Genomic DNA, 57,671 nt, shown 5'->3' with positions numbered 1-57,671 from the left:
CATCTTGCAGACCTTTTTTTCGTTCGTATTATTTTCTTGCCCGGAGACACCCATGTTAGGTAAAGCTCTAAAGGTTGCTGCCTTTGGTTTGTGCGCTGTTTTGCCGCTATCTGCACATGCAAACAACTTCAACTACAACACGATGGAATTCCGCATGGGTACTAGCCCAGGTACGTTTGGTGGAGAAGTAACAACCTACTTCACCGAAAACACGCACTTTGTAGGCCGTGCCGATAGTGAGTTCAGCGGCGATTGGGACATTGCAGGTGGTATTGGTTTTAATGGTCCTGCTGGTCAGTTCGCGGATATCTTCGGCCAAATGTTGGTCCACAACATTAAAAAAGACAATGGTGATGGCGACGAATGGAAAACCGAAGTTAACATTGGCACACGTATTTGGTTTATGCAGAACGTTGAATTACACGGTCGTATTGGCCAGTTGATCGACAATGATGACTCTAAAACCATCTACAACCTTGGTGCTCGCTTCCATTCAACGCAACAGCTGTCGTTGGGTGCAGATTTAAAAGACAATGGCACGTATGGTCAACAACTTGTTCTTTCTGCGCGTTTTGCTTATTAACACCAATAAGTAATTGATTGAAAATAAAAAAGCCTCTCGATTGAGAGGCTTTTTTGTTATTACGTTAAGCGCTTAACAGTAAGTTATTTGCCGCTTGGTTTGTTCTGAACGTATTTCTTAGATACATCCACAACGGCTACATCACGGAAGAAGCTACGACCTAACAAAATTGGGAACTTCATGTGACCACGTTCTGTTAACGTAAACTCGGTTTGCTCTTTTAAGTCACCGACTTGGATGTAAGCTAAAACGACGGGACGCTTATCTACGTCTTCAGATGAAGATTGGCGAATCTTGGCCCAACGCTCAACAGGCAGTTTGAACTCTTTGCTCGCCTTACCATTGATGTCGATTTTGAACTGTACCCAGTCTTTGCCATCACGCTCAAATGGAACCACTTCAGTCGCACTGATCGATGATGTCGTTGCGCCGGTATCAACACGACCTTTGAACGTCTGGTTGATAGCTGGAATGTGGACCCACTCTTCAGCACCCAGAATCAACATACCATCAGGTGTTTTTTGTACCTTAGCTGGTTTTTCTGGCTTTGGTTCTGGTTTCTTCTCAGGTTTAGTTTCCGGTTTTTGTTCCGGCTTCACCTCAGGTTTTGGTTCTACTTCAGGTTTCACATCCGGTGTTTCAACCGGTTGCTCAACGACTGGTGTCTCTGGCTCAACGGGCTCAGTGGTCGTCGGTGTCGACGTACAAGCGATAAGACCGCCGCTCATCATTAGCGGCAGAATCAGTTTCCAGTTCTTCATTAGCTCTCCCAATTAACGTTGAGATACTTTTTGGATAGCGTCAGCAACGTAAGGAATATGAGTTTCGGTTAAACCAGCGATGTTGATACGACCATCACCGACACCATAAATGCCATAATCTTCACGCAGTTGCGCCATTTGGTTTTCACTAAAGCCTAGCACAGTAAACATGCCTTTGTGGCTCTCAATGAAATCAAATTGATCTGTATTATGGTTGTTTCTCAATTCGTTACACAAAGTTTGACGAAGGTTTAGCAAGCGTTGCTGCATTTCGTTCAATTCTTGTTTCCAAACGGAAGTAAGATTTGCATCTTGAAGGATGGTTTTCACTAATGCTGCACCGTGATCTGGCGGCATAGTGTATGTTGAACGCGCTAACGTAAGCAGTTTGCCCTTCGCATTCGCCACATCTTTTGCATTTTTACCGATTACAATCGCTGCACCAGTACGCTCGCGGTACAGACCAAAGTTCTTCGAACATGAAGTCGTAATCAGCATTTCTTCAACATTGTCGGCCATAAAACGAAGACCTTTTGCATCTTCTTCTAGACCGTCACCAAAACCTTGGTAAGCAATATCTACAAACGGAGTAAAACCGTTCTTTTGCGAAAGCTCAGCAATCGCTTGCCACGCAGAGAAGTCGATGTCTGCACCCGTTGGGTTGTGACAGCAACCATGTAGAAGAACCACGTCAGAAGGACCGGCTTTAGAAAGGTCTTCTAGCATTTTCGCAGTATCAACTTGCTTGGTCTCTGGAGAGAAGTAATGGTAGAACTTTACTTTAAGCCCAGCCGCTTCCATCACTGGCTTGTGGTTTACGTAGCTTGGGTTTGAAATCCAAACCGTTGTATCTGGTTGTGCAACCTTCATTAGGTCACCCAGCATACGCAACGCACCACTCGCACCAGGCGTTTGAATCGCAGCCACGCGATCTGTTGCTGACGTGCCAGTCAGAAGCAAATCGATCATGCTTTGGTTGAATTCTTCACAGCCAGCAAGGCCAACGTAAGACTTGGTCTTCTGGTTTTCGACAACCACTTCTTGAGCCATTTGAATGGCTTTCATGATTGGCGTTTCACCAGCGCTGTTTTTGTATACGCCAATACCAAGGTCAACCTTGTTTGGACGTTCATCGCCGCGGTATGCGACGGAAAGAGACAAAATGGGATCTAATACGGGAGTTGGTAGATTAGAAAACATGAAAGTCATAACCCTTTGAAATTCAAGTATCGAACCTCACGGTAACACTTTCGTTAACAATGGCGAAATGATTTTTTACTCATTTCGCCAATTAGAGTACAAAATTCTGGTGACTACGGAATTTTATGAACTCAATCGGTCACAAAAAGAACGATTCACTCATCGTAATTGATATCGAGTTTGCCATTTTTTCTGAACTCACGTGGGGTCATTGACGACCATGCCTTGAACCGAGTACTAAAGTTTGCACCAGTTGGATAACCAACTATTTCACCAATATGTTGAATGGACCACTCAGTCGATCTCAGTAAACGGGCTGCGTATTCCATTCGCATACGAGTTAAGTGTGCCATTGGGCTTCGCCCAAACTGTTGTTGCGTCAGGCGATGTAAGTGAGGCTCCGAACAAGGATAAAGTGCGGCAAGTTGCTCTACTGTCCAATCTTTATGGAGTTGTCGTTGAACCAAATCGAATACACGGCGCAGTTTTAATTGGTTTCTTGAAAGGGAGTCAGAATGCGGCATGTTAAGCATAAGTTCTAGCTGAGCAACGCTATGCGCCCCTACTTCACCACCATAATCTATGGGCAAATTGATACTGCGCAATAGGGTTTGAATACAGGAATACATCACCTCTGGCGCTGGGGTTAGTTGATAGTCGATATCGTCATTCACCATTTCCCACTCTTTATATTGGGAAAGAAACACCCATGCGATTTGCCATGTTTCGTCTTCCATCCCAAAGCCATTTTCAATGCCTGCTGGCACGATCACTAACGACCCTGGCTCAAGTTCATAACGACAAGCTCCGCTCTCTAACCAGCCTTTTCCACGAACCGTATACAGCAACATGTGTTTCTTCTGGTTTTTGCGATAAACCGAAAAGAAATCTCGGCAAGTCGCTATGCCGCATTGGACGATCCCTCTTTCTTCGAGGGCAAGTACTCGAGTGTGATCGACAAATTCTTGATAGGTCTTATCTGAAATAGCGTAGCGTTCTTGTTTTTCTTCCATGGGACGACAACTCACAAATGCACTCAAGGCAAACGCGTTTTATCAAAGCATCGATAAAGACTGGATAGTTTGACAAAACTTTTGGATGTCTTTGAAAAATACACCGCCAAATCATACGGATAAACTACTCGCATTGTTCTTAGAGGATAAATGCGATGCTCTTAACACGTCAATACATAGACAAAGCATTTTGGAAAAAACTGATTGCGATCGGTGTACCTGTGTCACTGCAATCCATGCTGTTTTCGTTACTCGGTGCCATCGATATTTTTATGGTTAGTCAGTTAGGTGAGTCTGCGACAGCAGCGGTTGGCGTTGGTAACCGAATCTTTTTCTTTAATCTCGCCGTGGTGTTTGGGTTGTGTGGTGCAGTAACGGTTTTAGCCTCTCAATATTATGGCTCTGGAAACCTCTCTGGCATACGCAGAACGTTAGCGCAATCTTGGTTTATTTCGCTGGTAGTGACTTTGCCATTCATCTGGCTGTATGTGGTTTATGACAAAGAAATCGTCTCTTTTATTGCGGACGATCCTGAGTATGTTGGCTATGCGAGAGAATACTTAGTCGTCACAGGTTTGAGTTTGATAGGCACTGCAGTTGTCGTTCCTATTGAGTCGGTTTTGAGATCCGTCGGTGAGGCAAAGATGCCGACTTACGTCAGTATTGCAGCTATCATCGTGAACGTTTTCCTTAATGCGGTTTTGATCTTTGGCTTACTCGGCTTTCCGCAATGGGGCGTATTTGGCGCAGCAGTGGGAACGTTTATTTCGCGCTTTTTCCAAACTGCGGTGCTGGTTTACTTCTTTTGTCGTCGGTATTCACATCTACTCCCTACTCTTTCAGATTGGCGTGAAGGCACAGTAAAGAAGTATCGAAACAAATATTTCAAAGTTTCTATGCCAATGCTGATCCACGATGCGTTGTGGACTGGCGGATTAATAGTCTACAGCATCATTTACGGCCAATTGGGCGTAACCGAACTGGCAATTATCTCGTTCCTATCACCAATTGAAGGTGTATTGATTTCAACCTTTATGGGATTCGCTGTTGCCGCTTCTGTACTGCTTGGGAATGACATTGGAGCCCAACAATATGACCGTGTAGAGAAAACTGCGTGGTGGTATGTATTAACGAGCGCAGTATTGGCAACCATTTTGTTCTTTGTCGTATGGATTTGCTCGCCTTTGATTTTGAATTTGTTAGAGATGAGCCCGCTCACAGACAAACAAATGGCGTTAAATGTATGTTTGGTACTCGCATTAGGCATGATACTGCGCGTGTTTAATATGGTTGGTATTGGAGGTGTATTAAAGAGTGGCGCTGATATTCGCTATAGCATTTTCATCGACACGTTTGGTCAATGGGCGATTGGTATACCACTTACCTACTACACTGGAATGGTGTTAGGTTTACCACTGCATTGGGTGTTGATGTCTCTACTGGTCGAAGAATTAGTAAAAGGCATTCTAACGACTCACCGAATTCAGTCCAAGCGATGGATTAATAACATGGTTGATGATGACTCTAGTGTGACAGCGTAACTATAACGTTGTGCTATAGTTGTTGAGTCAAGCCTCACACCGAACGATTTCATCAATCAAAGCTTTAAAAGAACTCACACCAAAAGGGCACATTCGAAATATCCGAATGTGCCCTTTTTATATTGGCTTTTCTTGAGTTGGAACGCTTAAAGCTCAGTGAATCGATGGATGATTTGATTCGAGCTGCCTCGCCATTCTAGATTGAGGTCTCGTTTATCTTGCTCGTATTTGCCATCAATTAATGTGTCGATGTATTGCGTCACTTCACGTTGCGCATCGTCTAGCTCTTCAAGCGTGTAACCTGTCCAAACCCAAATATCTTTGCCTGGACACTCTTCTCTTACGCGTTTTACAAGCTTAAGAATGTGCGGCACGTTCGCTGGATGCAAAGGATCACCACCAGACAGAGATAAACCACGGCGTTTGATACGCGTGTCGTTTAGGTCTGCAATGATTTTGTCTTCTGCTTCTTGCGTGAAAAACACACCAGAATCCAAGCGTTGCGTCGACTGGTTATAACAGCCGCGGCACTGGTGTACGCAGCCCGACACAAATAGCGTGCAGCGTGTACCTGGTCCGTTAACAACGTCAATTGGATAATATTGGTGGTAGTTCATAATCGTGCCTTGTTTTGCTGGCTTGAAAAGAAAATCAACCCACGACAGGTTGATTTTCATTATTGGGTTTGAGCTTAAGTAAACCTTACAGGTGTTTAACTCGACGCTTCACTTCTTCTTGCTTACCGAAGTTAAACGGACGTGCATCTGGGCTGCCTAGGTAGCCACAAACACGACGTGTCACTGACACTTTGGTTGAATCATGGTTGCCACAGCTTGGGCAAGTGAAGCCTTTACTTGTACAGTCAAACTCACCGTTGTAGCCACACTCGTAACACTCATCAATTGGCGTGTTTGTACCGTAGTAAGGTACGCGGGTGTAACTGTAATCCCATACGTTTTCTAGTGCTTCAACGTTACGTTGCATGTTCGGGAACTCGCCGTAACAGATAAAGCCGCCGCTTGAGATTTCTGGGTAAGGCATCTCAAAGTCGATCTTGTCGTATGGGTTCACCTTCTTCTCAACATCTAGGTGGAAGCTGTTGGTGTAGTAACCTTTGTCTGTTACGCCTTCAATGACGCCGAACTCTTTCGCATCGATGCGGCAGAAACGGCTACATAGGTTTTCACTTGGCGTTGCGTATAGGCTGAAACCGTAACCAGTATCTTCTGCCCAACCGTTTACTGTGTCTTTCAGGTGCTTGATGATCGCTACTGCTTTTTCACGCAGCACGGCGTCATCGTAAACGTGCGCTTCTGTACCGAATAGCGCGTTGATTGTCTCGTGTACACCGATGTAACCAAGAGAAATAGACGCACGACCATTCTTGAAGATATCTGCGATTGAGTCGTCAGCTTTCAGGCGAACACCACACGCACCTTCCATGTAAAGGATTGGTGCAACACGTGCTTTCACGTTTTCTAGACGAGTGATACGTGTTTCTAGCGCTTTACGAGCAAGACGTAGACGGTCGTTTAGAAGCTCGTAGAATTTCTCTTCACTGCCGTTTGCACGAATAGCTATACGAGGAAGGTTCAAGCTTACTACGCCAAGGTTGTTACGACCTTCGTGAATCAACTCGCCGTTTTCTTCGTAAGTACCAAGGAAGCTACGACAGCCCATTGGCGTTTTGAATGAACCCGTTACTTCTACTACTTTGTCGTAGTTAAGAATGTCTGGGTACATACGCTTGGACGCACACTCAAGCGCAAGTTGCTTGATGTCGTAGTTTGGGTCTTCTGATTTGTGGTTCAAGCCATCTTTGATGCCGAATACAAGTTTAGGGAATACCGCCGTTTTACGGTTCTTACCTAGACCTGCAATACGGTTCTTCAGAATAGACTTCTGGATAAGGCGTGATGCCCAGCTTGTACCAAGACCAAAACCAAACGTAACGAATGGGGTTTGACCGTTCGCAGTGTGTAGCGTGTTTACTTCGTACTCTAGAGATTGGAACGCGTCGTAACACTCTTTCTCAGTGCGTGCTTTTGCGAACTCTTCTGGCTCAGCAATGTTCCACTCTTTTGCGATCTCTAGATGTTTCTCGTAGCTTGTAATTACGTACGGCTCTAGAACTTCATCAATACGGTTGATGGTTGTACCGCCGTAAATGTGGCTCGCTACTTGAGCAATGATCTGTGCCGTTACTGCTGTTGCTGTTGAAATTGATTTTGGCGTATCAATCTCAGCGTTACCCATTTTAAAGCCGTGCGTTAGCATGCCTTTAAGATCGATAAGCATACAGTTAAACATTGGGAAGAACGGTGCGTAATCCAAATCGTGGTAGTGAATGTCACCCACTTCGTGTGCTTGAACGACATCGCGTGGAAGGATGTGCGTCTTCGCGTAGTGTTTCGCTACGATACCAGCCAACAGGTCACGTTGAGTTGGGATTACTTTACCGTCTTTGTTCGCGTTCTCGTTGATTAGGTCTAGGTTGCTTTCTTCAATCAGACCTTCGATTTCACGAGTTAGTGCGCTTTGCTTTTCACGAGCGATATCGCGATCGTGGCGGTATTCGATGTAAGAACGTGCTAGGGCTTTGTAAGGACCTTGCATGAGTTCATTCTCGACTAAGTCTTGAATCTCATGGATGTGAACTTCATCGTGATCCTGAAGCTGTAACTCAACTGCCAGAGCAACATTTAGTGCATAAATGGCGACATCTTTGTCTTTGTTTTCCGCTGCTGCTTCTACTGCTGCTTGAATACGATCCCTGTTGAACGGAGCTCTTGAGCCGTCACGCTTGATTACGATTGGTTTCACTTTTTCTCCTTACCCCAAAATACTCACAGACTTATCCACAAATACACTATATGGGGTTATTTCTTATTCTGATGACACAATATATTGTGGCGTATTTAACGAGAAGCACCAATTGAAAACATTGATTTTGATCAATAAAAAATGGGTAGCGAACAAGAACAAATCGATCTTATTGGCGTTGATCTCAGTTGCGAAGAAAACTGTGAAAATTGCAAAATTGGAGCGAAATCCACTTGCTTTTTTTCGAGGTCTTATAGGATAAAGGATGGAAAGGAATGCGCTAAATAATAGGAGTGCAACAGACCAAAATGCGATCACTTTTTGTTACGACGATATTACTTTTTAGTTCTCTTTCATTTGCTCAAAATTCCATCAACTTAACCAGTTGGAATATTGAATGGTTATCTATAGATGGTGGAAAAGTTTCGAGAACACCACAAGATTTTGAAAAACTGACCCACTATGTGGATAAAACACAAGCCGACATTCTTGCTTTTCAAGAAGTCGAAAGTGCTGCTGCCATCCAAAAAGCCGTTGGCAATGACTTCACTATTTATCTGTCTGATCGTGCGAACGCTTCTAATCGACATCTTCAGTTCAACGATACCAATCAATACACAGGTTTCGCGGTGCGTAATGGCGTAAACGTATTAGACAAACCAGACTTTTCTATCACACGAGGCAACAGCAAGCTCCGCTTCGTCAGCTACCTTGTTTTGAATCCAAACCAAGACAACGAGACTCACCTACTCTCTGTGCATCTAAAAGCGGGTTGCAGTGGCGCATATCGCAATAACCGCGACTGTAAGATAGTGAAACAACAAGGACAGGCACTAGCTAAGTGGATAAAAACGCGCGAAGACAACAAACAACAATACGTGGTGCTTGGCGACTTTAACCACAATTTGGGTTATCGAGGAGATTGGTTATGGGAAGTGCTATCGGACAATACCAATGCTAAGTTAGTGACCAAAAATACCAAAGCGGAATGTAAAGTGCGTTCTAATCGTAATCCGAATAAAACCCACCAATTCCGCTCGGTGATAGACCACATTATTGTGAGTGGTGATTTAAAGGCGCCGTCTGGTGTTCAAACTGTTTTCAAAACACAAGATGTGCTCGACTACAAACTGAGTGACCATTGCCCAGTTTCTACGACGCTCTCTTTTTAACGTTGATACTTTCTTTAGCGATGAACCACTCTTTTAGCGGTGAATGACCCAACCAACATTGCCGCTATAAAGAGCAGAACTTGTACGTTGCCAGCAAAAAGGCTGGCAACCGCAGGACCAGGACACACACCCAATAAGCCCCAACCAATACCAAACAGTGCTGCACCACCAACTAGCTTTTTGTCTATCGTTTTAGAAGTTGGACAGACAATCTCATCACCAAACACAGATTCGCTTCTTGGCTTTATTAATAACAGATAAGCAGGAACGAACACCGCAAGTGCTCCGCCCATAACGAAGGCTAAGCTTGGGTCCCATGAACCGGTAATATCGAGAAAGCCGATCACTTTTGCCGGGTCTGCCATACCGGAAATCACCATACCAATGCCGAAGAGCACACCAGAAAATGCAACGATGGAAATTTGCTTAATACTTTTCATTACGTGGGTTTTCATTACGACACTATTCCTTACGAGACTAGCAAGACGGTTAACATGGCTGTTGCCATAAAAGTACACGTCGCGACAACAGAACGGATAGAGAAACGCCCCATTCCGCAAATACCATGACCACTTGTACAACCATTACCAATACGTGTACCTATCCCAACCAGTAAACCAGCAACGACAACCAAACCAAGAGAACCGCTGTACTCAGTTGGTACGTGTCCGCCAAGGGCATAAACAGCAAACACACCGCCTAATGCCATCGCAATTAAGAACACAATTCGCCAAACGCGATCTGTATTCTCAAAAGCGCCATTTAATATCCCGCTGATTCCCGCTGTCTTACCAGTGAAGAGCATCAATATTACCGCTGATGCGCCAACCATGACGCCGCCCAAAAGCGACATCCAAGGAACTTCAAACATAACAATCACCCGTATAAAGTTTTGAATTACTGCTTACAGAAAACTTGGTTAAACGCTTCGATCAGTGGAGCGACTCTCCCATCAGAAATCGAATAAAACACCTGCTGAGACACCTTTCGAGCTTTGATGATGTCGTGTTTTCTCAATACGGTGAGGTGTTGTGAAAAGGCTGATTGGCTTAATGTTGAGCCTTCAAACAGTTCACCGACCCCTTTTTCGCCTTCAATTAGCTTGCACATCACGATTAAGCGCTCCGGATGAGCCATAATTTTAAGTAGCTCACTCGCTTCGGTCGCGCTTTGTAGCATACTGTCGCCCATTCTTATGCCCCTTCATCAATACTTTAAGTTTCATTAGATATTACTAATTAATATTATTAAGTCAATGCTAATGTAGTTAAATTAACATTAGACATGGCTAATTTATTTAAGTAAGGTGTAGGCGTTTTCGATCATTCAGTAGGAGAAATCCATGAGCAAAATCGTGATTATTGGTGGTGTTGCTGGCGGTGCATCTGCAGCAGCTCGCGCTCGTCGTCTTAGTGAAGACGCAGAAATCATTATGTTTGAACGCGGTCCATTTGTGTCATTTGCAAACTGTGGCTTGCCGTACCACATTGGTGGCGATATCCAAGAACGCAGCAAACTGCTTCTTCAAACGCCTGAAAGCTTTTTAGCGCGTTTCAATGTTGATGTTCGTGTGATGAACGAAGTGGTTTCAATTAACCGCCAAGATAAAACGGTTACGGTTAAGAACCTACTTGATGGCTCTCAATACCAAGAGAGCTACGACTTTCTTCTACTTAGCCCTGGTGCAGGTCCTGTAGTGCCGCCTATTCCGGGTATTGATAACCCGTTAACGCATTCGCTGCGTAATATTCCAGATATGGATCGCATCATTAAGACGATCGAAACCAACAAAGTTGAACACGCTACGGTCGTTGGCGGTGGTTTTATCGGTTTGGAAATGATGGAAGCCTTCCACCAGCTTGGCGTAAAAACCACATTGGTTGAAATGGCGGATCAAGTGATGACGCCCGTTGACCGAGAAATGGCAGGCTTTGCTCATGCTGAAATTCGTGAGAAAGGCATCGACCTGCGTTTAGGCGTTGCTCTATCTTCTGTTGAATACATTGCGAACCAATCTGTTGCTAATACTGAAGCGGGTGAAGATGACACGCACCAACACCTTCAAGGAAAACTGACGCTGTCTCTAAACAATGGTGATCAACTTGATACCGATATCCTAATCATGGCGATCGGTGTTCGCCCTGAGACAAAACTCGCACAAGAAGCCGGTCTTCAAATTGGTGCGTTAGGCGGTATCTACACCAACGAGTACATGCAAACCAGCGATCCTTCAATCTATGCCGTTGGTGATGCGGTTGAAGAGAAAGACTTTGTCACTGGCGCACAAACACTTGTTCCGTTGGCAGGTCCGGCAAACCGTCAAGGTCGTATGGCAGCAGACAACATGCTTGGCCGCCAAGAAACTTATCAAGGTACACAAGGCACGGCGATCTGTAAGATCTTTGATTTGGCCGTCGCTTCTACTGGTAAAAACGAGAAGCAGCTTAAACGTGAAAACATCGCTTATGAAAAAGTGTATGTCCACACAGCAAGCCACGCGAGCTACTACCCTGGCGCAGAAACTGTGTCGTTCAAAATGTTGTTTGATCCAGCAACCGGAAAGATTTTAGGTGCACAAGCAGTAGGTAAAGATGGCGTGGATAAACGTATCGACGTAATGGCAGTTGCTCAGCGTGCTGGTATGACGGTAGAACAACTACAACACCTTGAGCTAACTTACGCGCCACCATATGGATCAGCGAAAGATGTGATTAACCAAGCGGCGTTCGTTGCGAACAACATCATTAAAGGTGACGCAACAGCGATTCATTTTGATGAAATTGACAACCTGTCAGAAAACCAAGTGCTGCTTGATGTTCGTAATCCGGGAGAATTGGAATCTGTAGGCTTCATTGAAGGCGCGATCAATATTCCTGTCGACCAGCTTCGCCAACGTATGAATGAACTGCCGAAAGACAAAGAGATCGTGATTTATTGTCAGGTCGGTTTGCGCGGTAACGTCGCCTATCGTCAACTGGTCAACTCAGGGTTTAAAGCACGTAACCTACTTGGCGGTTACCGTACTTACAAGTTCGCAAAAGCTTAATCTCTGATTCTAAAAATCTAAGGTTTAGGGTTGAAAATAAAAAAGGGGCACGTAATGTGCTCCTTTCTACATCTCGGATTCGACTAATTGAATAATCTTGGTCGCTTTTTCAAAGTGATCGAGTTGATGAATTTGAATCCACCAAGTCGCCGCTTCCATCAATAACTCAGGATTGTCATTCTTATTAGCGAAAAAGGCATAAAAGGACACACCAACATTGTCGCCTTTCTGCTCTATTTTCTTCTTACATACCTGAATGATTTTGTCTCTTAACGCGATGTTCATTGCCTTTCCCTTTCTCTTTGCGATAGCAAAATTAACCCAAAACCAGAATAACTGTATTTATATACAGTTATTCTTAGTAAGGCAAATAAACATAATCATCTAGATGAATATTCGCGCACGAAGACCTAATACCCAAGTGCTGCTTTTGTTCGAAAATGCTGGGTCTTTGATGTATTGAATATCAGGGGTAATTTGAATGTAGTCGTTCAACTGCATGTTGTAGTAAAGCTCGGCCGTGAACTGTTCAGAGTCATCCACACCATAAGCGTGCTCTAGGTCATCGTTAACATGGCCCCAGTTAACCGCGAAGCCTAGGTTGTTGGTTGGCTGACCTAAACCAAAGTAACCAATCCCCACCGTTAGCGAGCGATCATAAAGTGCTACATCACCTTTCGAGAAACCACCACGAACAAATGGCATTAATTGCTCTGTAGCAAAGTAGCTTGCTGAAAAGTTAATACCCTGTCCGCTGTCTTTATTCGTGAGGTTATGTTGCGTATCGCCATCCAAATGCCAAGCCATTAGGTGAACATTGTCGGTATAGATTTGGTCTTGTGAAGCCGTCCAACCCAGCTCGAACGTGGTAAACAATTTATGATCGTTGAATAAGGTATCGAAGCCATCAAATGGATCATCTGAACGCCCTTTACCATCTGCTACGCCAGCAACCATATAGAAGTTATCATTCAGCATGTGTCCGACGGCTAAGCCGAGAATCCCATCATCCGGTAGACCAATCGAGCCTCCACCAGTGCTGAATGCAAGGTTAGTAAATCCGGTCCAAGGGCTTGCCAATGCATAGGCATCAACGTAGTCAGTTGTATCTAGGAAACCCACCATGAAGGAAGTTTTGCCACTGTTGAGCTTTTGCTTCCAATATAGGTTGGTTAGACGAGCCCCTTGATCACTGTATGCTGGACCAATCATCCCTGCGAAACCTAACCCGTTACCGATAAAGCTAAACTCTTTCGGTGACAAATCGCTATACGCATGGCGGTGTTCGACTTTCCAAACCAATCCGCCCGTATTGCCCGATTCAAGCCCAACAAGATTCCAACTACCGTAAAAGCGAGCAACACCAGCGCTTGCTGTATCTTCACCACCACTTTGAGGGTCTGAGGCAGTTAGGCCAAGGAATTGATAGTCCAGACCGAAAGTAACATTGTGTTCCTCTGCTAATGACTCACGCCATGAGCGTTTCTCTCGAGCATTTTCTGCAATAGTATTATCCACCGTATCAGGGCTACCAAAGTTCGCCGCGTTAACCGATGACGCCATTACAAGTGAAAGAGCAATAAAACTAAGCTTTGGAACAGTTACTTTCATGTCTGGGTTCTCATTAAATTGATTTCTAGAAAGAGATTTTAATGATTCAGAGTTTTGAAAATTGCCATTAAGCGACAGCTCACTGCTTTTATGTATTTTCGATATGTACTCTTATCGATAAGGTCGGATAGAAACCTCATCCATTTGATAGATAGTTTCTACGTTGGCAGCACCATCAGAGTATGAAACGTCTGCTTTGGTCTTTTTCACATGCAGATCCCCTTTAACCCAAATTGGTTCGTAAAGAGACGTCAGTTTTAAACCTTTTGGATAATCAACCAATACAATCTGGTTTGCAGGTGGCGGAGGAGTATGGATACATGCGCCCATGGTTGGAACAAGGAAGAATTTTGTGACAACGTCATTGTTAAATTCTACTGGCGTAACAAAGCCAGGAATTTCATAAGTTTCTTCTGTTAGCGTTGTGTTTGGCATTGATGCCAACATACGACGATGTTCAGTAATTTCGTTGCGCTTTTTGAACAACCACTCAATGTCTAAGTCGTCAGCCTTTAAGCTGTCTTCCAGTTCTTTCATGGTTTGCTTTTGTTGCTCGTTAAGATTTTGAGAATTGCGATATCTTGCAAGAGAGCCCAGTTCAAAAAGTTGTTGGTCTGTGAGTTTTACAAATGGGTCTTCAATCTGAGGAACATTCACCGGCAGCAGTTGCTCCCAGCTCAATTGATCGGCGGATACATTTGATGAAGCTAGCAAAACTAAGCCAGCCAATAGGTACTTCTTCATACGTTCCCTTGAATAGTTCTTTGTCTTTTAGAGAAAAATTTGGGGACAACGTATGTCCCCAAACTGATTGCAGAGTTTACTACAAGGTGTTCTTGTGGATCTTGCCGTCTTTCATAATTACTTTGAATTTATCTTGGTAATCGTTAAGAACTGTGATGTCCTCCAGAGGATTTCCGTCCACCAGCACCACATCTGCATACGCGCCAGGCTCTACGACACCCAATTTGCCGTATTTATATGGATTCATACCACCCGACCAACTAAGCACTTCTGCTGCGTTTGATGTGCCCATCTTCATGATTTGATAAGGAGTAAACCCGACTTTCTCCATCCAAACCATATTGTCTGCTTGGCGTGTATTGTAAGCCGGACCAAACATATCGCCGCCAGTCACAATCAAAAGGTCGTATTTACGCGCCCACTCAAACATCTGTTTCGCGCCTTCGTTTACTTTGGTCGCTTTGGCTTTTTGATCGGGACTGAAGAAAGTGATCTTCTCTGGTTCCGCAAAGGCTTCGAGAGACATCACCGCTTGCGCAGAAAGTGCCACACCCTTCTCTTTCATTCGCTTGATGGTTTCCTCAGAGATAAGGAAGTTATGCTCGATAACTTTCACGCCTGCATCAATGGCGCGATTAACCGAACGGTCATGATAAGCGTGTGCCATGACATAAGTGCCATAATCTTCCGCTACACCCACAATCGCTTCCATTTCTTCTTTCGAGAATTGCGTCATATGGATTGGGTCAAACTCACTTGCGACACCGCCGCCAGCCATGATCTTGATTTGAGTTGCCCCCGAACGTAGGTTCTGACGCGCAGCTCGACGAGCCTCTGTTTCACCATCAACGATATAACCAAAGCCGTGGCGTTCAAGATCATCTACACGCCCCGGAACATCGTTAAAGCTACCAGTATCTGCGTGACCGCCGGTTTGACTCAAGAAACCGCCCGCTGGGAATAGTCGTGGGCCTTCCAGCAAACCATTGTTAATGGCTTTTGCCATGCCAAGAATGTTACAGCCAGCGTCACGAGCTGTGGTAAAACCTTGGTCGAGGTACTGCATCATGGAAACGTGGGCACGAGCGCCCATTGCCATTTGATCGTAACCATCTCGACCTACCAACATGCCTTCCTGAATACACATATGGGAATGCATGTCGATCAAGCCAGGGATCATGGTTAAGCCTTCGCCGTTAATCGTCGTGGTTTGCTTGTCAGTTTTTATCGGTTTAGCCGAAATCTCTTTGATTAAGTTATCGACAACCAATACGTTCTGGTTTTGCAGTAGCTTTTCATCCGTGCCATTGAAAACATCGACGTTGGTAAACAGCGTAGAGGCTGCATTGGCATTGAGGGCGAACGCACAAGATAGCGCAACTAAAGAAAGGTTCTTCTTAGAAATTGTCATTATTACACCTATGTTTTTGGATAGTTGGGGTCCATTTCCTATAACCTCCCTGTTTAAACAGTGGCGTTATGAGGGCGTCTATTTCAGTGATCACCAAAAACAACTGATCAGATAAAAACACATATGAAACAGACGACTTACGTTAAAAACATAGAAGTCATAATGACGACTTTCAAGGTGGTTTAATTGCCTTTACACGACAACATGCGGATATTGTTATAGAAATGTGAGTTGAGACGAAAACCTCCGATTATTCAAAGGTTTTATGTGTAACTCATTATGACAACGACTGGCGGTACGCTTTTGGTGTCATTTTCATCATTCGCTTAAATGCACGGGTGAAATGAGCAGAATCTGAATAGCCTGTTTTGAGCGCAATATGTGTGATACTCAGGTCTCGGTCAGCTAGTAGGTCTAGCGTTTGTTTAAGCACCAAGCCTTCGATCACTTCTCTATACGTCGTATCCTCATTTGCTAGCCGCCTTTGTATGGTGCGAGCATTCATGTCAATCAACTCACCAGCAAACTGGATAGAGATCTTGCCCATAGAGAGATAAGGCGTCAGCGCCCTTGCTAATGCGTCACTGAACTTATCATCCTCTCCCCGAATACTTGTACTTGGCGCCGTTTGAGATGGCGTGAAAGCAATTGGCTGGTTAATCCATTCATTAGGGATTGAGATTGCAGTAACCGGTCTACCAGTAAAGAACTGCGCGCTCTTCATACCCGGCAACAGATTGAAAGGCTCGGCTTCTACATCTTGAATCCCGACTTCTGCCAATCGCCATTGGGAGCCAACAAGCTTTTTGAGCAACTCATTCATAAACATCGCGGAGAACATTTCTGCGTAGCGGAACCATTCTCTTTCTGCGTTCTGTTTTTCTCTCACTAGCCACCACTTCCCACCGCGTGATTGAACAGAAATACTCACGTTATCGGAGATTTGTTTAAGCAGTTGGGAGACATCTTCTAGGGCTGCTTTTAGCGAGTGAGTTTGAGTAATTTGGTTTGCAAATCTAGGCACATAGATGTCGTGACAAAGCGTCCAAGTGAGCAAGGCAAACTTCTCTGGTGATGCGCGTTCCCCCAACGTTTGGAAGACTGCTTTTAGCGCGCTCTCGGGAACAAACGCGTCAAGGGATTGGTTAGACAAGATATCCTGTGGCATTCGGGCGGATTCAAGTAATGAGTGAATATCTCCATCAAGCTCATTGAGCATCGTGGCAAAAAGCTTTACTTCTTCCGAGTGAACCAAAGGAATATCTGTATTGGGCATGCAAGCTATCATCTTAAAATACCAAGGATTATTCTAGTTTATGCACAAACTTCCGAGCTGTCATTAATAGCAATCTAAGTGCCATTCCATATTGAGAGAGAACTCACCTGCAGGCATTTGATACTCGTTCATATCAACTCTGGCGCTGATTCGGACTTCTTTACTCGAATCTAATTGCTCAAGATTTAGCTCAATGCCTTGCCGCCAGTAGTCAAGATTACCGACAAAACGTTCCGGTGTTTCCACTTTGAAGTGAATACGCTCAGGGCTGATGGTCTCTGCACCCATATCAATATTGAAATAGGACAAACGAAAATAGAGACGCTTATCTCGGTTATTCGAAAGTAGTTTGAGCGTTAATGAATCACTGCCAAATCTTCGACCGAAATGAATTTCGCCACGCTCTTTAATCACTTCAATGCCACAAGATTCATCGATATGTTTATGAAAATGAACTTGTGCCGCACGAGAAAGCGAACTCAGGCTTAGCAGTGCGACTGCTAATAATGAAATTAGAAATTGCTTCATAAGAAAACAAGCCCTATTAAAGGGCTTTCATTAATTTATTAATCACCACATTCGATGACCCAATTAGTAACTAATGTATATTGGTCAGCATCCAAGTTGCTTTCATCGACATTAATTCGAGCGGACAAGTCCACAAGATTATTATTTCGGATGTCAGAACGGGAATATTCAATACCTTCCTCCCAATCTTTAGCATTCATATTTGCTTCATGGACACCGCCGGATTTGAACCACACATCTTCTTTATCAATATGGTTACCGAGTTCATGCTCTTTTAATGGCTCAAGGCTGAGTTCAATCTTTCCGTCGTCTTCGTTATTAATCAACTTAACTTGTGCTTTGGAATCGTTGTATTGATCACCAAAAGCAAGATCAGCGTTTGCGATGGTGACATCAATGCCGCATTGTTCTTGAATAGTTGCACTAAACGTGACGTCATCACTTGTGGCTTCGTCCTTATCTTTAAGCGCTTGAGCCTGTGCACCAGTCGCTGCAATGAGTGTTGCTAACAATGCAATGCGGACCGGTCGTTTCTTGAGTTTCATGTTTACTCCGAAAAAGTGGTTTGAGTTTGCTTCATTCTCTTGAGCCTTTGTGTTTCTGCTTGAATTTGCAGAAGCTTCAGCTCGTGCTCTGCCTGAGCGAGTTCTTCCTGCCGTTTTCTCTCTCGCAATTCGAATTCATAAAGACGAGTACAATCGACTCGTTCCTCACCACCGAATTGAAAAGTCAGTGACGCGTATACGCCAGCCTCATCTTGGTTTTGCTGGTAATAGTTGTTGTAGTAGTTATCACTGTCTTCTTGACCCGTTGCGCCATACGTACCGACCTGAAAGGTTTTACCGGTTGAGACAGCTTGCTCACAGGTTGCGCCTTCAGACGTTCTGATTCTGTCTGTACCCGATGGGTTCGAAACACTGGGAATAGGATTTGCGATAGCGCCAAAGCTCAGCAGCAACAAAGGCAAGCCACAAAACAGGACACGCTTGCTAGCAATCGTGTTCATGCTTTAATACCTTTTTAACCGGATGTTAGAACACACTTCGTAGCTATTTGGTGTGTTATTCACCATTCGAGTACAAATTTTCTTTTTGCTTATTTGGCCCGCAGGTGTTTTGACTCGAACGTTTAATGACACTTCTTGTTGAGGATCAAGTGTTATTTTACTGTTGAACGTCTTATCATCGATTCTGAGATAATAATCCGCTTTTTTGTTGTACTTATTCTTTAAAAGAAATTGAACTTCCGTCATATCGGTATATGCGGTGAACTCTCTCTCTTTCCAAATATGTAAATTTGCCGATGCACTGCCAGAGATTAGCATCGTTAATATAATCACCTTTCGTATCATGGCTTATTACCTTGAGAAGAAATCAGACGGTGATTTTATTTTGTGCAGTTTTTAATCCTTACCATTTTACGCCAAGGAAGAAACTAACTAGGTGACTGGATGCTTATTGCCAGAATTAAGGCTATTCCGCACAGAATGTGATGATTTTCACGCTTTCTTAATCAGCAATCGTTTTCTAGGAATTTTTCCTAGTCGATCTAAGCCCTCCTCTCATGTGGTTCAAAAGAGGACTCTCTACAATCGCCGACAGCTAAAAGAAAGCGAGCACGCAAGTGCATCACACTAATACAAGAGAGTTCACGATGTTAAAATTCCTTGAACAAGTCCGGAAGCCTACCCTCGATCTTCCTGTCGAAGTACGTAGAAAAATGTGGTTCAAACCATTTATCCAATCTTACCTAGTGGTATTTATTGGCTATTTGACCATGTACCTGATCCGTAAAAACTTCAACGTCGCGCAAAACGACATGATTTCTACTTACGGTTTGTCGATGACAGATCTAGGCTTGATTGGTCTGGGGTTCTCGATTACTTACGGCATCGGTAAGACCGTAGTTTCCTACTACGCCGATGGTAAAAACACCAAGCAGTTCCTTCCTTTCATGCTTATCCTTTCTGGCCTGGCAATGCTTGGTTTCAGTTTCAGCATGGGTGGTGGCAGCGCGAGCTTGTTCTTGATGGTGGCGTTCTACGCACTAAGTGGTTTCTTCCAAAGTACTGGTGGTCCTTCTAGTTACTCGACCATCACTAAGTGGACGCCTCGTAACAAGCGTGGTTCTTACCTAGGTCTTTGGAACATGTCTCACAACGTAGGTGGTGCGGGTGCTGCAGGTGTGGCTCTGTTTGGTGCTAACTACTTGTTTGACGGTCACGTAATCGGCATGTTCGTGTTCCCTTCTATCATTGCGATCATCGTTGGTTTCATCGGTATGCGCTATGGTAACGACTCTCCTGAAGCCTACGGTCTAGGTAAAGTAGAAGAGCTATTTGATGAAGCAGTCAGCGAAGAAGACGAAGCGGCTGAAGGCAATCAAATGACTAAGAAAGAGATCTTTGTTGAGTACGTTCTGAAAAACAAAGTGATCTGGCTACTTTGCTTCGCAAACATCTTCCTTTACATCGTGCGTATCGGTATCGACCAATGGTCAACGGTTTACGCATACCAAGAACTTGGTCTATCAAAAGAAGCAGCAATCTCTGGCTTCACCCTATTCGAAGTGGGTGCGCTTGTGGGTACGTTGATGTGGGGTTACCTATCTGACCTTGCAAATGGTCGCCGTGCGCTCGTGGCTTGTGTTTCTTTAGGTTTGATCATCGTATCACTTGAGTTCTACCAACACGCAACCAGTGAGTTCATGTACCTAGCGTCGCTATTTGTTCTTGGCTTCCTAGTATTTGGTCCTCAACTGCTTATCGGTGTTGCCGCGGTTGGCTTTGTTCCTAAGAAAGCAATCAGTGTGGCAGACGGCGTAAAAGGCACATTCGCTTACCTAATTGGTGACAGCTTCGCGAAACTGGGTCTAGGTATGATTGCAGACGGTACACCAATCTTTGGTCTTACGGGTTGGAAAGGTACGTTCGCTGCCCTAGATACCTCAGCAATGATTTGTATTATTTTGCTTGCTTTCGTTGCTATCGCAGAAGAGAAAAAGATTCGTCAAAACAAGAAGAAGCTTGAACTCGCAGAAAACCAAGCTTAATCAAACAGCGCGCTTTGCCAGTCAAAGCGCGCTAGATCATTAAATAAACTTGGTCAATTTAGTATCATAGTAGGTTTTTATTGAGCTTAGATACCAATCAAAACAAATAGGTGTTTATTCTTGCTGGCTAAAATCACTTATAGCTTTGTTGGAGATTTTGTAATTAGAGCAACTAGCTAACGGCAATCTCCGCCTCGCTCTAAGCGATTTTTTCTGCGCAATTTTCTAAACACTTATTTATCCCGATTGGTATTGAGCTCATTTTCGTTTGTGTATTGCTGAAGTTTGGTATTTAAGATGATTAACGTAGCGCTTGTTGATGACCATGTCATTGTTCGTTCTGGATTTGCTCAATTGCTGAGCCTTGAAACAGACATGAATGTTGTAGGTGAATTTAGCTCGGTAGCAGAAGCTCGAGTGGGATTACCTGCGTGCAAGCCAAATGTAGTTATCCTAGATATCTCGATGGCAGACGAAAGTGGGCTTACCCTACTCTCCGAAATCCCTTCAGGCATTGCTTGTGTCATGTTAAGCGTGCATGACTCTCCCGCAATGGTTGAAAAGTCACTTAAACTCGGCGCAAAAGGTTACCTAAGTAAACGTTGTAGCCCTGACGAGTTAATTCAAGCAGTCAGAACCAGTGCTTCAGGCGGTTGTTACCTAACACCCGATATTGCGTTGAAGCTCGCGACACCAAGTGACAAAGCGGCGACACTGACTCAATTGACTCGCCGAGAAAACGAAGTGTGCCAATTGCTGGCTCGTGGTTTAGATGTGAAATCAATCGCCACTGAGCTTGGCTTAAGCCATAAAACCGTTCACGTTCACCGTGCAAACGCCATGGATAAGCTTGGCGTGAAGAACAACGTTGAGCTCGCCAAACTGTTCTCGCAAGAGTCGTTTTAATGCGTAGCTACACCATCACCTCCATTTGCGGTTTATTCATGACAGGATGCTCGTGGTTCTGTCTGTGGGTGATCGCCTATTACTTTGTGAACGATGCAGAGCTTGCGATCTTGTTGTTCCCCTTCGCATTACGTTTAGGGTTAACACTGCACACGCGCACAAAGTATTGGGCAACGATTTATCTCGCCGAATGGGGACTGACCGTGGCTCTTGCTCTACTTCTTGAACAACCACAATGGTTGATGGTGTTGGTGGCCAGTTTCCTAAGCATTCCGGTTGTTTACTTTGCTAAGCGTTATTACAAAGGCGATCAGAACCAGCATTTAGCGGTGATGGCGGTCGTGTTGCTCGTGACGTCTTGTATTAACGTACTTGCGGTTGGTTATCACGTTCAATCTGTCTACATGGCGTGGTTAGCGAGCATTGCGGGGGGGTTGTTGGTGCTGCCAATGTGTTACCTACTCTGGAACTACCTCTTCCAAAGCCCTTGGTCACCGCTGACCTCGAATTTGTTAGCCAACGAAGTTCAGTTCAAAGTGCGTCATATTCTGCTTTATAGCGTGCTGTTGATTGCCAGCATTTTGGTTCAAACCAGCTTGCCGGATGAGTTAAAACGCTTCGCGCCTTTTTGCATGGCGATACCAATCATTGTGCTTGCGCTACGCTACGGCTGGCAAGGCGCTCTGCTTGCGACCATGTTAAATAGTATTGCGCTGATTGCTGCGCGAAGTGGTGTTTCGAATCTGGAAATCACTGACCTACTTTTGTCCCTTTCAGCACAAACCTTAACGGGCATTATGCTCGGTTTAGCGGTGCAGAAACAAAAAGATCTTAACCAAAAACTTCGTGGCGAATTGTCGAGAAACCAAACCTTGTCCCGACAACTCATTCAAGCGGAAGAGTCGGTACGTCGTGACGTAGCAAGAGAACTGCACGATGAAATTGGTCAGAACATCACAGCGATCCGTACACAAGCGAGCATCATTAAGCGCGTTGATAACGCAGAAATGAACACACGCTGTGCCGACATGATAGAGAACCTATCACTTAATGTTTATGACACAGCCAAGCATCTGCTGAGCAAACTGCGTCCGAAAATGCTCGATGATTTGGATTTGAAAGACTCCGTTCACCAGTTAACCCGTGAAATGGAGTTCGACAATCATGGCACTCGCGTTGTGCTTGATTGGCAAGGTGACTATGAGTCTTTGGGCGACACGTTGAAAGTCACCCTATTCCGTTTATGCCAAGAAGCATTAAACAACGCAGCTAAATACGCGAATGCGACGTCAATCGTTATCGAGCTGTCTATTGACGAGAACATTTCGTTGAACATTGCAGACAACGGCATTGGTTTCAAAACCGAAGACTGCATGAAAGGCATGGGTGTTCGCGGCATGCAAGAACGCGTACAAGCACTCGGCGGCAAAATGTATATCTACTCTTTGAACGATCATGTGGATGGCACACAAATCGCCATCACATTACCTAAGGTGTAACGAGCATGTTTGGATTATTTCAGTCTCCGAGCTACAACCAAGCTCCCCTTAGCAAAGATCAAGTGGATGAACGCTATCGCTATTGGCGTCTGCACATCATGCTGGGCATGTATCTTGGTTATGCGGGCTTTTACTTCACTCGCAAAACATTTAACTACGCTGCACCCGCAATGATTGCTGATTTAGGTTTAGATAAAGCCGATATCGGTATGATTGGTACGCTTTTCTACATCACCTATGGTTTATCGAAGTTTATCTCGGGCACCATATCTGACCGTTCTAACCCTCGCTTTTTCATGGGTGTCGGTTTAATCGCAACGGGCCTTATCAATATCGCGTTTGGCTTCTCTAGCTCTTTGGTTGCACTCGCTGCACTTTGGGTGATGAACGCCTGGTTCCAAGGTTGGGGTTGGCCTTCGTGCTCTAAGTTACTTACGACTTGGTATTCGCGCTCAGAACGTGGCTTTTTGTGGGCAATTTGGAACACGGCTCATAACGTAGGTGGCGCGTTAATTCCCCTACTCGTTGGATTTCTCACATTCCATTACAGCTGGCGAGAAGGCTTTATTGTACCCGGCGTTATCGGCGTAATTCTTGGTGTGATTGTTTGTTGGCGCTTGCGCGATAAACCGACCACTCAAGGGCTACCAACGGTTGGTCAATGGCGTGATGACAAGTTAGAGCTGGCGCAAGAAAATCACGGACAAGGTCTGAGTTATAAAGAAATCCTCAAACAATACGTGTTCAACAACAAGTACATTTGGTTGCTCGCGTTCAGTTATGTACTGGTTTACATCGTGCGCACCGCCATCAATGACTGGGGTAACTTGTACCTGACAGAACAACACCACTACAGTCTAATCAATGCCAACGCAGCATTGTCGATGTTTGAAATTGGTGGCTTTGTTGGTTCACTGGTGGCTGGTTGGGGCTCGGATAAACTGTTCGGTGGTAACCGAGGCCCGATGAACCTATTGTTTGCCGCGGGTATATTCTTATCTGTCGCAGCACTGTGGTTGATGCCATTAACCAACTTCGCGTTCCAAGCTGCGGGATTGTTTTCTATTGGCTTCTTTGTGTTTGGCCCACAAATGTTGATCGGTATGGCAGCAGCGGAATGTTCACACAAAGATTCCGCTGGTGCAGCAACGGGCTTTGTTGGTTTGTTTGCCTACATGGGTGCCGCACTTTCTGGCTACCCATTGGCATTGATTCTTGAAGAATACAGCTGGACTGGATTCTTTATCACCATTTCGGTATGCGCAGCCGTTATTGGCTTGTTGTTATTGCCATTCTTACAGGCTCAACCTTCAAGAAAGCCGCTCGCTCCCAAGCTTAGATTGTAGACATCTGATTGTAGAAGCGACTTCTACACCTCTTAGGGTGAGTTAACCGCTCATCCGCCCAATCTCCATTATTTTTTGCTTCCGATTCAGTTCGGAGGGTTTTCTACGGGTAAAATTCATGAATTCGAATACTATTTCATCAAAATGCTTCTTCAAAATGGACAATAAGATCCAAAACTACGACTGGGGAAGCCGCACAGCAATCCACGATTTGTTTGGCTTTGCTAACGAAGCTCAGCAACCTCAAGCCGAAGTTTGGATGGGCACGCATCCGAATGGTTGCTCTATCGTTACACAAGGAAACACTGACGCTTCAAATACAACTGTTTCGCTATCAGAATTGATCAAACAAGATCCGTCAGCGTTTCTATCCCCAAGCACGGCAGACGCCTTTGGTGACCTACCTTTCCTTTTCAAGATTCTTGCGGCGGATAAAGCCTTGTCTATTCAAGTACACCCAAACAAGCAAGATGCAGAGCTCGGTTATGCAAATGAACAACAGCTAGGTGTCCCGCTGAGTGCATTCAATCGTAATTACAAAGATGCGAACCACAAGCCAGAGCTGGTTTACGCCCTAACGGAATATCAAGCAATGAATGGCTTTCGTCCCTTTGATGAAATCATCGCTGAGTTTCGCCAGTGCGACATTCCCGAAATCAACGGTTACCTAGAACAGTTTGAACGCAATCCCAACCAAGACGGCTTGTGTCACTTCTTTGTGGAGATTCTTTCCATGGAAGAAGCGCGCAAGATTAACGCCGTGGATCACTTATTAAGTTACGCAGCAGCCAGCCAAGCACGCCCTGTGTGCGAGTTGATTTTAGACCTTGCTGCTCAGTACCCGAATGACGTGGGTTTGTTTGCCCCATTGCTGCTGAATGTTATTACGCTTAAACCCGGTGAAGCCATGTTCTTAAGCGCGAGAACGCCTCATGCTTACATCAAAGGCACTGGTCTGGAAATCATGGCGAACTCAGACAACGTACTTCGCGCTGGGTTAACACCAAAACACATGGATGTGGAAGAACTGGTTAAGTGTACCGACTTTATTCCAAAACCGATGAACACGCTACTAACCAAAGCAGCAGTCAACGGCTGTGAGCACAACTTCCCTGTCCCTGTACAAGACTTCAAGTTCTCTGTCTTCCAAGAGCCAAAAGATCAACAAGTCGAGATGACCAGTGCAGAAATCTTGATGCCAATCGATGCGGACGTAACGCTGCTTGCAGAAAGCGGCGAAACATTGGTGCTTGGCAAAGGGCAATCGGCTTTCATCCCTGCTTATGTAGGGAACTACACGCTCAGCTGTGAAGGTCGCGTAGCTCGTGCATTTAATGGCTAAGTTCATTTCCTCTTAAAACAAAAATGGCGGAGACTTTTCAGCTCCGCCATTCAAACCATTCATTTGTTTACTCACTCTGTGCTTGAGCCAAACGAATACTCACCAAACTTGCCACCATGATGGCTAAGTAAAAGCTCCCTACTATCGCCTCGAAGAAAACGAAGAATTGAGCCACCGGAACCGTCGGTGAAATGTCACCATAGCCGACCGTCGTTAATGTGATAAAGCTAAAGTACAAAGCATTAAACAAGTTCGACAGCCAAGGTTTTGCTTCTAGTCCTGTGAAAGAGCTCGGGAAGAACTCCAACACCAACAAGTAGATCACTGCCCACGCAAGCCCTAATAATAGATAGATACAAATCGAACCTATGATGTGGTTTGTCGTTACCGACTTGGTTAGCACCACCTGCTTTAGCGCCGAGTATATGTGCGAAAACAAGAACACCAATAACGCACCTAGCGTCAAAATGGACAGATCTAAATGCTCTAAGAATGACATCCCATAGGAGATGACGGCCACAATCAGTAACACGCCATACCATGTTCGGTTGGTTTTGTTCTTCTTATTGATACCAGCAATCGAAGCACCTAGTGTCACCACCAAAAGAGCAAGAACAAACTCCTGCCCATCTGGATAAAACTGATGCATCACAGCACAGCCGAAAAACAGCGCAATAAGTGCGAAAAACAAAAAGTAGAAGTTGTCTTCCCTGGTCATCGGTTTCATGATGCCACCTCTACTTTGTCTTCCTCCTTCGCTTTTTGGTCCATGCTCAGTGCTTTGTTTGTTTCCGCGTCATCTTCATCTAACCAGTTCACCATCAACTGGTAAGTCAGACTCAGTACCACGGCACCAACAAACAGACCTACGATACCAGACATTGCCATACCACCCAGAGCACCTAGTAGCGTCACAAGCATCGGTGTGTCAGAACCACGGCTTAGAAGAACAGGTTTCAGTACCGCATCACTTGCGCTCACCAAAATACACCAAACGAGGAAGATGCCAGCAACCAGTGTAGATTCGACACTAAACACGTAAATAATCGCAGGAATCAATGCCAGAATCGGTGGCAACTGAACAATCGCAATCAGAATCACGGCAACCATCCAAAGCGCAGCTGCAGGAACGCCAACCGCGACCATACCCACACCCGCCATGACAGATTGAATCAGTGCAACGCCAATCACACCTTGAACGACACTGCGAACAGTCGACTTTGAAAGATCAATCAACGCTTCGCCTTTCTTGTTGGTAAGGCGGTCTGCTAGCTTGGTAAAACCTTTTTGGCAAACTTCAGCATTGCTCATGAACGCACCTGCAATCATGGTCGAAATGATGAACTGGATGAAACCACCACTTACCGAGCCAACAATAGATGCTGCTTGAGAAAGGAAGCCTTTCACTTGTTCGCCATACTTAACCAAGAAGCCTTCCATGTTGGTCGATGCGTAGTTAATCGCAACGAACAGCTTGTCGCCTATAACAGGGATCTCTTTCAAGCTTTCTTGCGGCTTGGGTACAACTAAGGTGCCATCTTGCAACCCAGTGACGACCTCGGTACCACTGGTATAAAGACCAGATGAGAGCGCGATAAGTGGGATTAAAAGTAACAGCACACCGATAGTACTGAGGAGCGCACTCGCCTTACCTTTTGAGATACCTAAGCGATTGTGAAGGGACATCATGACTGGGTACAAAGCGATGGCAATAATACCGCCCCACACGACCAACATAATGAATGGACTGAGGATAGAGAAACACCACCAGATCAGCAACGCTACGGCTCCGATCTTGATAGCGGCGTCTATCGCCTGTTTAGAGAAATCATTTGAAGCTTTCATAGCGTTACCTTTTCACTGTCTGTTAAGTGTTATGTTTGCAAAAACTTCCATTGTCGGGTTTCCAAAAAGAGTGATGCGAGGATCATGTACGTCCCTACCAACACCAATTGGAAGATTCGGATAAATGTATTGCTGTCGATATCGCCAGAGCTCATTAGCGTGCTGCCGATCAAGACAAGCAAGGTACTGAACGCCGTAGCGAATATCGGCGCCTTCTCTGGCACGGTGTAAATTTTCTTCCCTATCAATACCGCCAATAACGCAATAAAGGCGGTGTAAAAGAATATGTTTGGCACAATGGCAAGAATCGAGAATGCCAAGATGGCAAGTATCCCGCCGATACCGTTACTGATGATTAAGAACGCGCTTAATTTGACTGACTTCTCTGACGTAATCATCAAAGACAGCAACGCGACAAACATCATGGTGAGCAGCGCTTCTGAAATCTGAAAGATAAAGAAGAAGCACACCACAGGAAACGAAATCAACATGGCTCGAAATGACGCATGCCAACGTTGTTCTTTACCAATTGGTGGAGCCGCATAACCGGCGAACTCACTGTCTGGCTCTGGTAGGTAAATATGAACCAAAGCAAAAATCGCCACCGATACCGCACCAGAAGTTGCCAAGCCACTCGCGAGCACTACAGAAATCGCAGGGTTATTGATTGCCATAAACGGCAACATCAACACCGCAATCAACAAAATGGTCGCGAACAGATTCCATTTGGGGTCAGTAAACAAGTAGTAACCCCATGCCATCATCAAACCGACGGCAATCAGTAGAACAATTGGGTACTGAGTAATGCCTCCTGAAAGAAGCAACCCCAACCCCATGGTGGCAATCAATGCCAGCAGCAACTCGTAAATCGTTTCTCTATGAAGGTTTGGCTTATCGACCAAGAACTTCGCGGTAAATACTGGCGCGACAAACGCCAGTTGCCAATTAATCCAAGCAGCGAGAAACACCGCCAGACCTACACCAATGGTGAAGCGCAGAGTCCGGCGTTGAGTTGCGTTATCAATGCTCAAATTATCGGACATAAGACAGTACGCTCAGTAGACGAATCCAAAGTTTGCCAAGGGTGTTGAACACGAAGTTCTCACCGCTGTAAACAATCACGTCTGCTTGACCGCCAACGCGTAGCATTCCCGTTACTTCTTCACGATCAAACTCGATAGCGATTGGTAGCATTTGCGTTTGGCGTAACCAACCTGTTTGTTGGTTGGCTTGCGCTAACTTACCCGCTTGTTGGTTTTGTCCCCAGTCGACACCCCAGTCGATGCTGCTGACTTTGCCTTTGATCACTTTGCCAGGAACAAAATCTAGGGCGATTTCTACTTCATCACCAATGCTGACGTTGCCTAAACTGTTTTCACGGAAGTACGCCTCAATCCAAATGTCTTCTGTCGACACAAACGTCATGATTGGCTGACCTGCAGAAGCGTAGAAGCCTTCAGTTAAGCTGAAGTTCGAAACACCACCTTGAGTTGGCGCACGAATCACGGTACGTTCTAAGTTCAGTTGAGCTTGCTCAAGAGCCAGCAATGCCGCTTTAACTTGGCTGTTTTCTTCACCTTCTGCGCCAAGTTGTTGTTTCGCTTTTTCAAGATCCGCTTCTGCATTTACTACGTTCGCTCTCGCGGTTGCCAATGATGCTCGTGCTTTATCTGCATCCGATTTCGACACTACGCCTTTCTCTGCCATGGCAAGAACACGGTTGGCTTGCGCTTCAGTGTTTTGGCGTTCAACAATCGCAGAAGTTAATCTTGCTTGCGCCGAAGCGATTGACGCGGTTTGTGCACCAACGTTCTGCCCAGCAATTTCCAGATTCTCTTCAGCTTGCTTTACTGCGATTTCATAATCTGATTTGTCGAGAACGGCGAGCTCATCACCCTCTGCAACAAGTTGGTTCGGACGAACCTTAATATCTAAAACGTTGCCAGAAACCTGAGGTTTTATCGGCACGATATAGCCTTTGACACGTGCATTGTCAGTCACTGGAATGATGCGGTCTGACACAATGCTGAACCCGAGCATGACGACAATAAACAAAAGCAAATAGTTGGTGACCGTCTTTACTTTGTCTTTTTTATTCGTCTCTTTGTTTTCTGCCACTTCCGTTGGCTGTTTTTGTTTTTCGTTCTCGGACATGTTATCCCCTTGCCATTGAATAGATTGAACATTTTAAGAATATACCGTCCTGCTCAACCTTCAATTAATTGAATAATAAATAGCGAGCTATATCTAAAACCGTGCGTTATGCGCTAAGATAAAACAGTGATAAAGGAGTATCCGCAAAAATGCCAAATCAAACGTTTCATCTACCTGTCATTCAGACTAACTATGCTCGTATTCTGGTTGAAGTCTTTGCTGACTATGGCTTGGACAAGCATAAGCTACTTAGTGACGCTGGCTTACCTGCGGACTTATTCCAAACCGAGAGCGACTACATTCCGTCTGAATCGATAAAACGTTTAATTCATCTCACTTCTTCCCAACTTGGCGTAACGAAATTCACCGACTTATTGGTGTTAGTGTTTCGTCGCCGCGTTATACCCAATGTCTTGCATCAGTTTGTGCCATTTCAAACCATCGGCGATTCAATGCAGCACATTGATGAAATCTTCAGTTTAGACTCACCTGGCAGTAATGTTTCTTTTGAAACCCATCATGGCCATGCCTGGTTCTGTCGATATTCGGAACAGAAAGACACGCAAATCGCTAACTGGTCTGAGGCATTTGCTGTGATTTACATCATTGAGCTCATTAGCATTTTGACCAAAACCGCTTGGTATCCAAGCAAGGTACGCCTGCAAGGCAGTAACAGCGATATCGTAAAAAGTGTTGTTCCTAGCCAGTGCCAGATATTTGTGGGTCAAGAAAAGACCGGGGTTTATATTCCCGCGGACATTCTTAACGTACCAATCCAAATATCGGACTCACAGTTAGGCGCTGAACCGAGTCAGATCCAGTGGCATACAAGTTTTACCGATAGCGTGTTTGAACTCCTGCGCCCTTATGTGCGAGAGCGTAATTTGTCGATAGAAGAAGCGGCTCAGTTGCTGAGCTATTCTGTTCGAACCTTTCAAAGAAAGTTAAAGAATGAAGGCACTTCTTTTCGGCATATTAAAGAGTCATTGATGTTCTCTGTTTCTTGCGAATTGATGGAAGAAGGACACTCTCTCACTTATATATCCAATCAACTTGGCTACACCAGTATTTCGCACTTTTCGCGCGCCTTTAAAAGAGTGTCCGGGTTATCTCCTAAAGTGTATAAACAGTCTATTGCGCTGAACGCGTCCAGCACTTCGTGACGTTATACTGCTCAGTCCATTTGAGGCTTGGTACTTGGTAATTGTTTGAGCTTGGCCTGCATCAGTGTTGCGAGGTCTATTTCATCACACAACACTTCCACGTCCTGAACTCGAAAGTAAACAATCATACGTTACCCTCAATTGAAAACGTGGGGCTATTATGCCGTGGCGCAAACCAAGTTATTTACCATTTTACGCCACACAACCACATTCCAATCTCATTATTTGAAGTCTCAAATTAGAGTAGTTCGCCCACTTTGCACAATTTTTACAATAAGAAGAAATTCGGTGGTTTGTTCATTGCGTTTTACTTCTCAGTTCGGTTTCTATCTTAGCTTTTATCTAATTTTCAATAACATACTGTATTGGCTAGCCCAAATGTCAGTTTTATCAGCCAATGGATAACGTTCTATCTATTGGTCAAGCCGAATGTTCATCAGTTTGAAGCGGAGCAGCCTTTTGTTGCAAAACGTATACGCGGGATTGTAATCACGTTTTGTATCACTACAATTCCAAACCAAATGAATAAAGAAACGTTTGTATGCCGAAATTAAATTTAGACAGCGCAAGGAATAGCTCTGCACTCTCTGATAATGAAACCTGCGAAAAAGTACAATCGGCATTAGAACCGAAATACCACAAGCCAGAAAAGAAACTTTGTCTCAGTGCGGGCCTGACGGAAAAGCACATTGAACGCCGTTGGAAAGTACTCGAATCGATGACGGACAAAGATCTTCTTCTGGATCCTTTCACACAATCGCATTACGACCAATACGCCAACAACATTGAACACTTTATTGGTACCGTTAACGTCCCTGTCGGTGTTGCTGGGCCTCTACGTATTAACGGCTTGTTCGCGAATGACGACTACCTAGTACCACTCGCAACAACAGAAGCCGCGCTTGTTGCTTCTTATAACCGCGGCGCGAACTTGATTACCGCAGCTGGTGGTGCAAGTACACTTTTGATCAGCGAAGGCGTCAGTCGTACTCCGGTGTTTGGTTTCCAATCACTTGCAGAAGCAGCGCAGTTCGTAAGTTGGGTGGTCACTCAATACGATATCTTCCGTAAAGAAGCGGAATCCACCACCACGCACGGCAAGCTGAAAGACATCAACGTTAACATCGAAGGCAATCATGTTTACTTAGTGTTTGAATACGTAACGGGCGACGCGTCTGGCCAGAACATGGTGACCATCGCGACACACAAAGTCTTCCATTACATTCTTGAACACAGTCCAGTCGCACCGATTGATGCTTACCTTGACGGTAACTTGTCTGGTGATAAGAAAGCCAACGCCCACACTTTACGCTCTGTTCGCGGTAAAAAAGTCTCAGCTGAAGTGACGATTCCTGCAGCTTTGGTCGAGAAATACCTGCACACCACACCAGAGGCGATGGTGAAATTTGGCAAAATGAATACTGTTGGTGGATTGCTAAGCGGCACTATCGGTATTAACGCGCACTACGCCAATGCCCTCACCGCTTTGTACATCGCCTGCGGGCAAGATGCAGCTTGCGTTGCAGAATCTGCGGTTGGTATTACTAGAATGGATGTGGATTTTCACGGTAACTTGTATACGTCAGTCACTTTACCAAACATTATGGTTGGTACTGTAGGCGGTGGTACTGGCCTACCAACGCAAAAAGCTTGTTTGGATATCCTTGGTCTGCATGGTAATGGCAAAGCAAAAGCGTTGGCAGAAGTCGCTGCTGGCCTATGCTTGGCAGGTGAGCTTTCCATTGTTGGCGCATTCTGTGCCGATCATTTTTCTCGAGCGCATCATAAGCTAGCGAGAAAATAAGCTGTTGAGCCTAATTCGTTAAAACAAAAAGCCGCGCACTCGTGTTAATGCAATGAGTGAGCGGCTTTTTAGTTTAAGCTCTTGTGCTTATTTCGTTATTGATGCTGCAAGCACCTTCGCTTTTTTACTCTGGTTGCGGTGGTATGTATAAATCTACAGTATCGACAAAATACGTACTCCACATTTCGTTCATACTTGTATCTGAGTACTCGTCAAAGATAATAACGGCAGCGCCATATTCACCTTTGAAGTAAGGCGCAATCAAACGGACAAAATCGTCTCCTTTGCTTAACCTTAAGTATCCTTCTGAAGTGATACTCCAATCCCACCCGAGGTTTTCAGTATTGCCTTCGGCTTTCCAAGTCTCGCGATCGGCCATACCACCTTCATAGATGTCCCAGAAACGAACTTCGACTCCGTTTCCTTTGCGTCTCGTCAGTCTTGAATCGACAACGTCATCCGCCGTTAATGGTTGTAAGCCACCACAGTTTGTCAGCTCTGTCGCCAACAACGCGGCATTGACTGATTCACCAGTCGCATTGACCTCGCAGTAATCGTAACCCTCACTGCGGCTCACGCCACGGATAGACTCACCAATGACTCGCAACCAGATCGCTTGTTCAGACAGTCCTTCTTCGAGCCAACCGTCGACCAGTTCATCTAAGTCTTCAATATAAGGACCGACGTACTCAGGATAACCTGTGTAATTGTCGTTGATCAGAGTACTGTATTTTTGTCCACCATCATTAAAGGTGTAGTCATACCCTTCAATTGCAAAGTGTTGCCATTCAACATGAGTACGAATATCTGTCTCTGACCAATAGGTTTTCACTTCGTCCCAACGGTTGAACATCATACCATCGCCATTCTCATCAACTTTCTTGACCGCGTTAGCTTCATCGAGAATATATTTGCCACCCACACTCGTTTCGATTTTCTGACCGTCGTCGTTGACACCCTTGGTATAGGTATATTCTTCCCAATAATTGACTTGGTATTCGAAGCTAACTGAGCCATCCCAGTTCCAAACTGGGCCTGCTTTCGTGTATGACTCGGAGCCATCGGCATTATTCATACTTGTTGTCGTTTCATTAACTGAACCGTCTGCATCCCAATCATGCTTGATGACTTCTTTGTTACCACCATCCACATAGTCCCATCGTTCACGAACTTGCGCATAGGTGGCCGCTTCTAGAGGAACTGCAGCATCTAGGTCGTACTCTTTAAATTCACGAGATTCATAATCATGTTCTGCCGTTGTTTCTTCTACCTCAACCATGGTTTGAAGTAAGTCCACACCAGACATATCGCCGGCCATAACCGCTTCTGCAAACAAATCCACCGTGCTGTAGCTTAATTCACGTTCCGGATCATCCGTAGTGACACTGTCACCGCCAGAATCGGCAGGATTGGATTCATCAACGTAACGGGTAAATTCCCACTGACCGCGAGTCTCCCCCTCATCTGCGACACCGACATCATATACATGGCTGGTGAAATCAAACTCGCCATCGAAGTTCAAGTCTGCTTTAAACGTTATCTTGGCCGTGAAAGTACCGTCATCGAGGTTCTGCACCGCTTCCTCTGTGAACGAACTGAACACCGTTTTTACGCCGGCTCGTTCATAATACTCTGTAGCCGTGGCTTGATAGGTCAACGTGTTCGCGGTTTCATCGACGATCTCCGTTTCACTACCCTCTACCGTGAAGTCCAATGAGATGTCCATGTTGTCCGGCGTACCGTAGTAACTGTCTGTATACGAGTAATGGGTCACCTTACCATCGGGGTATTCATCCTCTAGCTCTTCGGCAACTCGCTCATCCGATACGCGCTCGTCGACTTTACTTTCAGCTAGTTCGAGAATTTCGCCTGTGTCGCCTTCAGCGATAAAATCCCCCATCAAACGGTCTTTAAGTTCTTCATCGGTCAAGGTGCTATCTTCGAGCTCTTCTTTTAACTCGTCGACTGCGTCGTCAATTGCTTGGTTCACTAGGCTTCCTAGCGCAACAAGCAGCGCTGCGATTTCCTCATCACTCAACTCATCGAGGTTTTGATCTTCCAGAACGGCGCTTACTCGAGACGTCAGCTCTTCATGAACTTGGGTAGTAAAAGGGTTGATGACCTGACCATCGAGTTCACCGTCTTCAAGATCATCAAAGTCGGCTTGTGTTAAAGGTGGCATCCCAAGAACAATGGCGTGTCCATCTTCAGCATCTTCAAAGACCTTTTCTGCTTCATTGGCAGCGATTTTCTGCTCTAACTCTTCCATCGTGGTTGGGGGTTCAGTCCCCACATCGACAGAGTCGTTTGTTAACTGAGCCAAAATCGGCACACCCACTAAGGCGTCCTTTTGTGCTTCTGAGATTTGAAATGTATACGTACCATCAAGGCCGGTAGTTGCCTGAGGTTCGTCGGCGTCTGGCTCACCATCTCTATCGATGTCCATCCAGACTAAGGCGTTATAGATGTACCCATCCACGACGGTACCATTAAGTGTGTACGTTTGACTGGCGCTCTCATCATTGTCATCACTGCCACACGCAGCGACCGTAGATGCAATAACAACAGCGAGCATAGTTTTGCGAGCTTCCATGTGTGCTCTCCTATCCAACATTTATGGTGCAGCTATTACCTCTCCTCTTTACTAGCTGCGGATTGAACTGTGTCGAACTCATCGACCCGGTAAATGTTAGCTATTGATCGCATTTATTTGTGCAATTTATGTACAATCGTGAGCTTATTCACGCTTTATGCAACTTAATTAATAGATCGATCAGTAAAGTAATCACTCTGGCATGTTTTTTTAGATCTAATTTCTTTAAAGGCTCACTCGAACCAAACTAAGTGATATATCAACAAGCCCACCATTGAGTGTTCGAATGATAAAAACAGGCAAAACATGAAAGCTTGCTTAAAAATTTCATAATTAATTTGAAGTTTAACTAGGCAGTTTTGGCGCTTATCTATCAGTTATTTATCAAACCAAACGTGAGCCTACGTTTTTCAATCCAGATTATTTTCTGAGAAATCATACTTTGTTAGTGAATTTTCCCGTCTATACTCCGCTCTGCAGCTGCTTGATTTCGTTACTTTATTTTACAGCTCACTATGAGCTTCATTTTACTCCCGTTAAATGGATTTAAGTCGTTCCTTTGGGTAAGCGAGTTAACTATGAGACGTCAGAAACAGAATGAGATTTCTTGTTGGGTGCTAGGTTTTGTTGCCATGCTGTTGTTTTTTGTAGGACCAGTATCGGCCGACGAAGACGACCCAGATCTACCAACTGCACGCTTTCTATATCAAACCACGTTTGGTCCAACTCCTGCTTTAATCGACCAAATAAACCAAACCAATTACGAGGATTGGATTACAGAACAAATACTTCTCCCTCCTACTTATCACAGTGATCTTTACTTCACGCCTTTTAGTAAAGGGGCACAAGCAAACCGAGAAAACGCTTGGTATCAAATCGTCCTCACTTCGGAAGATCAACTCAGACAAAGAATGGCCTTTGCTCTTAGCCAAGTGCTCGTCGTATCCCGATATGGCGGCCTACTAGGTAGCAAGCCGGAAAGTCTGGTCAATTATTATGACTTACTGGTCGAAAATGCCTTTGGCAACTATCGTGACTTGTTGCTAAAAACCGCTATGCACCCTGCCATGGGAAACTATTTGTCAATGATGGGAAGCGCAAAAGCAAACACGGCGACAGGTGCACTGCCAGATGAAAACTTTGCTCGTGAATTGATGCAACTGTTCACCATCGGTTTGTATCAATTGAACTTAGACGGCAGCGTCAAATACGATTTAGACACTGGGCATGCGCTCGCGACCTACACACAAACAGACATACAAGAACTCGCACGCGCGCTGACGGGTTGGAACAAGTCAGACACCGCGTTTGTGAAGCCTATGCGCGTGATTAAAAACCGCCACGACATTGGTGAAAAACACGTACTCGGTAGCAAGATCCCTGCGGGACTGACCGCCGAAGAAGATTTGGAACGTGTCATTGATATTTTGATGAGTCACGACAATATCGGGCCGTTTGTCTCTAAGTTGCTCATCCAACGCTTTGTGACCTCTAATCCAACACCAGAATACATTGCAAGAGTTGCAACCGTGTTCAATAACAACGGCAATGATGTGAAGGGTGATATGAATGCCGTCATTCGAGCGATCTTACTCGATGATGAGGCTCGCGGGAAAACATCCATTCGCCCAATAAAAGTAAAAGAGCCAATCTTGGTGCTCACTAATTTCCATCGCGCGGCGGGCTTTACACTCGACGCTGCACGTTACGATGGCGCGGTCTCCTTGATGAACATCGCCAATCAAGGACCATTAAGGTCACCTTCTGTGTTTAACTTCTATTCGCCCGATTATCAGCCTTCAGCCGACTTTGTGTTTACCGGAATGGTTTCACCGGAGTATGAACTATTGGATTGGTCGGTATATACAGAGTTGGTTAACTTCATGCTCTACAGCGTACGTAAAGGTTCTGGCTCGACTTACTCATTGGATATGACTGAGTTGTACGAGTTGCTTGATGAACATGAGGCATTGGTTGAGGCCATCGATGTGCGTTTCTTTGCGGGCACGGCTTCTCCGCAGCTAAAACAAATCATGCACAACGCACTCAACAAATACAAAACCAATTATGTTCCCACCACCAAACTTGCCTTAGTGATTTTCACCGCGATTTCTGGCAGCGAATTCTACATTCAAAATTAGGAGCGAATTATGAAACTTTCACGACGCAATTTTATGAAAAGTACGGCTTCTTTGGGTGCTATGGCTTCCGTGGGTTTACCGGGTTACGCAATGGCTTCACCAACCAATGATTTTCGTGCACTTATCTGTGTGTATTTGTCTGGCGGTAATGATGCTATTAATACGTTCCTGCCCTTGTCCGACTTCCATTACGACCAATATGCCAATGTGAGAGGCAAACTCTCTGTTGCCAAAAACAGCATCATCCCTATTGGGCTAAATGCCACAGACAACCAAGGCAATACAGTACCCTTGGGTATGCATCCAAAGTTAGCGCGACTGGCTGAAATGTTCGATAACGGTGATGCCACTGTCGTTCTTAACAGTGGTGTCCTTGAGCAACCCATGACGAAACAGATGATTGAATCTGGTGAGGTTGCTTTACCTGATCAGCTCTTTTCTCACAACTCGCAAAGCAACACCTTAATGCGAGGCGGCATGAACACGTTCACAAACCTAGGCTGGGCAGGAAGAATGCTTGATGTCATGAGCTCACACTCAGAGATTACGCCGCTGTACAGTGTTCATGGTGATTCCTTGTGGTTACGTTCACTTGAACACCGACAAACCGTACTTAAGAAAGACCGAGCTGTTCAGCTGAGCGCGATTGGCAACCCACTTTACAAAGAGGTCTATGACCAACTCTTGGCGACTTCTCCTAATAATCCATTCAGTGGCCACTTTAATCTGATGGTTGATGAGTCTATGACCATGAGCGGCGTATTAGCAGAGCAACTGCACAATGTAGAAGATGCACCGCTGTTTTCCTCTACCACGCTCGGTAAGCAAATGCAGACGGTCTACAAATTGATTGCGAGCCAGAGCCAATTGAATCAACAGCAGCAGGTGTTCTTCGTTAAACATACTGGTTATGACGTTCATGATTCGCAACTGTCGAAACACCCTGCATTATTAGGAGACTTGGCGACAAACCTGTTTGCCTTGTATCGAGCAATCGATGCACTTGGAATGCGTGACAATGTCACTACATTTACCATGTCTGACTTTGGTCGCCGCATGACAAACAACGGTAACGGTACCGACCATGGTTGGGGCGGACATCAGTTTATTATGGGTGGCGCGGTTAACGGGTCGAAGCCAATTGGAACATGGCCTGAATTGGTATTGGATGGCGAAGATGATTACTCGAAAGGACGTTTGATTCCGAAAATCGGTACTGACCAAGTGGGTGCAACGCTAGCTCAATGGATGGGCATTACCGATGGCGCAGCGTTGGATTACGTGTTCCCCAACATCCGAAACTTCTCTTCATCAAATCTCGGCTTTATGTCGTAACGCCTTTATGTCTTAACACGTGTGAGATAGGCACAAAAAAGGGAGCGTTAGGCTCCCTTTTGCTTGTTAGTTGTTTTGACCAGTTAGCCGCTAGCGCTAGTTATGCGTCTTCACCACGTGGGCGTTCATTACAAAGCTTAATTGCACGCTCTAGTAGCTCAAGTGCTGACTTGTCACTCTCAGGTAATGCAGCGTCACTTTCAGCAACAGGCGTTACACGGTCACCCCACTTCAATACAGCTGCGCCCCATGTTAGACCAGCACCGAACGCTGCTAATAACATGTTGTCGCCAGGCTTAACACGGCCTTGTTCTAGCGCTTCACACAATGCGATTGGCACCGTTGCTGCTGAAGTGTTGCCGTAGTTTTGGATGTTCACAAACGCTTTTTCTTGTGGGATACCAGAAAGGTCACACAGCGTTTGGATAATACGGATGTTTGCTTGGTGCGGGATTACCACGTCGATTTGATCTGTGGTTAGTTCTGAAGCTTTCAGAACTGTTTTCGCCGCTAGACCCATGCCTTTTACGGCGCGTTTGAAGATCTCTTGACCTACAAAGTTGAAGTCCCAGTAACCGTTGTCTTCCGCAAAGCGGTCCATGCATGTACCAAACTTAGGTACGGAAAGGATGTCGCGCCCTTTTGCATCACAACCAATTTGCGATTGCAGTAGACCTGTTTCTTGCTCTGTACGAGTCAGAACAACGGCCCCTGCACCATCGCCGAACAGTACAGCAGTATCGCGCATTGCCCAGTCGATGTAGAAAGAAAGACGTTCAGCACCAATAATGATTGCGTTTCGATAGTTGCCCGATTGAATCAAACGTGTGCCTGTTTCTAGGCCGTACACGAAGCCAGTACATGCCGCGTTTAAATCGAATGCAGCAGCAGAGCGAATACCAAGGTTTTGCTGAACCTTAGAAGCAATGTTTGGAATAAGAGAGTCAGGAGAGCATGTCGCAACAATGATTAGGTCGATGTCACTCGCTTCTACACCTGCACGAGCCATCGCGTGTTGCGCGGCTACCGTTGCCATGTCAGACGTGTTTACGTGGCTGATGCGACGGTTTTCAATACCAGTACGGGTGCGAATCCATTCATCTGAAGTTTCAAGGAAAGTGCTAAGGTCATCGTTAGAGAGCGTGGCTGGTGGAAGACATTTTCCCCAACCAGTAATTTCAGCGTAGTAATTTGTCATCGCAGACCTATTTATTGTTGTATTTTAATGAAATTTCTTAGAACCTGTTCGGGTCCAAATACAGACTTGCCGTCTTATAATTCGGCAGGCTAAAAAATAAGTATACAAATTATGAGGCTGACTGGTAAGTCATGTTTTCATCAAGTTGTCATAAAGGAAGAAGTCATGTCATCGTTTAAAACTCGTTGCCCGTCTTGTGGCGGTTTAAATCGTGTCCCTAATGAGCGAGTTGCAGAAGCTGCAAGTTGCGGTAAATGCAAAAACGCCCTGTTTGATGGCGCACCGATAGAAGGCACTGTCGATAACTTCTCGGCGCTGCTAGAAAGTAACACGCCAGTTGTGGTGGATTTTTGGGCACCATGGTGCAATCCATGTGTTGGTTTTGCGCCTGTTTTCTCGGATGTGGCACAAGAACAGACCGGAAACGCTCGTTTTGTCAAGATTGATACCGAAGCGCAACAGCAGCTTGCCGCTCAATTTGGTATTCGTAGCATCCCAACCATTATGGTTTTTAAGAATGGCCAGCGCGTGGATATGATCAACGGTGCCCTACCGAAGACTCAATTCGATCAATGGTTAAATCAAGCACTTAGCAAATAAACCCTTCCGCCAGCCTCGCTTACAGGCTGGCGTTTTTATGCAGCATTTCCCCATAGAATTTCGATAAATTTCTTTTGTCGAAACGACTCAAATATATCGTTTTACTTGCCTATTAATTAGCCTCATATTCGCGCCGAATAACCCCTGATTTTTACTTAACTTATAGGCGCAAAACATTGGAAAACACAGCCATTCCTGCAGCATCACCACGAGTCACAGTTCCTGTCGTAGCACTGTCTCTTTATGCAGTGGCGTCAGGCTATTTGATGAGCTTGATCCCTCTTATGCTTGGTGAATACAACATCTCTGCTGATTACGCGAGTTGGTTGGCGAGTGTGTTCTATGGCGGTCTATTGATCGGCGCAATGTTCTTTGAGCGTATTGTTCGCAACGTTGGTCACCGTAAAGCGTTTGTAGGTAGCCTAGCTGCATTCTCACTAACGATCATCGTACTGCCTATTATTCCTAACGGCATGGTATGGCTTGTCGCACGTTTTATCGCAGGTATTGCGGTCGCTGGCGTATTTGTCATTGTTGAATCATGGCTAATGTCTGGTGATGAAGCATCACGCGCTAAACGCTTGAGCCTGTACATGCTGTCACTATACGGCGGTTCTGCACTGGGTCAGTTTGGTATCGGTATCCTTGGTGTGAGCGGCGGTGTTCCTTTTATTGCCATCACAACACTGATCTTAATGGCAATGCTAGTGCTACTGTTCATCGATTGTGAACAACCAAACAGCCATGAATCAACTGCACTGTCGTTTAAACAAATTTCTAAACTAAGCCACGCTGCGATCATCGGTTGTGTAGTGTCTGGTCTTACTTTAGGTGCGATTTACGGTTTGATGCCTGTTGAGCTTGCAAACCGCAAAATCAGCCACCAAGACATTGGCACTCTAATGGCGCTCGTGATCCTTGGCGGCATGCTGGTTCAACCAATGGTGACTACGTTAAACAAGTACATGGCACGTACAGTGCTAATGGCGTTCTTCTGTATCCTTGGTATTTTCTCTATCGGTCTGACCTTCGTTTCTTCGTCAGCGGTAGTACTGGCAACAGCACTGTTCCTATTGGGCATGGCAACATTCGCACTATACCCAATTGCAATTAACCTGGGTTGTGAAGGTTTGGACGAGCGTTTCATCGTGTCTGCAACGCAAGTCATGCTGTTCAGCTACAGTGTAGGCTCGGTAGCAGGCCCGGTGGTTGCTGATAAGTTCATGGGTCAAATCCACGGCTTGTTGGGTTACCTGTTCGCAGCATTGCTTGCAACTTGCATCTACATGCTAATCGCTGCGACCAAGTCAAAGCATCAAATGGCTGCGGGTTTGTAATTTAAACCTCTGCAAAAAGACAAACAAAAACGAGGGTCAATGCCCTCGTTTTTTTGTTTCTGAATTCTCTATTTATTCGCTCATTAGGACTCAGAACGACTCATTAGTTTTGATTCTCCAGTAACCTCTTGCGATAGCGGGTTGGCGAAGTGCCGTAGAACTTTTTAAATCGATGAGTGAAGTTGTAAGGATCGCGATAACCCAATCGGTTGGCAATCATAGCGACTGACCAAGCTGGATACTGCAATAAGTCTGCGGCCTTATGCATACGAAGCTCAATTAACTTGCTTCTCGGACTCATATTGAAAAGCTGTTTAGATAAACGATTGAACTGCTCTTCACTGATAAAACACTGCTTTGCCATTTCGGCAATGGTCCACGGCAAGTGTAACTGACCTTCAACTTCGTTAAAGAGTGTTTGAACGCGCGATAGCGACGTACTGATTGGGGTTTCAACACTTTTTACCAATCGTTGCACTTCACTGATCAACAACTGACGAAACCCCGTTCTTCCTCCAATTTCGTTATAGAGTAAGGTCATCAATGACCATACCTGCTCAGAGCCCCTAAACGGCACCACGGTTTGCCCCAAGTCAGAGAGATGCTGCCAAGCCTCTGTATTTTGTGGCAGAAGCCAAACCATCTTCCAGAGCCCTTTGCTTGGATTCATTTCAAATCGAAAACACGTATCCACGGGCAAAATAGTCAGCGTATAAGGCTCAATTTCTTTAACGAAATCCGGTGTAATCAAAACACCGCCGCCTTCAATAGTAAACAGCAAGGTATGAACGCCCACTTTATCTCGCTCGACATGGTAACCATCGCGCAATTCAGCCAACCCCGCCATAAAGATATCAGCTCGTTTCCATTCGGGGATTTCAGTTAGAGTCAGGAATCGTTCTTTACATGCAGGAGCTAAATGCACATCGTCGTGCCACTCTGTTTTGATGGCAAATTGTTCGATGACGGATTCGCACAGGTTTTGTGGTTTTTCGCACATGTATTTCTGTCCCTATTGGCTTTATATTCCTCACAAATTTCGAGGAGTAACTATGACGAACAACATTGGCATCAAAAACAGCGACAACTCTTTATCTAGCGGGCTACTGAAGCAGATCATCCGCTTGGGTTTCCCTGTCGCGATCCAGAGTGCGTTGGTGGCTATTCTTGCCTTGGCTGATGTTCTCATGGTTAGTGACTTTGGTAAAGAAGCAACCGCAGCTGTGGGAATTGCATCAAAATGGCATTTTGTCGCGATTATGATCATGGCAGGTTTGGCGTCTGCAAATGGTACGCTCGTGGCTCAATATTGGGGACGTGATGACGCAGTAAGCGCAAAAACCGTCACCGGGATTGCGATTCGATTTGGTTTAAAAGTCTTGATTCCTGTTACCCTAATAATCACAGTCGGTAGCGAACTGATCATGCGTCTACAAACCAACGATACGCAAGTCATCGAACTCGGCTCCACCTACCTTTGGTATGCGTTTCCTGTTCTGTTACTCACTCATATCATCATTGTTTTAGAAGCTAGCATGCGCTCTTCAGGTGACACTGTCACTCCTTTACTTATGGGCGCGGTGACGATTGTTCTTAATATCGCACTGAACTTCTGGCTCATCAAAGGTGGTTTCGGTGTACCAGCAATGGGGGTTGCGGGTGCGGCTCTAGCAACAACAATTTCTCGCCTGTTCCAAGTGCTGGCAATGGTTGGTTACATGCGTTGGCGTAAGCATTGGTTATTGGAAGTGAAAGAAGGTTCTGAGCGCCCTTCTTTGTGGCTCTCTTACCGCCGCTTGGCGCTACCAATGACCTTAGGTGCTCTACTTTGGGCTATTGGCACCATGGTGTATCAAATGATTTTTGGTCACATGGGCACGACAGAACTTGCGGTATTCAGCATGTTGGGCCCATTTGAGTCGCTGTGTTATTCCATCTTCTTCGGTATATCGGTCGCGTGTTCAGTGATGATTGGGCAGTCGTTAGGGCGTGATGCTTTTGAACAAGCTCAACACATGGCAAGCTTCTTCATCAAAGCGGTGTTTGTGTTTGGTATTTCTATTGGTGCGTTACTGCTACTAAACCGAGAATTAATCATTGCTGCTTTGAACTTAGACAACCCTGAACTTTACCCACTTGCAGCGCCTGCGGTGGTGATTTTATGCAGCGCGATTTGGCTTCGCATGCTTAACATGATCATCATCAACGGTATTATTCGTGCGGGTGGCGATAACGTCTTTTGCTTACGCATGGACTTTATCGCGATGTGGATGACAGGCCTACCTTTGTGTGCAGTTGCGGCGTTTGTATTAGGTTGGGAATTCAAATACGTTTATGCGCTTATGATCGCCGAAGAAGTCGTGAAATTGGCATTGTGTTACCGCAGATACACACAAAAGTATTGGATTAAGAACTTAACGGTCGTGACAACTTCTTAATTCTTATGTTGACTAGGATTTCTTAGCCTCGCGCTCTGCACTCATCCGTTTGTGGCGATTCGACGCATTGGCTGCTGGTTTTTCAGGCACCTCGCGTTTCTCATGCATTAAGTGTCGAATTGCCAAGATTGGATGCTTAAGCAACATTCTCGGCCCTGAGTAACGCATCACTAAGCGCATTTGTTCTTTCGGCTCAGGCTTGTAACAGTGAATCGGACATTTGTTGCAAGTCGGCTTGTCTTCTCCGTAAGGACAACGATCAAGCCGTACTTCCGCGTATTCTAATAATTCGCGACATTCCGCGCACAACTCACCTTTGGTGCCGTGGTGGTCTTTACAGTAAACCTCCACCATCGCTTTAACGGTTTTAAATTCTGTGGCGAGTTTGCCTAATAAAATGTCGCTCATTCTTTCCTCAATCTAAAGCAGCTTTGGCTCAGAGACCTTAACAATAAGGCACTAACCAAAAAGCTTTAGTTACCGCTTATCGGGTCACAACGTCATGGTATAGAGTTGCAATGTACGGCCATTATCGTAAGTCTGCTCGACACGTTCAAACTGAAAACCCAATTTTTCTAGCAAACTTATACTACGATTATTGTCATTATTGGTGATGGCGACCAAGTTTTCTATGTTCATCTCGTCCCGAGCAAAATCGACCACGACACTCGCTGCTTCTTTTGCGTAGCCTTTGCCATAAGCGCTAGGTAGATAACCGTAACCAATATCAAACGCCGTTAATGTGTCGCGTTTGACCAAACCACAAATACCTATAGGTTGTTTATCATGATTGGTTTCTACCACCAGCAAACTGACGCCCTTGAGTTCTTGCATCCTTAACATGTTGTCTTGAATGTAGCGTTTTGCTTCTTCCAAGGTGCGAATTTGCTTGTCACCGACGAAGCGATAAAAGTCAGGCTGATTGTAGAGTTCTAAAATAAACGGCGCATCTTCTACACTAACAAGACGAAGTGTCAGGCGTTCTGTAATAAGTGTTTTCATAAGGGATCCATTAGGCTTGTAACTTGGTGGAAAAATCACTATCCTGCCCCGCTAAATTAAAGGACCAACACCATGAACCGCAAGAAGAAAATCAATTCGATCTTAAAAGCGAAGTTGAAAAAACAAAATGCAAAGCTTCATAAGAGCAACAAGCCTCGCTATATCTCAAAAGCAGAGCGCGCGAAGATGGAAGCTGAAGAAAAAGCAGCTGAGCAAACTTCGCAAGTGAGTGAAGAAGCTCAAACAACTGACGAAGCATAAAAGAAAAGCCGCATAACGCGGCTTTTTTATTTTAACCAAGGTTAACTTGGCATGTAAGTCGCCTGAAAATCTAACGCCTATCGTTTAAATTATCATCTAGGCCAAAAAGCGCTCAAAACCACTGAAAATCCTTGCACCAAAATGGACCGCTGTAACCTTAGCTGACGACGATTCAAACATTCCTTCAACACCCTTTCAAACCACTATTAACACTGACACGGCTCAGCGTGAGTTATTCCCAATTATTGGACATTGCTGTTTCTTATAAAACGGAATGTGAACAAGGCTAAGTATTTTTTCCTTCAATACCGAAACAATAGAAGTCCCTGTTTCTAATAAGGAAATTAAACATGTTGTATCTTGAGTTTCTATTTTTGCTCGTGATGCTGTATATCGGCTCACGGTATGGCGGCATTGGTCTTGGTGTCGTTTCTGGTATTGGTTTGGTCATTGAGGTTTTCATCTTCAAGATGCCTCCAACGTCTCCACCAGTGACCGTAATGCTGATCATCCTCGCGGTGGTTACTTGTGCCTCCATTCTTGAAGCCGCAGGTGGCTTAAAATACATGTTGCAGGTGGCAGAACGCGTATTACGTAAGAATCCTAAACGCGTCACTCTTATTGCGCCGTTCGTGACTTACTTTATGACCTTCCTACTTGGTACTGGTCACGCGGTTTACTCTATCATGCCAATCATTGGCGACGTTGCACTTAAAAACGGCATTCGTCCTGAACGTCCAATGGCAGCAGCATCGGTTGCTTCTCAAATCGCCATTACTGCGTCACCAATTTCAGCAGCTGTGGTTTACTACCTTGCGCAATTGTCTGATATCCAACACGAGATCACCCTACTTTCTATTTTGTTAGTTACTGTGCCAGCAACCTTGTTCGGTACCTTGTTGATGTCTCTATACAGCCTAAAACGCGGTAAAGAGTTAGAAGACGATGAAGAGTATCAAGAGCGCCTAAAAGATCCGGTTTGGCGTGACAAGATCTTAAACACAACTGCGACATCATTAGACGAAGTGTTACCGTCGAGTGCGCGCAACTCCGTTCTACTGTTCATCCTATCGATTCTTGTGATTGTCGTTATTGCGATGTGGCCTGAGGTTCGTACCATCGTTGAAGGTGCAAAACCAATCAGTATGGCCGTTGTGATTCAAATGATGATGCTCTGCTTCGGCGGTATCATTTTGCTAGCAACTAAGACCGATCCTCGCGATGTACCAAATGGCGTAGTGTTCAAGTCAGGTATGGTGGCGGCGATTGCTATCTTCGGTATTGCATGGATGTCAGATACCTACTTCCAATACGCTATGCCTCAATTTAAATCCGGCATCGTAGAGATGGTAACCAACTATCCTTGGACGTTCGCACTTGCGTTATTCATCGTATCCGTAGTGGTGAACTCTCAAGCAGCGACAGCGCGTATGATGTTGCCAGTCGGTTTAGGTTTAGGTTTGGAGCCAGCACTGCTTATCGGCTTGATGCCTGCTGTTTACGGCTACTTCTTTATTCCAAACTACCCTTCAGATATCGCGACTGTGAACTTCGATACCTCAGGTACAACTAAGATTGGTAAGTGGTACTTCAACCACTCATTCATGTCTGTGGGTTTAATCGGTGTGATTGGTGCGTGTTGTTTGGGTTACCTACTAGGACAAATGATCATTCCTTCGTAAATCATCTAAATCAGAAATAAGGGGCGAGGCATTGTACGTTTGCGTACAGCCTGAAGTGACTCGCCCTTTTCTTTTGCCTATTTCTAGCGCAAGCGAGAATCAAAGAAGAAAGTCGTCATCGACAGCAACAAAATGGTCCGCGCAATCAATCAAGGTTTGAGAAGTGAGCCTTGGTACGCCATAGACAGTGACTTTCTTGTTGAAGCGTTGCTGAATGCGTTCCACCAACAAACTGAAATCACCATCGCCAGATACCAGAATCACTTCATCCACTTCCGGCGCAATCTCAATCGCATCTAGCGTGATACCCACATCCCAGTCGCCTTTCGCACTGCCGTCACGGCGTTGAATGTAAGGTTTCAACATCACCTCAAATCCGACACCACGAAGAATATGGTGGAACTGGCGCTGCTTAGGGTCGTTACTCGCAATAGCATAAGCTCGTGCGCTCACCACTTCTTTCCCTTGTGTCGCAACATACCAAAACTGGTTGTAATCAAAATTGCTGCGGTACGCTTCACGACAGGTGTAGTACACGTTTTGTACATCGACCAAGATTGCGATCTTTTGTTTGTTGCTATCCGAATTCATGTTCTTAATACGCTTTATTTGTTTGTCGCATACCCTATGCCACTTTGGCTCAAAGCACAATGAGCTAATTCCACTAAACTTATCGTATAACTTGATATTCGAGTTTCAAGGAGTGAAGCCATGAACAAGACGACCATTGCCCTGTTGCTTTCATGCCTCATATCAAGTGCTGCATTTGGATATCCAGCGCACTCTCAGTATTGGCCGCACCGCAGCGTGCTGTATTTCGCCCCTGCCAATGACGACCACGTTAAGCAGTTTTTGCTTGAAGCACTGATGAATGAATGTGAACTAGAAGACCGTGACGTTATTACGCTCGTTATTGCCGAAGACGGTTACACGCAACCATCATGGCTTAAAGAAGAGTTTGATTTGAAAATGTTAGCCAAACTTTACGAAGTGAAACAAGGCCAACACACGGCGATTCTATTAGGTAAAGATGGTGAAGAGAAACACCGCTGGGGAGCGAAGACCGATTGGCAGTTCATCAACAATCTGATTGATGAAATGCCAATGCGTAAAAGAGAGATGCAGCAGAAACGCAGCCCTTGCGCGATCTAATGCTTAAGATTAAGTCTTCGGCTACTTGCCGAACCAATCCAATTTGTTGTGCAGCTGTGTAACGCTACCAACCACAATCAATGCTGGGCTCACGGCTTGCTCTGCCATGTTCGATAGCTCGTTCAACTTTCCTTGGAACACGCGCTGCTCCGGGCGCGTTCCGTTTTCAATAATGGCGCATGACATCTCAGGGTCTAAGCCGTGAGTGATCAGCTTATCCATAATGTGGCCGCTTTGCTTCAAACCCATGTAGAACACAAGCGTGTTGTTGGATTGCGCCAGTGAATGCCACTCAATCTCACGACCATCTTTTTGTACGTGACCAGTGATGAATTGAACGCTTTGCGCATGGTCGCGGTGTGTTAATGGAATACCAGCGTAAGCCGTTGCGCCAGCAGCTGCTGTGATGCCCGGAACCACTTCGTATTTGATACCAAATTCCGCTAGTTCTTCTAGCTCCTCACCACCACGGCCAAAGATAAATGAGTCACCGCCCTTCAGACGCACAACACGCTTACCTTCTTGCGCTTTCTGCACCAAGATTTGGTTGATTTGATCTTGAGGCACACAGTGAAAGTCTAATTTTTTACCTACGTAGATCATCTCTGCTGATGCGTGAGCCAATTCAAGAATGTCTTTCGACACCAATCGGTCGTATACAACCACTTCTGCCGCTTGAATGGCTTTTAAGCCTTTTACTGTGAGCAAATCAGGATCACCTGGACCTGCACCAACAAGAGAAACAAAGCCGCTGTTTAAAGATGAGTGAGCAGTAGTCATATCAACGCCTATCGAAAAATTTAGATATAAAGAGTAACACTCGCGTTATGCACTTAGGGTTAAAACCACTCTAAGGAGTTATTACTTTTTATAGCTAAACCAATAAAATATGTCGCGAAAGTGAAAGTTAAAAATTGAAATCCAAGTTAGAGAACAGTCCCGCCCATCCAGAAGCGGGACCATATTAAGCGAATTACCCGTTAATGGTTATTTAGCCATTGCAGGTTGTGCTTTTACTTCTTCTTCAGCATTGATAGAAGGCGCAGTTTTAGCGTGAGTTAGGTACAGTGGAATACAAGTCATTACTAGACCACCAACAATGTTACCTAGGATGGTTGGGATAAGGTTGAAGTTCAACCAAGTCGCGATACCAAAATCAGCACCTAGAATCATACCTAGTGGGAATAGGAACATGTTTACTACTGTGTGCTCAAATACTAGCGCGAAGAAGATGAAGATTGGGAACCACATCATTGCTACACGACCAGACACTGAACGTGCTGTCATGTTGCCGATAACGCCAAGACACACCATTAGGTTACAGAAGATGCCGCGTACGAAACACGTGATCCATCCGTCCATACCCATGTTTTCAAAACCAAGGCTACGCGCGGTAGAAACAGCCACAAATTTCTTCGCTACTGCGTTCAGTTCTAGAGAGAAGTTACCTGTTAGTGAAATAGCCACTAGGTAAGCAACGATTAGAGAACCGATAAGGTTACCCAAGCCTACAAGACCCCAACAACGGAAAATACGACCCCAAGTGATACCAGGACGGTTTGCAAACTTAGCCAAAGGCGCTAGACCAAAAACACCGGTTACTAGGTCGTAACCCATCACACTTAGAATCACGAAACCAACTGGGAAGACAAGCGCACCCACAATGCCAATACCGGTTTGAACCATAGTGGTAATAGCAACAACAACCGCTAGCGATAGGATGATACCCGCCATAGTACCGCGAAGTAACAAGTCGCGAGTGCTAGTGTTGGTTTTCGCTTCACCCACGTTGATCATGGTTTGAACGAATTCTGCAGGCTTATAATCAGTAGACATGAATGTGTCCTTATTCAAAAGTGAAAGTTAAAAATTAAAGATTGAATAGAGAAAGGCTTGCCGCTGAGTAACACCTAGCTTCCCTGTCCCCGCAGATGAACCACGGAAAGCCTTTACCTATTAAATCTAGATTTCGGTTCATTCCCTCCCCCTTAGAGGAGGGAATGGCAACCAAGCTTATGCAGAAATTTCTACTTCGCCGTTGGTTACGCGCGTTTTGTACGCTTTCACGCTAAAACGCTCGTCTTCCATGCACGCACCTGTTGTCAGGTTAAAACGTTGCTTCTTAAGTGGGCTAGCCACCCAAAGCTCGCCTTGGTGCTCACAAATCAAACCGCGAGAAAGCACGTTTGATTGGAAGAACGGGTCAGTGTTGCTGATCGCCAGCACTTCTTCTGCTTGTGTTGGGCGGAATACCGCAACTTGCTGACCATCAACCAGTGCACAAACACCCGTGCCCGGTACGATGTCGCTGATTTGGCAAATCTTTTCAAATGACATAATCAACCTTCCCTTATGCTTCAGTGATCGCTACGTGTAGGATATCGCCTTTCGCTTCAGGGTGTTTTTCCGTGAAGGTTGCTGGGCGGTGTTGTTCACGCTCTTGTACAAACACAACGTTATCATCGCGCTTGTCAGAGTTGATGAAGTGCGCGAAACGAGTCAGTTGTGATTCGTCGTTGATGGTCGCAGTCCACTCACACTCGTACTCGTCTACAAGCTTCGCTACGTCAGCTTCTAGTTGAGCGTTGATGCCAAGTTTGTCGTTAACAATCACTTCGCGTAGGTAGTCAACGCCACCTTCCATGTTTTCCATCCAAACTGATGTGCGTTGTAGTGGCGCAGCAGTACGGATGTAGAACATCATGAAGCGGTCGATGTGCTTGATTAGCGTTTCTTTATCTAGGTCACTTGCAAGTAGGTCTGCGTGACGAGGTTTCATGCCGCCGTTACCACATACGTACATGTTCCAACCTGCGTCAGTCGCGATAATGCCAAGGTCTTTACCTTGTGCTTCCGCACACTCACGAGTACAACCAGAAACACCGAACTTCATCTTATGAGGGGTACGAATGCCTTTGTAACGGTTCTCGATGTAAGAACCCAGACCAACAGAGTCTTGAACGCCGTAACGACACCAAGTTGAGCCCACACATGTCTTCGCCATACGAAGTGCTTTTGCGTACGCTTGACCTGTTTCGAAGCCAGCGTCGATAAGCTTGCGCCAGATCTCTGGAAGATCGTCTTTTTGAGCACCGAACAGACCAATACGTTGAGCACCGGTTACTTTGGTGTATAGGTTGTATTCTTCAGCAACGTTCGCTAACGCACCCAATGCTTGAGGTGTTACTTCACCTCCCGCCATACGTGGGATAACAGAGTAAGTACCGTCTTTTTGGATGTTACCTAGGAAGTTATCGTTCGTGTCGTGCAGCTTAACCAGTTGTGGCTTAAGAATGTGCTCACCCCAGCAAGAAGCCAAGATAGAACCAGCAAGTGGTTTACAAACTTCACAGCCGTAACCTTTGCCGTATTTCTCTAGCAGCTCATCAAACGTTTTGATCTCTTCAATGCGGATTAGGTGGAACAACTCTTGGCGTGAGTATGCAAAGTGCTCACACACGTCGTTCTTCACTTCGATACCCGATTTAGCAAGCTCAGCATTTAGAACAGACGTCACTAGAGGGATACAACCACCACAGCCTGTACCTGCGCCAGTCACTGCTTTGATGTCGCCCAATGTGTGGTGACCATCAGCAACCGCTTGTGCGATCTTGCCTTTTGTCACGTCGAAACATGAACAAATCACTGCGCTTTCTGGTAGAGCGTCTGCACCTAGTGCTGGTTTCTCAGCGCCTGCGTGTGCAGGAAGGATCAACGCATCTGGGTGTTCTGGTAGGTCGATTTCGTTCAACATAAGTTGAAGCAGGTCGCCGTAGTCAGACGTATCGCCAACCATAACCGCGCCAAGCAGTTTCTTGTTGTCTTCAGAAACGATAAGACGTTTGTAAACTTCTTGCTCTTCGTTTTGGTAAACGTAACTCTTACAGCCTTCAGTACGACCGTTCGCGTCACCAATTGAACCTACTTTCACGCCAAGAAGTTTCAGCTTCGCAGACATGTCAGCGCCTTCGAATTTGCTTTCTGTGTTACCTAGAAGGTGATCAACAGCAACTGTCGCCATCTTGTAGCCAGGAGCAACAAGGCCGTAGAACATTTCGTTCCAAGACGCACACTCACCGATAGCGTAGATGTTCTCATCAGAAGTCTGACAATGGTCGTTGATAGCAACACCACCACGAGGTGCCACTTCTAGCTCCATTTGGCGTGCTAGTTTGTCTTGTGGACGAATACCTGCAGAGAATACGATGAAGTCTGTTTCTAGCTCTGAACCGTCAGCAAAACGCATAACATTGCGTGCGTTTGTGCCTACTGCCGCAATCTCAAGCGTATTTTTGCTGGTGTGAACGTTCACACCCATACGCTCGATTTTTTGACGAAGTTGGTTACCACCAGCAAGGTCAAGTTGCTCAGCCATTAGCTTTGGTGCGAACTCAACAACGTGTGTTTCTACACCTAGTGCTTTCAATGCGCCCGCAGCTTCAAGACCTAGCAGACCACCACCGACAACAACGCCTGATTTGCTCTTCTTCGCACACGCTTCGATCGCTTTAAGATCTTCGATAGTACGGTAAACAAAACAGTCTTTGCTTTCGTGACCTTTGATAGGTGGAACAAATGGGAATGAGCCAGTAGCAAGAATCAGCTTGTCGTATTGAACTTCGCGACCAGTGCTTGAGTAAACAATGCGGTTTTCACGGTTGATGTTAATCGCGCGTTCGCCGATCAGCATGTTAATACCGTGTTTCTCGTAGAAGCCTTCTTTCACTAAAGAAAGTTCATCTGCAGTATGGTGAGAAAAGTAAGAGGAAAGGTGCACACGGTCGTATGCGACACGAGGTTCTTCACAGAAAACCGTAATGTCCATATTAGACATATCAGCTTTCTCGACTAAGTCTTCAATGTAACGGTGGCCTACCATACCGTTACCGATGACTACTAGCTTCAACTTGCTCATTGTACTTCCTAAGGGTTAGGTTCTTATCACTGAGCGCATTGTTAATTGTGAAAGAAAATTAATACATGATGTAAATCAATTACGGAATTAAACTACCCTAAAGGGGTAGGAGCAGTTTTTAAACAGCGTTTAAACCTTTGCTTTCGTAATTTAAACAAAATTTATGTAATCCAGCCGAAATGAACTCAACATATTTGTCACATTTCTTCATAACAAAGAAAAAGCAAGCGAATAACCGCTTGCTTTTTAATCACATTTGAATGGATTTTATAGGGTCACGCTAAATAATACCGCGTGATGTCCCTACTCTACGCCCTTCTTCCATCTCCCATTGAATGCCGTATTTGTCTATCCAATAGAAAAAGGTGATCGGGAAGCCATTCAATTTTTCTGGGTGGTAACTTTTAGACTCATCAATCATAGTGACCCCCTCTTGCTGTTTTAAGTATCGAAATACCTCACCACAGTTTGAAACTTCGAGTGCAATATGTCGAGGACCACCAAGATCATAGGCTCTTGGTTGTGGCGGTATAGCCGTCGCACCAACAGGCGAATGGTATTTCATCAGCTCCAGATAAACCGACGCATACGGATGCTTCACAAACAGCACGTCAACAACAACGTCTTGTCCAGCTAAACCTGCATCTTGGTTAAACTCGGCCATACTCACGCCGCGGTAATCCATTTTTTGCCCCTGAGCATCAAGTGCGCGTTCAAAACCAAGTACTCGTTGGTAGTAATCAGCCGCCTTATCAACATCATCGACAATGATATTGATATGAGATAACCCAAGTACAAATGCACCAATGTCACGCTCCGCTAAACGCTTAAGCATTTCCGGTTCAGCATCTGGCGATACTTCAACCACATAGTCGACCTCTCGCCCCTGCTCTATCGATTCGTTGCAAACCAGATAAGCTTTCTCTTTGTGTTTGTCCGTATCACTTGCTGCGATCTCCACCTTGGACTTCCAAGCGTGAGAAACAAACCACCCTGGATTCACCACATAGGCCGCGGCCACCATATCAAAAGGAATAAAGCCATCTTTAGAACCAAACACCACTTCCCACTCAGTACACCATGCAATGGAATGCGACTCTAAGAAGTGACTAAGACTACTGCCATGGCTCATCTTATGAAGTTCTTTAAAATCGACCCAAACTTGAGCACAGGCTTCAAACGGGACTAAAGTCACCGGAACGTCGCTATCAAGAAGTACTTGAAATGCGGTTTGGTCCACCTCAAAGTTCAGGTCACGAAACGGCCTTGGTTGACGCTTTCCGGCAACAAAATGCTGGTCGGTGCTTCGTCTGCCTGCAACACAAACTACCTTTTCTATGTTTTTGGCCTGTTCCGGAAAATGACGAATCAATAAGGCGATATTGGTAAGTGCACCGATAGCAAGAATAGTCAAAGGCTCTTGCTCAAGTTGAGCAGCAAGGTCTTTCACCGCTGGCGGAATATCTTCGGCAGAATCAAAGTAAGTGGCGCTTCCTTGAGAAACGCTGAGGTAAGTTGGACCAAACTGGCTAATAAAAGAGCGAGCGATGTCCGTAGTAACTTTAATGTCATCACAATTGCCAAGTGTGGAACTCACGCCAACGATGTCGACTTCTTGGCTTCTGAGCAATAATCCTAGCGCGTAGCCATCGTCAACATCACACAGCTTAAAACCGTCGTGATGGCCTATAGTGATGTCTGTATCAACCCAGACGCGTGTTTGTGGGCGACAGGTATGCTTATCCTCTCCGATGTTGTGCATCGAGACTCCTTTCTCTTCTTTGGTCTTAAATGGCCGAGTGGCAGAATTAAATACAATGAAACTAAAATCTACAGCGTGATGGGTTCCGCCATAATGACAACGTTTCGTCCTTTATCTTTTGCTGCGTATAGGTTCTTATCGGCAACTTCAAAGGCCTGTTCAAGTGCCTTCTCGCAGTCGTTCAAGTTAGGATGAGACGCGGCTCTAGTTAGTGGAACCGCTCCGACGGAAATCGTTACGACTTCAGAAGGAAGGTTTTTGATGTGTGGTATGGCGAGGGTTTCGACCGCTTGTCTTAAGTGTTCAACTTTGGAGTTCAACACCTCTAACGTATTGCCATAGACAAGCAAAGCAAACTCTTCGCCACCTAAACGAAACGAGGGCTGGTCTTTGCCTAAATGAGAACGGAAGACTTCCGCAACATCACATAACGCGTTGTCCCCTTCGGTGTGCCCGTAAGTATCATTAAACTTTTTGAAATTATCGATATCACACAAGACGAAACAGGCGTACTTCATGTTACTCAGCGTTTCATGAACAAAGACAGGCGCACTGCGCTTGTACAAATAGCGAGAACCGATTCCAGTCAAGGTATCGGTATCAGTTTGCTGGCGAAGCACCCTTAATTGGTTCTTTATTTTGGTAATTAAGCTTGAATATGAACGAGCCAGTTCGCCGATTTCATCCGAGCGTTTGATCTCCGGAATGTGTGATTGATCGATCTTCTCAATGTCTTTTTTCATTGATTGAGACAAGCGTTTAAGCGGGCTCACAATCCACATTGTCACCATGTAGATCAGTACCATTGAAATAAGCGCGGCAATCAAGGCTTCGTTGATCAGCTCTTTAATCAAGGTGACTTTAATAGTATCGAGGTCACTTGCATCTAGCACTGCCCAAATGTAACCGCCATTAATATTGCGTAGCGGTAAACAGACGTGAAGTACCGACAGTGTCGAATCGTAGTAAAAATCCGTCTGGCGCAGATAGTCCTTATTCCAAGGCAGTTCAGTATTACGATTGAGTAACTGACTCGCTTGCAACGCCTCTAAATCAACGTTGGTCTTGTTTATCAAATATTGCAGCTTATTACGCTTAATCTCGTCTTTTTCTGGCGTCATGGACAACATTCGAACTAAGTTGCCCTTTTGGTCTTTTAAGACATTGACTTCAAGGTCGCTCACATCGATACGCCACACCTGATTGGACTCCGCCAAGTAACGGACAGCAACTGTCTGGGTTTTGTAATCGGAAACGCCGGAAATTTCGATAAAGAGCAGATCGTCTATCGCGCTCAAATTGGCCTTAGTCGATGGCATCATCAAGTTAGCGTAATTGCGACCCGCAATCGATCCCGAAAGGAAAGTCATTTGAGAAGAAAGATGAGTTTTCGCCATGGTGGCGGCATGCTCAATACGCATGTTCCATTCGCTCTGAAAACGAGTGAAAGACAGACCTAGAATGATGGACAGAACCAACACCAAATGCGAAACAAATAGCATCTGGTTAATCGTCAACCAGCCGAAAACTCGATTACTCACAATAAACTACTGCTTATCTTTATAAACGCCCAAAACTGGCTCAGCACAGGTACCATTAATGCAAATGTCTTGATACGTGGTGTGGCAACTTTGGCAAAATGAAGGCTCTAATGAGGGATGTGTGTGGCTAATATCTTTGCCCTGACGATCGTAACTTCCATAAATCGCCATACCACCGATGTGTTCTGTTACCCAAACAATGCCATCGACCTCGGAAATCGCGACTGCCGTAGGACCATCTGTGTATGGACCATGGGTTTTGTACTGTTCAATCTTTTTCGGATTCACACGGATCGTAAGTGGTGATCCTTGTCCGTTATTAATCCAACTGTAAGCACGAACAGATTCTTGAATAAACAATGAGGTGTCTGGAGGCAGAATCGTGTCTGCAGGTAGGTTTTGTGACTCTTTAACAACTGGCCATTCCTGCCACCCTTCCGGATAGCTAGCCATAGACGCGGCAAAAGCAGTAAATGACGTAGCACCCAACAATAAGGCTACGAATCGCCTGCTTAAATGACATAACACGTGTACTTCTCCCTAAAACAAAATGGGCTCATCCTGAGCTAAAATCAAAATGTTATATATTAACAAAACGTTATATATGATGTTATCAATTAGATTCTAGTAATGCACTCAGTTTATAATTAACAACGTTCTGTTAATAGAGTTGAATGTGCATTTTGGGAACTAACGAGAATGATGAGAAGTGTAAAATGAGGCTTATGTCGAATTTACGTCGGTAAATAGCGATGAAATGCAATTATTTTTGGAATTTTAAGAAGTTAGTTTTGCTGAAGTTCTTGAATGGTCAGAGGTCTGAATTGAAGCTTCGGGTTTGATTTAGGAAGAAAGATGTTTGAATTACGAGGAAAGATAATGGAGGCGCCTACCG

The 57,671-nt window shown here is 45.2% G+C and carries 52 protein-coding genes; 19 read left to right on the top strand and 33 right to left on the bottom strand.

Features of this window, described 5'->3' with window-relative positions; all coding sequences use genetic code 11:
* Window positions 1–52: 52 nt before the first annotated feature.
* Entirely contained in the window at window positions 53–583 is a 531-nt protein-coding gene (locus tag KIT90_RS17485; RefSeq protein ID WP_005435209.1) for a hypothetical protein, read from the top strand.
* Window positions 584–666: 83 nt separating this feature from the next.
* On the opposite strand, the gene KIT90_RS17480 is transcribed toward KIT90_RS17485, so the two are convergent.
* The 3 genes from KIT90_RS17480 to KIT90_RS17470 form a co-directional block, all read right to left on the bottom strand.
* On the bottom strand, window positions 667–1,344 hold the full coding sequence (locus KIT90_RS17480) for a RimK/LysX family protein (RefSeq protein WP_009705382.1): 678 nt from the start codon (window positions 1,342–1,344) through the stop codon (window positions 667–669).
* A 12-nt stretch (window positions 1,345–1,356) separates the two neighbouring features.
* Complete coding sequence (locus tag KIT90_RS17475) at window positions 1,357–2,544, bottom strand: amino acid aminotransferase (protein ID WP_285377800.1); 1,188 nt, start codon at window positions 2,542–2,544, stop codon at window positions 1,357–1,359.
* Between the two features lie 155 nt (window positions 2,545–2,699).
* Window positions 2,700–3,557 carry an AraC family transcriptional regulator gene (locus KIT90_RS17470; RefSeq protein ID WP_285377799.1) on the bottom strand — a complete coding sequence of 286 codons (858 nt, stop codon included), beginning with the start codon at window positions 3,555–3,557 and terminating at the stop codon, window positions 2,700–2,702.
* Window positions 3,558–3,712: 155 nt separating this feature from the next.
* Between KIT90_RS17470 and KIT90_RS17465 the strand changes: the two genes are divergently transcribed.
* Window positions 3,713–5,098, top strand: a complete 1,386-nt coding sequence (locus KIT90_RS17465; RefSeq protein ID WP_285377797.1) for an MATE family efflux transporter — start codon at window positions 3,713–3,715, stop codon at window positions 5,096–5,098.
* 146 nt (window positions 5,099–5,244) lie between these two features.
* On the opposite strand, the gene nrdG is transcribed toward KIT90_RS17465, so the two are convergent.
* Complete coding sequence (gene nrdG / locus KIT90_RS17460; RefSeq protein ID WP_005435220.1) at window positions 5,245–5,715, bottom strand: anaerobic ribonucleoside-triphosphate reductase-activating protein; 471 nt, start codon at window positions 5,713–5,715, stop codon at window positions 5,245–5,247.
* An 85-nt stretch (window positions 5,716–5,800) separates the two neighbouring features.
* A complete protein-coding gene (nrdD, locus tag KIT90_RS17455) occupies window positions 5,801–7,921 on the bottom strand; it encodes an anaerobic ribonucleoside-triphosphate reductase (protein ID WP_005435223.1) in 2,121 nt (706 codons plus the stop codon).
* Window positions 7,922–8,229: 308 nt separating this feature from the next.
* Here nrdD and KIT90_RS17450 point away from each other — a divergent pair, with 308 nt between their 5' ends.
* Window positions 8,230–9,093: an endonuclease/exonuclease/phosphatase family protein gene (locus tag KIT90_RS17450; RefSeq protein WP_285377794.1), complete on the top strand. Its 864-nt coding sequence runs from the start codon at window positions 8,230–8,232 to the stop codon at window positions 9,091–9,093.
* 14 nt (window positions 9,094–9,107) lie between these two features.
* Here the strand turns inward: KIT90_RS17450 and KIT90_RS17445 are convergent, their stop codons facing one another.
* From KIT90_RS17445 to KIT90_RS17435, 3 genes are read right to left on the bottom strand one after another with little or no spacing between them, the layout of a single operon-like run.
* Window positions 9,108–9,548 (bottom strand): YeeE/YedE family protein, encoded by a 441-nt coding sequence (locus tag KIT90_RS17445; protein ID WP_285377792.1) that lies wholly within the window; start codon window positions 9,546–9,548, stop codon window positions 9,108–9,110.
* Between the two features lie 14 nt (window positions 9,549–9,562).
* Complete coding sequence (locus KIT90_RS17440; protein WP_285377790.1) at window positions 9,563–9,964, bottom strand: YeeE/YedE family protein; 402 nt, start codon at window positions 9,962–9,964, stop codon at window positions 9,563–9,565.
* Between the two features lie 26 nt (window positions 9,965–9,990).
* Window positions 9,991–10,284: a helix-turn-helix transcriptional regulator gene (locus KIT90_RS17435; protein ID WP_005435229.1), complete on the bottom strand. Its 294-nt coding sequence runs from the start codon at window positions 10,282–10,284 to the stop codon at window positions 9,991–9,993.
* Between the two features lie 151 nt (window positions 10,285–10,435).
* Between KIT90_RS17435 and KIT90_RS17430 the strand changes: the two genes are divergently transcribed.
* Window positions 10,436–12,139 carry an FAD-dependent oxidoreductase gene (locus KIT90_RS17430; protein ID WP_285377789.1) on the top strand — a complete coding sequence of 568 codons (1,704 nt, stop codon included), beginning with the start codon at window positions 10,436–10,438 and terminating at the stop codon, window positions 12,137–12,139.
* Window positions 12,140–12,205: 66 nt separating this feature from the next.
* Here KIT90_RS17430 and KIT90_RS17425 read toward each other — a convergent pair whose 3' ends face one another.
* From KIT90_RS17425 to KIT90_RS17390, 8 genes are all read right to left on the bottom strand, one after another.
* A complete protein-coding gene (locus tag KIT90_RS17425; protein WP_017189071.1) occupies window positions 12,206–12,424 on the bottom strand; it encodes a DUF6500 family protein in 219 nt (72 codons plus the stop codon).
* A gap of 99 nt (window positions 12,425–12,523) precedes the next feature.
* Window positions 12,524–13,750 carry a carbohydrate porin gene (locus KIT90_RS17420; protein WP_285377787.1) on the bottom strand — a complete coding sequence of 409 codons (1,227 nt, stop codon included), beginning with the start codon at window positions 13,748–13,750 and terminating at the stop codon, window positions 12,524–12,526.
* A gap of 111 nt (window positions 13,751–13,861) precedes the next feature.
* The gene (locus tag KIT90_RS17415) at window positions 13,862–14,494 is read right to left on the bottom strand and encodes a DUF3299 domain-containing protein (protein ID WP_285377786.1); all 633 of its coding nucleotides are present in this window, start codon (window positions 14,492–14,494) and stop codon (window positions 13,862–13,864) included.
* A gap of 79 nt (window positions 14,495–14,573) precedes the next feature.
* Window positions 14,574–15,905: an amidohydrolase family protein gene (locus KIT90_RS17410; protein ID WP_020196868.1), complete on the bottom strand. Its 1,332-nt coding sequence runs from the start codon at window positions 15,903–15,905 to the stop codon at window positions 14,574–14,576.
* A 277-nt stretch (window positions 15,906–16,182) separates the two neighbouring features.
* Complete coding sequence (locus KIT90_RS17405) at window positions 16,183–17,181, bottom strand: AraC family transcriptional regulator (RefSeq protein ID WP_285377784.1); 999 nt, start codon at window positions 17,179–17,181, stop codon at window positions 16,183–16,185.
* A 63-nt stretch (window positions 17,182–17,244) separates the two neighbouring features.
* Window positions 17,245–17,709 carry a hypothetical protein gene (locus KIT90_RS17400; protein WP_285377782.1) on the bottom strand — a complete coding sequence of 155 codons (465 nt, stop codon included), beginning with the start codon at window positions 17,707–17,709 and terminating at the stop codon, window positions 17,245–17,247.
* 38 nt (window positions 17,710–17,747) lie between these two features.
* The gene (locus KIT90_RS17395) at window positions 17,748–18,254 is read right to left on the bottom strand and encodes a hypothetical protein (RefSeq protein ID WP_285377781.1); all 507 of its coding nucleotides are present in this window, start codon (window positions 18,252–18,254) and stop codon (window positions 17,748–17,750) included.
* A 2-nt stretch (window positions 18,255–18,256) separates the two neighbouring features.
* Complete coding sequence (locus KIT90_RS17390) at window positions 18,257–18,715, bottom strand: hypothetical protein (RefSeq protein ID WP_078609587.1); 459 nt, start codon at window positions 18,713–18,715, stop codon at window positions 18,257–18,259.
* Window positions 18,716–19,362: 647 nt separating this feature from the next.
* Between KIT90_RS17390 and uhpT the strand changes: the two genes are divergently transcribed.
* From uhpT to manA, 5 genes are all read left to right on the top strand, one after another.
* Window positions 19,363–20,760: a hexose-6-phosphate:phosphate antiporter gene (gene uhpT / locus KIT90_RS17385; protein ID WP_020196862.1), complete on the top strand. Its 1,398-nt coding sequence runs from the start codon at window positions 19,363–19,365 to the stop codon at window positions 20,758–20,760.
* Between the two features lie 297 nt (window positions 20,761–21,057).
* Window positions 21,058–21,666, top strand: coding sequence for a transcriptional regulator UhpA (gene uhpA / locus KIT90_RS17380; RefSeq protein ID WP_005435246.1), 609 nt, complete (start codon window positions 21,058–21,060; stop codon window positions 21,664–21,666).
* Window positions 21,666–23,165: a signal transduction histidine-protein kinase/phosphatase UhpB gene (gene uhpB / locus KIT90_RS17375; RefSeq protein ID WP_285377778.1), complete on the top strand. Its 1,500-nt coding sequence runs from the start codon at window positions 21,666–21,668 to the stop codon at window positions 23,163–23,165. Before uhpA ends, uhpB begins: the two co-directional genes overlap by 1 nt.
* A 5-nt stretch (window positions 23,166–23,170) precedes the next feature.
* Window positions 23,171–24,511 (top strand): MFS transporter, encoded by a 1,341-nt coding sequence (locus KIT90_RS17370; protein ID WP_005435249.1) that lies wholly within the window; start codon window positions 23,171–23,173, stop codon window positions 24,509–24,511.
* A gap of 118 nt (window positions 24,512–24,629) precedes the next feature.
* Window positions 24,630–25,853 carry a mannose-6-phosphate isomerase, class I gene (manA, locus tag KIT90_RS17365; protein ID WP_285377777.1) on the top strand — a complete coding sequence of 408 codons (1,224 nt, stop codon included), beginning with the start codon at window positions 24,630–24,632 and terminating at the stop codon, window positions 25,851–25,853.
* A 67-nt stretch (window positions 25,854–25,920) separates the two neighbouring features.
* On the opposite strand, the gene KIT90_RS17360 is transcribed toward manA, so the two are convergent.
* The 4 genes from KIT90_RS17360 to KIT90_RS17345 are packed head-to-tail and all read right to left on the bottom strand — an operon-like array spanning window position 25,921 to window position 29,852.
* A complete protein-coding gene (locus KIT90_RS17360; protein ID WP_009705362.1) occupies window positions 25,921–26,580 on the bottom strand; it encodes an ion channel in 660 nt (219 codons plus the stop codon).
* Window positions 26,577–27,698 (bottom strand): AI-2E family transporter, encoded by a 1,122-nt coding sequence (locus KIT90_RS17355; protein ID WP_285377776.1) that lies wholly within the window; start codon window positions 27,696–27,698, stop codon window positions 26,577–26,579. The genes KIT90_RS17360 and KIT90_RS17355 overlap by 4 nt, the downstream gene beginning before the upstream one ends.
* Before the next feature lie 29 nt (window positions 27,699–27,727).
* The gene (locus KIT90_RS17350; protein ID WP_285377774.1) at window positions 27,728–28,741 is read right to left on the bottom strand and encodes a DUF2955 domain-containing protein; all 1,014 of its coding nucleotides are present in this window, start codon (window positions 28,739–28,741) and stop codon (window positions 27,728–27,730) included.
* Entirely contained in the window at window positions 28,731–29,852 is a 1,122-nt protein-coding gene (locus tag KIT90_RS17345; RefSeq protein ID WP_285377772.1) for an HlyD family secretion protein, read from the bottom strand. Before KIT90_RS17345 ends, KIT90_RS17350 begins: the two co-directional genes overlap by 11 nt.
* 149 nt (window positions 29,853–30,001) lie before the next feature.
* On the opposite strand from KIT90_RS17345, the gene KIT90_RS17340 reads away from it, so the two are divergent.
* Window positions 30,002–31,015: an AraC family transcriptional regulator gene (locus tag KIT90_RS17340; RefSeq protein WP_038877339.1), complete on the top strand. Its 1,014-nt coding sequence runs from the start codon at window positions 30,002–30,004 to the stop codon at window positions 31,013–31,015.
* A 541-nt stretch (window positions 31,016–31,556) separates the two neighbouring features.
* Window positions 31,557–32,819 (top strand): hydroxymethylglutaryl-CoA reductase, encoded by a 1,263-nt coding sequence (locus KIT90_RS17335; RefSeq protein WP_285377770.1) that lies wholly within the window; start codon window positions 31,557–31,559, stop codon window positions 32,817–32,819.
* A 124-nt stretch (window positions 32,820–32,943) separates the two neighbouring features.
* On the opposite strand, the gene KIT90_RS17330 is transcribed toward KIT90_RS17335, so the two are convergent.
* Complete coding sequence (locus KIT90_RS17330) at window positions 32,944–35,412, bottom strand: hypothetical protein (protein WP_285377769.1); 2,469 nt, start codon at window positions 35,410–35,412, stop codon at window positions 32,944–32,946.
* Between the two features lie 578 nt (window positions 35,413–35,990).
* Between KIT90_RS17330 and KIT90_RS17325 the strand changes: the two genes are divergently transcribed.
* On the top strand, window positions 35,991–37,553 hold the full coding sequence (locus KIT90_RS17325; protein WP_285377768.1) for a DUF1800 family protein: 1,563 nt from the start codon (window positions 35,991–35,993) through the stop codon (window positions 37,551–37,553).
* A gap of 9 nt (window positions 37,554–37,562) precedes the next feature.
* Window positions 37,563–38,888 (top strand): DUF1501 domain-containing protein, encoded by a 1,326-nt coding sequence (locus tag KIT90_RS17320; protein ID WP_285377766.1) that lies wholly within the window; start codon window positions 37,563–37,565, stop codon window positions 38,886–38,888.
* A gap of 100 nt (window positions 38,889–38,988) precedes the next feature.
* Here KIT90_RS17320 and KIT90_RS17315 read toward each other — a convergent pair whose 3' ends face one another.
* The gene (locus KIT90_RS17315; RefSeq protein ID WP_045414204.1) at window positions 38,989–40,086 is read right to left on the bottom strand and encodes a ketoacyl-ACP synthase III; all 1,098 of its coding nucleotides are present in this window, start codon (window positions 40,084–40,086) and stop codon (window positions 38,989–38,991) included.
* Window positions 40,087–40,251: 165 nt separating this feature from the next.
* On the opposite strand from KIT90_RS17315, the gene trxC reads away from it, so the two are divergent.
* Window positions 40,252–40,686 (top strand): thioredoxin TrxC, encoded by a 435-nt coding sequence (gene trxC, locus KIT90_RS17310; protein WP_005443913.1) that lies wholly within the window; start codon window positions 40,252–40,254, stop codon window positions 40,684–40,686.
* 176 nt (window positions 40,687–40,862) lie between these two features.
* Complete coding sequence (locus tag KIT90_RS17305) at window positions 40,863–42,023, top strand: MFS transporter (RefSeq protein WP_132697234.1); 1,161 nt, start codon at window positions 40,863–40,865, stop codon at window positions 42,021–42,023.
* Window positions 42,024–42,126: 103 nt separating this feature from the next.
* On the opposite strand, the gene KIT90_RS17300 is transcribed toward KIT90_RS17305, so the two are convergent.
* The gene (locus KIT90_RS17300) at window positions 42,127–43,023 is read right to left on the bottom strand and encodes a helix-turn-helix transcriptional regulator (RefSeq protein WP_132697232.1); all 897 of its coding nucleotides are present in this window, start codon (window positions 43,021–43,023) and stop codon (window positions 42,127–42,129) included.
* Between the two features lie 52 nt (window positions 43,024–43,075).
* Between KIT90_RS17300 and KIT90_RS17295 the strand changes: the two genes are divergently transcribed.
* Window positions 43,076–44,461, top strand: coding sequence for an MATE family efflux transporter (locus tag KIT90_RS17295; RefSeq protein WP_039839218.1), 1,386 nt, complete (start codon window positions 43,076–43,078; stop codon window positions 44,459–44,461).
* Window positions 44,462–44,473: 12 nt separating this feature from the next.
* On the opposite strand, the gene KIT90_RS17290 is transcribed toward KIT90_RS17295, so the two are convergent.
* The gene (locus tag KIT90_RS17290; protein ID WP_020196846.1) at window positions 44,474–44,869 is read right to left on the bottom strand and encodes a nitrous oxide-stimulated promoter family protein; all 396 of its coding nucleotides are present in this window, start codon (window positions 44,867–44,869) and stop codon (window positions 44,474–44,476) included.
* A gap of 84 nt (window positions 44,870–44,953) precedes the next feature.
* Entirely contained in the window at window positions 44,954–45,463 is a 510-nt protein-coding gene (locus tag KIT90_RS17285) for a GNAT family N-acetyltransferase (RefSeq protein WP_285377763.1), read from the bottom strand.
* Window positions 45,464–45,535: 72 nt separating this feature from the next.
* On the opposite strand from KIT90_RS17285, the gene KIT90_RS17280 reads away from it, so the two are divergent.
* Together KIT90_RS17280 and KIT90_RS17275 are read left to right on the top strand one after the other, a co-directional pair.
* The gene (locus tag KIT90_RS17280; RefSeq protein WP_020196844.1) at window positions 45,536–45,724 is read left to right on the top strand and encodes a DUF2986 domain-containing protein; all 189 of its coding nucleotides are present in this window, start codon (window positions 45,536–45,538) and stop codon (window positions 45,722–45,724) included.
* A gap of 350 nt (window positions 45,725–46,074) precedes the next feature.
* Complete coding sequence (locus KIT90_RS17275) at window positions 46,075–47,406, top strand: anaerobic C4-dicarboxylate transporter (RefSeq protein ID WP_009705346.1); 1,332 nt, start codon at window positions 46,075–46,077, stop codon at window positions 47,404–47,406.
* 99 nt (window positions 47,407–47,505) lie between these two features.
* Here the strand turns inward: KIT90_RS17275 and KIT90_RS17270 are convergent, their stop codons facing one another.
* Window positions 47,506–47,997, bottom strand: a complete 492-nt coding sequence (locus tag KIT90_RS17270; protein WP_005440975.1) for an NYN domain-containing protein — start codon at window positions 47,995–47,997, stop codon at window positions 47,506–47,508.
* A gap of 120 nt (window positions 47,998–48,117) precedes the next feature.
* Between KIT90_RS17270 and KIT90_RS17265 the strand changes: the two genes are divergently transcribed.
* The gene (locus KIT90_RS17265) at window positions 48,118–48,558 is read left to right on the top strand and encodes a DUF4174 domain-containing protein (protein WP_005440978.1); all 441 of its coding nucleotides are present in this window, start codon (window positions 48,118–48,120) and stop codon (window positions 48,556–48,558) included.
* Window positions 48,559–48,579: 21 nt separating this feature from the next.
* Here KIT90_RS17265 and cobA read toward each other — a convergent pair whose 3' ends face one another.
* The 7 genes from cobA to KIT90_RS17230 all read right to left on the bottom strand — a co-directional run bounded on the left by cobA (window position 48,580) and on the right by KIT90_RS17230 (window position 57,229).
* Complete coding sequence (cobA, locus tag KIT90_RS17260; protein WP_122070326.1) at window positions 48,580–49,338, bottom strand: uroporphyrinogen-III C-methyltransferase; 759 nt, start codon at window positions 49,336–49,338, stop codon at window positions 48,580–48,582.
* A 207-nt stretch (window positions 49,339–49,545) separates the two neighbouring features.
* Window positions 49,546–50,394, bottom strand: a complete 849-nt coding sequence (locus KIT90_RS17255) for a formate/nitrite transporter family protein (protein ID WP_005427050.1) — start codon at window positions 50,392–50,394, stop codon at window positions 49,546–49,548.
* 177 nt (window positions 50,395–50,571) lie between these two features.
* Window positions 50,572–50,895, bottom strand: coding sequence for a nitrite reductase small subunit NirD (gene nirD, locus KIT90_RS17250; RefSeq protein ID WP_005387969.1), 324 nt, complete (start codon window positions 50,893–50,895; stop codon window positions 50,572–50,574).
* Window positions 50,896–50,908: 13 nt separating this feature from the next.
* Window positions 50,909–53,473: a nitrite reductase large subunit NirB gene (gene nirB / locus KIT90_RS17245; RefSeq protein ID WP_285377759.1), complete on the bottom strand. Its 2,565-nt coding sequence runs from the start codon at window positions 53,471–53,473 to the stop codon at window positions 50,909–50,911.
* A gap of 280 nt (window positions 53,474–53,753) precedes the next feature.
* Window positions 53,754–55,235: a nucleoside hydrolase gene (locus KIT90_RS17240; protein WP_285377757.1), complete on the bottom strand. Its 1,482-nt coding sequence runs from the start codon at window positions 55,233–55,235 to the stop codon at window positions 53,754–53,756.
* Between the two features lie 68 nt (window positions 55,236–55,303).
* Entirely contained in the window at window positions 55,304–56,656 is a 1,353-nt protein-coding gene (locus KIT90_RS17235; protein ID WP_080637386.1) for a sensor domain-containing diguanylate cyclase, read from the bottom strand.
* 126 nt (window positions 56,657–56,782) lie between these two features.
* Window positions 56,783–57,229 (bottom strand): hypothetical protein, encoded by a 447-nt coding sequence (locus tag KIT90_RS17230; RefSeq protein WP_005440991.1) that lies wholly within the window; start codon window positions 57,227–57,229, stop codon window positions 56,783–56,785.
* Window positions 57,230–57,671 lie beyond the last annotated feature (442 nt).

This window comes from Vibrio sp. B172a, from assembly GCF_030248355.1.
GTDB lineage: Bacteria > Pseudomonadota > Gammaproteobacteria > Enterobacterales > Vibrionaceae > Vibrio > Vibrio owensii.
The sequence above is the reverse complement of the archived record's forward strand: the minus strand, read 5'-3'. Positions and strand labels throughout refer to the sequence as shown.

What these genes read in the sequence shown, in the direction of transcription:
- KIT90_RS17240 (WP_285377757.1), bottom strand. Translation starts at nt 55,235, where the DNA reads ATGCACAACATCGGAGAGGATAAGCATACCTGTCGCCCACAAACACGC.
- KIT90_RS17295 (WP_039839218.1), top strand. Translation starts at nt 43,076, where the DNA reads ATGACGAACAACATTGGCATCAAAAACAGCGACAACTCTTTATCTAGC.
- KIT90_RS17340 (WP_038877339.1), top strand. Translation starts at nt 30,002, where the DNA reads ATGCCAAATCAAACGTTTCATCTACCTGTCATTCAGACTAACTATGCT.
- KIT90_RS17280 (WP_020196844.1), top strand. Translation starts at nt 45,536, where the DNA reads ATGAACCGCAAGAAGAAAATCAATTCGATCTTAAAAGCGAAGTTGAAA.
- KIT90_RS17480 (WP_009705382.1), bottom strand. Translation starts at nt 1,344, where the DNA reads ATGAAGAACTGGAAACTGATTCTGCCGCTAATGATGAGCGGCGGTCTT.
- KIT90_RS17315 (WP_045414204.1), bottom strand. Translation starts at nt 40,086, where the DNA reads ATGACAAATTACTACGCTGAAATTACTGGTTGGGGAAAATGTCTTCCA.
- KIT90_RS17300 (WP_132697232.1), bottom strand. Translation starts at nt 43,023, where the DNA reads ATGTGCGAAAAACCACAAAACCTGTGCGAATCCGTCATCGAACAATTT.
- KIT90_RS17330 (WP_285377769.1), bottom strand. Translation starts at nt 35,412, where the DNA reads ATGGAAGCTCGCAAAACTATGCTCGCTGTTGTTATTGCATCTACGGTC.
- KIT90_RS17475 (WP_285377800.1), bottom strand. Translation starts at nt 2,544, where the DNA reads ATGTTTTCTAATCTACCAACTCCCGTATTAGATCCCATTTTGTCTCTT.
- uhpT (WP_020196862.1), top strand. Translation starts at nt 19,363, where the DNA reads ATGTTAAAATTCCTTGAACAAGTCCGGAAGCCTACCCTCGATCTTCCT.
- KIT90_RS17255 (WP_005427050.1), bottom strand. Translation starts at nt 50,394, where the DNA reads ATGTCTACTGATTATAAGCCTGCAGAATTCGTTCAAACCATGATCAAC.
- KIT90_RS17445 (WP_285377792.1), bottom strand. Translation starts at nt 9,548, where the DNA reads ATGAAAACCCACGTAATGAAAAGTATTAAGCAAATTTCCATCGTTGCA.
- KIT90_RS17335 (WP_285377770.1), top strand. Translation starts at nt 31,557, where the DNA reads ATGCCGAAATTAAATTTAGACAGCGCAAGGAATAGCTCTGCACTCTCT.
- KIT90_RS17265 (WP_005440978.1), top strand. Translation starts at nt 48,118, where the DNA reads ATGAACAAGACGACCATTGCCCTGTTGCTTTCATGCCTCATATCAAGT.
- KIT90_RS17405 (WP_285377784.1), bottom strand. Translation starts at nt 17,181, where the DNA reads ATGCCCAATACAGATATTCCTTTGGTTCACTCGGAAGAAGTAAAGCTT.
- nrdG (WP_005435220.1), bottom strand. Translation starts at nt 5,715, where the DNA reads ATGAACTACCACCAATATTATCCAATTGACGTTGTTAACGGACCAGGT.
- KIT90_RS17390 (WP_078609587.1), bottom strand. Translation starts at nt 18,715, where the DNA reads ATGAACACGATTGCTAGCAAGCGTGTCCTGTTTTGTGGCTTGCCTTTG.
- KIT90_RS17440 (WP_285377790.1), bottom strand. Translation starts at nt 9,964, where the DNA reads ATGTTTGAAGTTCCTTGGATGTCGCTTTTGGGCGGCGTCATGGTTGGC.
- KIT90_RS17415 (WP_285377786.1), bottom strand. Translation starts at nt 14,494, where the DNA reads ATGAAGAAGTACCTATTGGCTGGCTTAGTTTTGCTAGCTTCATCAAAT.
- KIT90_RS17485 (WP_005435209.1), top strand. Translation starts at nt 53, where the DNA reads ATGTTAGGTAAAGCTCTAAAGGTTGCTGCCTTTGGTTTGTGCGCTGTT.
- KIT90_RS17285 (WP_285377763.1), bottom strand. Translation starts at nt 45,463, where the DNA reads ATGAAAACACTTATTACAGAACGCCTGACACTTCGTCTTGTTAGTGTA.
- KIT90_RS17450 (WP_285377794.1), top strand. Translation starts at nt 8,230, where the DNA reads ATGCGATCACTTTTTGTTACGACGATATTACTTTTTAGTTCTCTTTCA.
- KIT90_RS17345 (WP_285377772.1), bottom strand. Translation starts at nt 29,852, where the DNA reads ATGTCCGAGAACGAAAAACAAAAACAGCCAACGGAAGTGGCAGAAAAC.
- KIT90_RS17420 (WP_285377787.1), bottom strand. Translation starts at nt 13,750, where the DNA reads ATGAAAGTAACTGTTCCAAAGCTTAGTTTTATTGCTCTTTCACTTGTA.
- KIT90_RS17275 (WP_009705346.1), top strand. Translation starts at nt 46,075, where the DNA reads ATGTTGTATCTTGAGTTTCTATTTTTGCTCGTGATGCTGTATATCGGC.
- KIT90_RS17470 (WP_285377799.1), bottom strand. Translation starts at nt 3,557, where the DNA reads ATGGAAGAAAAACAAGAACGCTACGCTATTTCAGATAAGACCTATCAA.
- KIT90_RS17370 (WP_005435249.1), top strand. Translation starts at nt 23,171, where the DNA reads ATGTTTGGATTATTTCAGTCTCCGAGCTACAACCAAGCTCCCCTTAGC.
- uhpB (WP_285377778.1), top strand. Translation starts at nt 21,666, where the DNA reads ATGCGTAGCTACACCATCACCTCCATTTGCGGTTTATTCATGACAGGA.
- nirD (WP_005387969.1), bottom strand. Translation starts at nt 50,895, where the DNA reads ATGTCATTTGAAAAGATTTGCCAAATCAGCGACATCGTACCGGGCACG.
- KIT90_RS17350 (WP_285377774.1), bottom strand. Translation starts at nt 28,741, where the DNA reads ATGTCCGATAATTTGAGCATTGATAACGCAACTCAACGCCGGACTCTG.
- KIT90_RS17410 (WP_020196868.1), bottom strand. Translation starts at nt 15,905, where the DNA reads ATGACAATTTCTAAGAAGAACCTTTCTTTAGTTGCGCTATCTTGTGCG.
- KIT90_RS17430 (WP_285377789.1), top strand. Translation starts at nt 10,436, where the DNA reads ATGAGCAAAATCGTGATTATTGGTGGTGTTGCTGGCGGTGCATCTGCA.
- KIT90_RS17435 (WP_005435229.1), bottom strand. Translation starts at nt 10,284, where the DNA reads ATGGGCGACAGTATGCTACAAAGCGCGACCGAAGCGAGTGAGCTACTT.
- nirB (WP_285377759.1), bottom strand. Translation starts at nt 53,473, where the DNA reads ATGAGCAAGTTGAAGCTAGTAGTCATCGGTAACGGTATGGTAGGCCAC.
- KIT90_RS17400 (WP_285377782.1), bottom strand. Translation starts at nt 17,709, where the DNA reads ATGAAGCAATTTCTAATTTCATTATTAGCAGTCGCACTGCTAAGCCTG.
- uhpA (WP_005435246.1), top strand. Translation starts at nt 21,058, where the DNA reads ATGATTAACGTAGCGCTTGTTGATGACCATGTCATTGTTCGTTCTGGA.
- cobA (WP_122070326.1), bottom strand. Translation starts at nt 49,338, where the DNA reads ATGACTACTGCTCACTCATCTTTAAACAGCGGCTTTGTTTCTCTTGTT.
- KIT90_RS17320 (WP_285377766.1), top strand. Translation starts at nt 37,563, where the DNA reads ATGAAACTTTCACGACGCAATTTTATGAAAAGTACGGCTTCTTTGGGT.
- KIT90_RS17290 (WP_020196846.1), bottom strand. Translation starts at nt 44,869, where the DNA reads ATGAGCGACATTTTATTAGGCAAACTCGCCACAGAATTTAAAACCGTT.
- KIT90_RS17360 (WP_009705362.1), bottom strand. Translation starts at nt 26,580, where the DNA reads ATGAAACCGATGACCAGGGAAGACAACTTCTACTTTTTGTTTTTCGCA.
- KIT90_RS17230 (WP_005440991.1), bottom strand. Translation starts at nt 57,229, where the DNA reads ATGGCTAGCTATCCGGAAGGGTGGCAGGAATGGCCAGTTGTTAAAGAG.
- KIT90_RS17425 (WP_017189071.1), bottom strand. Translation starts at nt 12,424, where the DNA reads ATGAACATCGCGTTAAGAGACAAAATCATTCAGGTATGTAAGAAGAAA.
- trxC (WP_005443913.1), top strand. Translation starts at nt 40,252, where the DNA reads ATGTCATCGTTTAAAACTCGTTGCCCGTCTTGTGGCGGTTTAAATCGT.
- manA (WP_285377777.1), top strand. Translation starts at nt 24,630, where the DNA reads ATGAATTCGAATACTATTTCATCAAAATGCTTCTTCAAAATGGACAAT.
- KIT90_RS17270 (WP_005440975.1), bottom strand. Translation starts at nt 47,997, where the DNA reads ATGAATTCGGATAGCAACAAACAAAAGATCGCAATCTTGGTCGATGTA.
- KIT90_RS17355 (WP_285377776.1), bottom strand. Translation starts at nt 27,698, where the DNA reads ATGAAAGCTTCAAATGATTTCTCTAAACAGGCGATAGACGCCGCTATC.
- KIT90_RS17235 (WP_080637386.1), bottom strand. Translation starts at nt 56,656, where the DNA reads ATGCGTATTGAGCATGCCGCCACCATGGCGAAAACTCATCTTTCTTCT.
- KIT90_RS17395 (WP_285377781.1), bottom strand. Translation starts at nt 18,254, where the DNA reads ATGAAACTCAAGAAACGACCGGTCCGCATTGCATTGTTAGCAACACTC.
- KIT90_RS17325 (WP_285377768.1), top strand. Translation starts at nt 35,991, where the DNA reads ATGAGACGTCAGAAACAGAATGAGATTTCTTGTTGGGTGCTAGGTTTT.
- KIT90_RS17465 (WP_285377797.1), top strand. Translation starts at nt 3,713, where the DNA reads ATGCTCTTAACACGTCAATACATAGACAAAGCATTTTGGAAAAAACTG.